Here is a 57,013-nt window from a genome sequence, read left to right as displayed (position 1 = left end):
ACGCCGTTGAGGGTGGCCTCGCTGGCGTTGACCACGGTGACTTCTATGGTGGGAAGCGTGGTGGGAACGAAGGCCCACTTAGCGAAGAACAGCCACTGGGTCCCGGTGCGTTCCATCAGGAATTCCGTGTGAAGCCGGCTTCCGTCAAGGGTGTAGTCCACTGGCACAGCGACGCGGTTGCTGCCCCGGGTTTCAGGGTTTCCAACCTTGATATCGGACATCTTGGAGGCGGCCGTTTGGAGCGCTGTACCGTCCAGCATGGCGGGGTTCGCGCTGGGGACTTTGGCACGGAGCAAGCCGAGCGCTGCTTCGCCTTCGCCGTGCTGCAAGGCTGCTAGATACTCCTTGACGGGCTGTTGCGGGCTGGCAACAGAGGAGCTCACCAGGTTGATGCACACGATGGCTCCGGCGGCAGCAAGCATCAGACCGAGCAGCCATCCGGCTGCGGTCTTGACCAATGCTTGACTCAACTGCACGCCCTTTACGTTACCTGCCGCGGCAGCCAACGCCGTGCAGGAAGGCCTCGGAACGACTTATATCCACCGTCTGGAGAAGGCTCGACGCCGGGTGGCAGCTGGCGTTGCAGCCGCCCGGCGTCGTGGTTCCGGCCTTCAGAAAGGACTAGCGGCGACGCCGCGAGGAGGTGCCGAAGACCCCGCGCATGAGGTCGCGCCCAAGCTGCGTTCCCATGGATCGGACCATGCTCTTGAGCCCGCCACCCAGGGCTCCTCCGAGGGCGCCGGCGATGTCACCGAACATACCGTCCTGCTGTGAGGACTGCGGTGCCGGAGCGGGAGGCGCCGGCGGTGCGGGGAAAGGCTCTGGCGACGAGGACCGTGAGCTGGGACGGCCCAGGATTTCCTCCTCGATCCGGCGCGCTTCGGCGTCGATGTCCGCTTGCGAACCCCCCGAACCTCCCGAAGACCCCGAAGAGGGCACTGGCGGCAAACCCGGCGCGGCAGCCCCGGTAGCGGCCGCGGCCTTGCCATTGAGCTTCTCGTAAGCGGAGAGGTTGTCCACAGCGGTGCCGTATTTCCCCAGCAAGGGAGATGCGGCCACGGTGCTCTTGATAAGTTCGTCAGTGCTGGGCCCCATCACGGATTCCGGAGCGCGGAGCCGGGTCAAGGCCACGGGGGTGGGTGCGCCTTTTTCATTCATGACGGTGATGACGGCCTCGCCGATGCCTGCGGAGGTGAGTGTCTCTTCGAGGTCGTAGTCGCTGACCGGGAACGTGGAGACGGTGGCCTTCAATGCCTTGGCATCCTCGGGTGTGAAGGCGCGGAGGGCGTGCTGGACGCGGTTTGCCAGCTGGCCTAGGACGTCCGCAGGAACATCCTTGGGTGTTTGGGTGACGAAGAAGATGCCCACCCCCTTGGAACGGATGAGCCGAACGGTAGTGGTGATGGCTTCAAGGAAGGCCTTGGATGCACCGTTGAACAGCAGGTGCGCTTCATCCAGAAAGAAGACCAGCTTGGGCTTGTCCAGGTCGCCGGCCTCGGGCAGGTCTTCGAAGAGGTCCGCGAGGAGCCACATGAGGAACGTGGAGAACAACAACGGCTTGGTCTGCAAGGTGGGCAGTTCAAGGCAGCTGATCACACCGCGGCCGTCCGGTGCAGTGCGGAGGAGCTCTGCGGTGTCGAACTCCGGCTCCCCAAAGAACTTCTCCATGCCTTGCGCTTCCAAACCCACCAGTTCGCGGAGGATCACACCGGCCGTGGCCTTGGACAGCCCGCCTAGGTTTGCGAGTTCGGCTTTCCCCTCATCCGAGGTGAGGAACTGGATGACGGCCCGGAGGTCCTTGAGGTCCACCAGTTCCAGGTTGTTCTTGTCCGCAAAGTGGAAGATCAGCTGGAGGCTGGATTCCTGAGTGTCGTTGAGGTCCATGATGCGGGAAAGCAGGATGGGCCCAAACGACGTAATGGTGGCGCGGACTGGAATGCCGTAACCATCCCCACCGAGCGAGAGGAACTCAACCGGAAAGTTCTTCGCAGACCATTCCTGCCCCAGCGCAGACGTACGGGCGGTCAACTTCTCACTGCCCGTTGCCGGCGTGGCCAATCCTGACAGATCACCTTTGATGTCCGCGAGGAAAACCGGAACGCCCGCCGTGGACAATTGCTCGGCAATCATGTGCAGCGTGACCGTCTTGCCGGTGCCCGTGGCGCCGGCCACCAGCCCATGCCGGTTCATCATGGCGAGCGGGAGCCGGACCTGGGCTTCCTTGTGGATTTCACCGTCCACGATCGCGGCGCCCAGCTCGATCGTGGCACCTTCCAGGGTGTACCCCTGTTGGATGGTGGCGAGTTTTTCGGCAGTCGTTTTGTTGGCCATGCGGATAGCTTAGCCCTGCTCGGCAAGATCCTTGCTGAAGGCCAAATGCTTGATTTCCTCGGGGTCTGCGGCGAGATCGAACAGTGCTTTGTAGCCGGTGGCGAGGTAGAGGTTTTTGGCCTCCGGCTGTCGCGGCCCGGTGGTGAGGTAGAGCTTTCGGTAGCCCCGGCGTCGAGCCTCATTTTCCAGTTCGGTCAGCACCAGCCGTGCCAAACCGCGACGGCGATGGGCTGAGTGCGTCCAGATCCGTTTCAGTTCCGCTGTGTGGGAGTCGTAGCGGCGGAACGCGCCGCCAGCCACGGACTCGCCGTTTTCCTGAATGATGATCAGGGCGCCGTGCGGGGCGGCGAACTCTTCTGCCGGGTAGCGGTTCAGTTCCTCGGCCGCTCCTTCGCTGCTGAACAGGTCCCCGTAGCGGGTGTTGTATTCGACGGCGAGCTCGTCCAGGAGCGGGCGTACCCGGGGGTCGCGCATGGGCAGGCTGAGGACGGTCAGGCCTGACGTCGGCAGGGTGGGCGTGGTGGTCATGTCAGGCCTTTCGTAGTGGAGCCCAAGTAGGTGGCAATTACGGTCGTTCTGAGGGCTCAGAACGACGTTAACTGCGACTCAGTTGGGTGAGTGGTGGCGGCAACTGTGGAGAGGATGCGGCGTGCCAGGGCATCGTTTTCCCTGAAGGGTGCTGCGTTGGTGTTGGGACGGGCAAACGCCCCCGCACCCCAACCGGACGTCCACGGTCCCACCGCGAACAAACCCTCCTGTGGAGTTCCAACAGGGGACAGGACCTGGTGATTCCCGGAGACCAGGAGCTTGCCTGTGGAGTGGGCGCCCTCGGAGGTGAGGAGCCTTTGCTCGGTACCCCATCCGGAGTGGTGCAGGTCAGCCAAGGCGGGATTCGCTGAACGTTCTACGGACGCGGAAGGCAGCCGAGCCTCAATGTATGCAGAAGCATCCACCACCACGGGCGACTGGAACGTCCCGGCAACGAACCTGCCAACGGATTCGTCGGCGCGGACCCACATGCCGGGGCCCAGGAACTTCAAGAGCCCGGCCCTGTGCAGTGCGAGCATTTCGCGGAGCCGGTGCGCGGGCGGGCCCGAGTCCACGAAACTGAAGAAGCCGTGCCACCAACCGTGGATGGTCTGCTGGGAGCGCGCGTTGAGCCGGTCTTGCGGAACCAAACGCCCCAAGTCCATGTACACGTACAACAGCGCCGTGAACAGTGCGAGGGTTTCGGAGTGATCCGGGCTGGTCCTGAGGTTCAGGTCGTTCTGGATGTAGGCGGCCACGGAGCGCTGGACGGTTTCATGATCGGCGAAAGCGCAGCCGCTCAGGGGGTGGTCCAGCTTTTCGAGGTCCAGGCGCAGTGCAGGGTCAGGCACGGAGTAGGCCGCCAGCTCTTCCCTGGCAGCGCTGTACCAATCAACGGCGTCGAGGCGCGACTCAAAGTCGGCCCACGTTCCCAGCACCCGCGAGGGATAGCCTGTGAACAGCTCGCGGTAGTACGCATAACCGGCGTCCTTGGCGATCAACGGCCACAGGTGGGTGCGGAAATCGAGTTCCTGATGCGTGGCCAGCAAAGCGTCAATGGCCTCGTCGGTGAAGTATCGCGGACGGGATACCGGCTCCCCGCGCAGAGCGGAGGAGATCTTGGAGTGGTACGGCACACCGCGTCGTGACCCTGCCCAGACCCGCGGCTCGGCACCGGAGGGCACATAGTCCAGCTCGCCGTCGGGCCTTTCTTCAAAGCGGCCGCCACGGCCCTCAAACAACAGCACCAGCAGGTCCACGAAGGCGAGTCCCATGCCGGAGACGATCACGTCCTGCCCGGCTTCAATCGTGGAGTAGTCCACGTCCGTGGTGTACGACGGCGGCGCATGGAACCCGCCGTGCCGGGCAGCGAACTCGCTGTGGCGGGCAGATTCGGGATCAGTCAGGGAATCGGTGTGGCCCAGCACGTAAACCACGACGTCGGCAACCACCTCGTCGCCGGAAGCCAGCCGCACACGGTGCGCACCGTCGCGGTGCGCACCGTCGTGGTGCGGGCCGGAAGCAGCCTGGCCGTCCGAGAAGCGCTCGACGCCGGTGGCTGTGCTGCGGTGGACGGTCACCGTGACCTCGGGGCCAAGATTGCTCACGGCCCGGCGGAAGAACCACTCAAGGTACTTGCTCTGCAGTTGCCGGGTAGGAAAGGACGAAGGGGTTAGCGAGCGGAGCTGGTCCAGCAGGTGCGACTCCAGCGCCGGAACATCGCGGATGGTGCCATCCAGCACGCCTGCCGCCCAGGTGGAAAGCCCGGGCCCGTCAACGGAAGGCCCATCGCAGGCCACCGAGGCATCGGTGAACATGGTGACATCCGCAGCCGTGGAGTTCAGCAGCAGCCCGGGATCCTGGTCATAGCGCCAGATCCTCCCGGAACCCGGTTCATGGGGGTCGATCACATGGATGTGCAGGGGACGGTCGAACAGTTCGGGACGGTTTGCAGCTAGCCGTTCCAGGACACCGGCAGTGCGTGGGCCGCCGCCGATGAAGGCGATGGCGGGTACTCGTGACGGCATGGGATCTCCTGAAAAACAGTGGTTGGTGATGCCCAATCTAAGGACCAGGCAGGCTGCGGGTCGAGGCGCCGGTAACCGCCGTTCACCACACGTCACGCAGCGTTATGGCGCGCAAAATCAGGACGCATATGGCGCTTCATGACGAGGATTGTGACGCTGTGCGAACCCCGGCGAAGCCGCGCGAAGTCCAGTGAAGAAGTGCAAATTCCCGCCTTGCTGCCGGGTTTCGCGCGGCCCTAGATTGGCAGCCATCCGATAGACAACAACCGATCTGAAATGAGGTGGCGCATGAGTGCAATCGCACCGCCTGCCACGGCGGAAACTGCACCGCCCACCCCGGATTACTCCGACTACCAGCTGGTACCGGCCCGGCATCCCTGGCGTTGGGTGGGCACCGTGCTGGTGGCTGCCGGCGTCGCAGCCATCGCGTGGTCGCTGGTCACCAACCCTCGCTGGGAGTGGGGAGTGGTGGCCGAATGGTTCACCGCGCAGTCCGTGGTCAATGGACTGATCGAAACCCTCAAGCTCACGGCCATTTCCGGCGTCCTGGGTTTCGTCCTCGGATTCATTCTGGCCCTCATGCGCTTGTCCGCCTCACCGCTGCTGGTCTCGGTGTCATGGACGTTCTCCTGGATTTTCCGCTCCACTCCACTGTTGGTCCAGCTCCTGCTCTGGTACAACCTGGGCTACCTCTACGAGAAGATCAGCCTGGGCATCCCCTTCACGGACGTCCGCTTCTTCGAGGCCCAGACCACCACGCTCATCAGCCAGTTCGCCGCAGCTGTCCTGGGACTCACGCTGAACCAGGCGGCCTACTCTGCCGAAATCATCCGTGGTGGCATCCTCTCCGTGGACCAGGGCCAGCTCGAAGCTGCCTCAGCCTTGGGCATCCCGGCGTGGAAGCGTTCCACCAGGATCGTGCTTCCCCAGGCGATGCGCGCCATCCTGCCCAACGCGTTCAACGAGATCATCGGCCTGGTCAAGGGAACGTCGATCGTTTACGTACTGGCCTACTCGGAGCTCTTCTACACGGTGCAGGTCATCTACAACCGGACCCAGCAAGTGCTTCCGCTGCTGCTGGTGGCCACGCTCTGGTACGTGGTGATCACCTCGGTGCTGAGCGTTTTCCAGTACTACATCGAACGCCACTTCTCCAAGGGCGCCCTGCGGACCCTTCCGCTCACTCCCTTGCAGAAGGCCCGTAAGTTCTTCACCACCCACGTTGCTGCCTCTCCCACGAAGGACGCCCGATGAGCATTATTGCTGCACGCAAAGAATCCGCAACGGCGGCAAAGGTCGCAGAGGAAAAGCAGGCTGCCGCTTCGGCCGCTTCTGCTGAAGGCACGACGGCGGCCCAGCCCGCCACGGTGAACAGGGCAGCAACCCGCGGGCAGGTGGACATCACGAATGTCCGGAAGTCCTTTGGCGCCACCGAGGTTCTCAAGGGTGTTTCCTTATCCGTCCCGCCGGGTGGTGTGGCCGTGATTGTTGGCCCGTCAGGCTCCGGCAAGTCCACCCTGCTGCGCACCATCAACCACTTGGAAAAAGTCGACGGCGGTTACATCACCATCGACGGCGAACTGGTGGGCTACGAGGTCCGCGGCAACAAGCTCCACGAGCTGCGTGAAAAGGACATCCTCAAGCAGCGCACCCACATTGGCATGGTGTTCCAGAGTTTCAACCTGTTTCCGCACCTCACGGCGCTGGAGAACGTGATCGAGGCGCCGATTGTGGCCCAGAAGCGTTCCAAGGCCGAGGCCCGGAAGCGCGGCTTGGAACTCCTGGACCGCGTGGGTCTGAAGGATCGCGCTGATGCGTACCCCCGCCAGCTTTCCGGCGGCCAGCAGCAGCGAGTCGCGATTGCCCGGGCTCTTGCATTGGACCCCAAGATTCTCCTGTTTGATGAGCCCACGTCCGCGCTGGACCCTGAGCTCGTCAACGAGGTTCTGGACGTTATCCGCGAACTCGCCAAGTCCGGCACCACGCTGATTGTGGTGACCCATGAGATGGGTTTCGCCCGGGATGTGGCGGACACCGTGGTGTTCATGGACCAGGGCCAGATTGTGGAGTCCGGCACACCGCAGGACATCTTCGCCAACCCCCGCGAGGAACGCACCCGCAGCTTCTTCTCCAAAGTCATCGAACCAGCTTTCAACATCTAGGACACCCCATGCTTCGCAACACCAAGACCAAATTTCTGGCACTCGCTGCACTTCCCGCCGTCGTGCTTCCAGCGCTGGCCGGGTGCTCCGATCCTGGAGCGTCGGCAGCCCAGCCGGAGTCCGAAGCTGCCAAGAACGGGATTGTCTACAACACCTCCGTGGACCAAAACCGGATCCGTGGCGAGAAAGACGCTGCCGCCACCGCAAAGGTCCCCACGGCGATCGCCAAGGACGGCAAGCTGACCGTTGCCACCACCGCGGGTTCCATCCCGCTGTCCTTCCATGCCACGGACGACAAGACTCCGATCGGCGTTGAGGTGGACATTGCCCAACTTGTGGCGGACAAGCTCGGGCTGGAACTGGACCTTCAAGTGACGTCCTGGGAGAACTGGCCGCTCAAGACACAGTCCGGTGATTTTGAAGCCGTTTTCTCCAACGTGGGCATCAACGCAGCTCGAGTGAAGCTGTTTGATTTCTCCACCTACCGGGCGGCGTACATGGGCTTCGAAGCGAAGAAGAGCTCCACGTACGACATCAAGGGCTCGGATGACATTTCCGGACTGAAGATCTCCGTGGGCTCCGGCACCAACCAGGAGAAGATCCTGTTGGCCTGGAACAAGGAGCTCGAAGCCAAGGGCAAGGCACCGGCCACCTTGCAGTACTACTCCTCCGACGCCGACACCATCCTGGCGCTGTCCTCGGGCCGCACCGACCTGAACCTGGCACCGTACCCGTCGGTGACCTACCGCGAGAACACCCGTGATGACCTCAAAGTTGTGGGCAAGGTCAACGCCGGCTGGCCCGCGGAAACACTCGTTGCCGCCACCACCCTCAAGGGCAACGGTCTGGCTCCGGCCATCACGGACGCCCTGAACTCCACCGTCAAGGACGGCTCCTACGGCAAGGTCCTGGAGCGCTGGGGCCTCTCCGAGGAAGCCATCCCGGAGTCCAAAACAGTCACCGAGGCCACTTTTGTCACCCCGGCGGGGACCAACAAATGAAGTTCCAGGTCCTGGACATCATTCCCCACCTGAAGAACCCGGTCACGGGGGAGATCGTCTCCACCGCTGACCGCCTGAACCATGTTGTTGAGACGGCGAAACGGGCCGAAGAACTCGGCTTCGACTGTTTCTCCGTGGGCGAACGCCACGCCGGCGAGTTCGTCTCGTCATCCCCGACGACGGTGCTCGCCGCGATTGCCGCCGTCACCAGCCGCATCCGCCTCCAAACGGGCGTCACAGTGCTCTCCGTACTGGACCCCGTACGTGTGGCGGAGGACTATGCCACCATCGACCAATTGAGCCGTGGCCGCTTGGAACTGGTGATCGGCAAAGGCAACGAGGTTCTTCAGTACCCGTTGTTTGGCCTGTCCCTGGATGACCAGTGGGACCTGCTCGCTGAGAAGTACGCGCTGCTGCGCACGCTGTGGCGCAAGGAAAGCGTCACCTGGTCCGGCCGCTTCAGGCCCGCGCTCACCGAGCCAACGACGACGACGCCACGCCCCTTCGCGGGGTCGCCCCGGATTTGGCACGGCTCGGCTACAACCCTGACGTCCGCTGCGCTCGCCGCCAAGTGGGGAGACCCGTTGTTCACGGCCAACGCGATCCAGCCCCGCGAGAACTACAAGGTCCTGATCGACCACTACCGCGAAGAGTACGAGCGTCACGGCCATGATCCCCGGCACCAGTACCTTGGCTCGGGCAGCGGCGCCGGCGGTGTCTTCATCGCGGACACCACGCAGGAAGCCATCCGCCAGTACGGCCCGGTCTATGAAGGACTCACTGCCAGCCGTAACGTCCCCGGCAACAACTCACCCTTCCGCGACATCCAGCACGCCGTGGCAGAGGGGCCCGCCCTGGTAGGCAGCCCGGAGCAGGTGATCGACAAGATCCTCAGCTACCACTCGCTGTACGCCCACGATCTCCAGTCGATCTCCTTGCCCACCACACTGCCCTTCGAGCAGCAGCTGGAGATCCTGGAACGTTTCGCCCTGGAGGTCATCCCGGCCGTCCGTGCCGCGGCACCCACCACGCTGTGGGAAGCCGGGGATCCTTTCGCGGGCCGACCCGAATTTGCCGGGGCCACCGAACCCGACGCCGCAGCAGCAGTCACCGCAGACCACGCCTTCAACAGGACGGACAACGCCCATGTCTTTGCACACTGATACAGCACTCGAATCCTTCGACGAAGAATGGCACGAATGGCACGACGCCCATGAGCGCCACCGTGCCCACCCGCACGGCTTCCTCGCCGTGACCCACTTGCACTGGCTCAGCAGCGAGGCGAGCCGACTGGAAGGCGTGCCTGGCACCTGGAAGGCGGAGGACGACGTCGTGCGTGTTGTTCTGGAACCGGGCGAAAGCCTGCAGCAGGACGGCGTGGAACTGAACACCGACGCAGGCAAGTCGCTTGAGTTCGGGCCCATCGAGGAACGCGGTGGCATCAACCTGGTCTCGGGCGACACCGTGATTGAGGTGGCCAAGCGGGGCGGCGAGTACATTGTGCGGCCAAGGAATCCGCAGAACCAACTGTTGCAGGAGTACCAGGGAACACCCGCCTACACGCCCAACGCTGCATTTGCTGTGGCTGGCACTTTTGTCCCGTTCGAGGCTCCGCGCCCCACTACGGTGGGTGCCGCGGTCGAGGGCATCCAGCACGTCTACGAAGCTCCGGGTGAGATTCGCTTCAAACTGGCCGGTGAGGAACTGGCGCTGACGGCATTCAACGGCCACGCACCGGGCTCATTGTCCGTCCTGTTCACGGACCAGACCTCCGGCAAGACCACCTATGCGGCCAACCGCTCGCTGTCCGTGGTCCCCGCAGCTGACGGCTCCGTGCAGCTTGACTTCAACAGGGCCGTCAACCTGCCCTGCGCCTATACCGACCTCGCCACGTGCCCGTTGCCGCCCGCCGAAAACCGGCTTCCCGTGGCTATCGAAGCAGGCGAAAAGATTCCCTACGAACGTCAGGACCAGCAGTGAGTACCTCCGAAGAACGCAAGGCCGGGTTCCTGGCCATTGAACTCGATGGCGCAGGCTATGAGAACCTTGCCGCCGCCGTCCTCGCGGCCGAGTCCGCCGGTTTCCATGCGGCAACCTTCAAGGACACGCCGGAAGCGGGACGGGCCAACGCCCTGCAGCGCGCGGCTTTTGCCGGGCCGGTCACCCGGACCATCGCTGTGGTCCCTGAAGTGGATACCGTCTATACAGAGCCTTTCCACGTCTCCACGCAGCTGGCGAGCCTGGACTACGTATCCGGTGGGCGGGCCGGGTGGATCGCTACCGCAGCTGAGTCACCCGAGGCTGCTGCCGCCGTCGGACGCTCTTTTGTTCAGGGCGAGGCGCTGGCGCAGGAAGCCGCGGCGTCCATTGAGGTGGGCCGCCGCTTGTGGGACTCCTGGGAGGATGACGCCGTGATTCGCGATGTCGCCACCGGGCGGTATATCGACGTCGACAAGCTGCACTACGCGGATTTCGAAACTCCCGCAGACTTCGCTGGTACTGGCTACTCCGTGAAGGGCCCGTCCATCATCCCGCGGCCGCTGCAGGGTCAACTTCCCGTGCTCGCTGCGGCTTCATTGGTGGGCGAAGGCCTGGTGCCCACCGACGCGGTGGACGCCGTGCTGGTTTCCGCTCCCACGCCGGAGCTGCTCGCCACCGAGATCCGCGATGTGAGGGCCCGGCTTGGTGCTTCTGTGGCCATTGTGGCAGAGCTCGACGTCGTTCTGGACTCACGTGGGCAGGCTGCGGCTTCCCGCGTCGTGCCGTCCCAAGACAGCGGCATCGCGCGGTTTGTCGGCACGGCAGCGGCCCTCACCGAGATCCTCGCCCCGCTGCTTCAGGAAGCCGACGGCGTTCGGCTCCACCCGGCCGTCCTTGACGTGGAGCTGGAGGAACTGTCCAGGCTGGTCCTCCCGGAGCTGCGTCGCCGCGGCTTGTTGCGGGCACCGATCCAGGACGGCACTTTCCGTGACGTCCTCGGACTGGCCCCGGCAGAGAACCGCTATTCGACCACTGCCGCGGCTCCTGTTGCCGCCGGAAAGTAGGGGAACACCATGACACGCGACATTTTCCAGCCGAGCGGCCAGATCCAGTTCGGGATCTTCTTCCAGGGCGTCAACTCCGGCACCATCTGGAAGGCGCCCCAAGCGGGTTCGCAGACGGACTTCGAATCCTTCCGCCACATCGCCCAAACTGCCGAGCGCGGTAAGTTTGCCGCCTTCTTCCTGGGCGAAGGGCTGCGCCTGCGCGAACACCTCGGCCGCCCCCATGCCCTCGATGTGGTGGGCCGGCCTGACGCTCAGACCATGCTTGCCGCACTTGCTGCAGTCACCAAGAACATCGGCTTGGTAGCCACTCAAAACACCACGTACAACGACCCCGCGGACCTGGCACACCGATTGTCGTCACTGGACCTGATCTCCGGGGGCCGCGCCGCCTGGAACATCGTCACCACGGACAACGCCTGGACCGGTGCGAACTTCCGCCGCGGTGGATACCTGGACCACGCCGACCGCTACAAGCACGCCGAAGCGTTCGTGGAGACCGCCAAGAGGATCTGGGACTCGTGGGAAACCCCCACCGGACCCGCCCGGCCAGTCCTCCACGAAGGCCAGCACTACACCGTGGACGTCACACCGCGCCTCCCGCGCAGCGCCCAGTACCGCCCCGTGCTCTTCCAAGCCGGCGATTCCCCGGACGGCCGTGACTTCGCAGCCCGCCAAGCCGACGTGATCTTCTCCGCCCACCCCAAGTTCGATGACGCCGTGGAGTTCCGCCGGGACATCGTGGCACGTTCCATCGCCGCGGGCCGCGGTGCCAACGCCGTGCAGATCATGCCTGCCAGTGAATTCATCCTGGGTGCCACCGATCAGGAAGCGCAGGAGAAGAAGGCATGGGTACGGAGCCTGCAGATCGGACCGCAGCAGGCCATCGCCTACCTGGAACAGTTCTGGGGGCGGGAGCTCTCCTCCTACGATCCCGATGGTCCACTGCCCGAGATTGACCCCGTGGTGGAGGAAACCTCTGAGACGCGCGGCAGCGGCTTCCACGGCGCCAAGGCCCGTCAGCTTGCGGATCAGTGGAGGGCCGAAGCCAAAGACAAGGGCCTGTCCATCCGCCAGTTCGTCACCTCCAAGACGGCACGCATCGACTCCACGTTCACCGGCTCCTACACCGCGGTGGCGGACCACCTCGCCGAGTATGCCCGGGTTGGGGCGGTGGATGGCTTCAACATCTCACCATGGCTCATTCCCACAGGCTTGGACGAGATCGTGAACCACTTGGTGCCAGAACTCCAGGAACGCGGCGTCTACCCCACCGAATACCGGGGCGCTACCCTCCGCGAAAACCTGGGTCTGGAGACGCCGGTGCGGACCGAAGAGCCGGCGCACGCCTGATGAAGGCTGAACACCTGCTGAAAAACGTGCTGCGGCGGCTCGGCTTCCAGCCGCGCCCCGGAGCAACAGCGCCCGACGACGGCGGCGTGAGTGCCGCCGTCGTCGACGTTTCGCGCGGGACAGTCAGCTTGCAACTGACGGTGGGCAGCCAGCCGCTGTAGGTTCTCCTCAGGATCTAAAGGAGCTCGCGGAACACGTTCCATCCGTTTCCAATAGGCCCGTAAGGACCGTAGAGGCCTGTAGTGGCGGCGCCGGTGGAGTACGTGACGAGGTCGCCGTTGCCGTTGATGGCGACAAGATTGTTGTACTTCTGGTGAGCGAAACTGCCAAGGCCCGCCACATCCAGGAACTCATTCCAGCCACCACCCATGAAGGCCTGGGCGCCCCAGCCGCCCTGGCCGTTGGCTGAGTAGAGCTGGAGGCCGCCGTTGATGTCCCGGCCGAAGACCTCCACGGTGCCGTCACCGTTCATGTCGCCCCCGGGGATGATCTTGTTCATGACCTGCCAGCCCCAACCCACCTTGGACGGGGTGAGCCAGCCACCGTTGCCGTCGCCGGGGTAGAGGAACAGCTCGCCGGCCGGGTTTCTTGCCAGGACGTCGTTGGTGCCGTCGCCAGTGAAATCCCCGGGACCCACGATCGAGTCGAAAATGTTCCACCCTGCACCAACCTGACGGGTGGGGAGCCAGCCGCCGTTGCCGTCGCCGGGATACAGGAACAACTGACCTGACGCGTTCCGCGCCAAGAGGTCGTTGAACCCGTCGCCGTCAAAATCTCCGGGGGAGAAGACGATGTTGAACATGTTCCAGCCGGCACCCACCTGCCGGGGTTCATCCCAGGAGCCGAAGTAGACCGGGCAAGGGCCCTCGCACATGCCTTTGTAATAGGTGTACGTGCGCGGATACAGGACCAGCCTGCCGTCATGGGTGCGGGCGAGAGGTTCAAAATTGCCGCGCCCGGTCCAGCCCATGGCGCGGCTGGAGGCCTTGATGGGTGTGGTCTCGGCGCTGACTTGCGTTCCAGTGGGGCAGCCTTGTTCACCAGGAGTGAGCGGGTAGACCCTCAAGGAGATGCGGCTGCCCTGGTCTTCAGGGAGGACACGCAGAGTTTCACCCTGACGCTCCGCCGGGAGTGGTTCGCCGTCCCTTAACCACTCCAAGGTGATGGCATCACCGGAGCCATCCGGGTTCCGGCAGCCCCAGTAGTCGTAGTTGTACTGCCGCCTCATCTCGGAGCCCACATAAGGGACGCCGTCGATGAACGGCGTCGGCTGTGATGCCGCAGTGGCCGGACCGGCGGCGACTAGCCCTGAGCCCAGTAGTCCCATTGCGAGTGCGGTGGTGGCGGCGCTCGTGAATAAGCGCGCCCTAAAGATCCCCATGTTTCCCCCCGGAAAGTATCGCGTGGTTGCCGCGTGGTGTGTGCTGAGGGTACCGCACTTCCGACCACCGAGTCAGGGGGTGGCGGTCACGGGGTGGTGGTTAGGGGGTGGCGGTCACGGCTTGGCGGGAGCCACCATGAAGACATCAACGGGGTCCTCGGATTCCAGCACGAAGCCATGGCGTTCATACAGGCGACGGGCCGGGCTTCCCTGCAACACGTCCAGACGGAACGGGCGCTCGTCCACCGTTGCCGACATCACGTGGCGAAGCACGGCACTGCCCAGCCCTTTGCCCTGATGCGCCGGAGCCACATAGAAATGTTCAATCCACCGGCTGTCCGGCTCGGGGCGGATAGCGATCACGCCCGCGTCAACGCCGTCCGAATGGATGATGTACGTGTGCTCGGGCTGGAAGCCTTTCAGAAAGCGCTCGCGGACCCTCACTGGATCAAAGCGCTGCAGCCGTTCGAGATCCGGGCGCATCACCACGGCGCGCAGTTCGGCAATCCAGGAAGCGTCGGTGGCAACGGTGGGGCGGAGGACGAAGTCAACGGACATGGGTTCAAGCCTATGTCCACCCCCATATCGTTTTGTTCAGGACGCCTTGGCCAGGTACTCGGCCAATGCATCACGCATGATGGCTGAGGGCTTTCTCTGCTCAGCAGCGGCGCGGGCCACCAGTTGTGCGTCCATTTCCTCCGGAAGCCGGAGGGAACGAGACGGCGAGGTGCCCCGGGCACTCAATGACGGCTTTCCAACGGCGCGTCGTACAGCTTCCGCTGAACCCAGCGCAGCCTCAAGAATCGATCGTCCAGCTTCGGGACCGCTAGCCTTCGTGATGTGAGCATCAGGTCCGATGTCCGCTATCTCAGCCCAGTCGGCGAGACCCGCGTAGCGGTCCTCCTCTTTTGCTTCCATTCCAGCGTCACTCATAGCGCACTGCCCCTTTCTGCAATATCAAGAATCTTACGTCTGGCTTCCATGACGTGAAAGACAAAGATGTCGTCTGGCGGTGTAATAGAAGCCATCACCTCTAAGGTCATCCGGTTGTCCCTACTGGGTCCGATAAAAAGATCAGGCCTGGTGGTTGTGTCCACGCGAGGCTCATCAAATTGTTGGATGCGGTAGGTGTAATTGAGGATTGCGTTCAGGGCATCTTCCCGCGTTACGCCATGTTTACCTGAGCTGCTAGCCCATCTAATCCCCATGGATTATTGTCACACAATAATGGTTAATATTGCAAGACAATACAAGTGGATGCTGGAACCGGCAGGACGTCGCGCGCCCACGCGAACCATAGGATGACATGGACGAAAGGTGCAGCCAGGATGGTCACACGTGAAGAGGTAGAAGCAGCGTACTCAAGGACGGCAGGTTGGGTTCGCCATACTCCGCTGGCTGAGAGCGGCGACCAAGAGGCCTATCAGCTGTGGTTCAAATGCGAGTACATGCAGCACACTGGATCCTTCAAGGCACGCGGCGCCTTCAACAGGCTCCTCACGGCGCAGGAAAGCGGCGAGCTAAACCCGGAGGTGGGCATCGTGGTGGCGTCCGGTGGCAATGCCGGCTTGGCCAATGCCTACGCCGCGGCCAGGATGGGGGTCCCGGCGACTGTATTCGTCCCGGAGTCTGCTCCGGCAAACAAAGTGCACAAGCTCTACGCGATTGGTGCCACTGTGGTCCAGGGCGGCGCGGAGTATGCGGACGCTTATGCCGCTGCGATCCGTTACGCGGAGGAAAAGGGCGCGGTCTACTGCCACGCTTATGATCAGCCCGAGATCGTAGCCGGTGCCGGTGGCGTTGGGCTTGAGCTCCTGGATGAACTGCCCGACGTCGACACCATTCTTGTTGCTGTAGGCGGCGGCGGGTTAATGGGTGGCATTGCTGCGGCCGCCGAGGGCAGGGCGCAGGTGGTGGGCGTCGAACCCGAGACAGTCCCCACGCTGCACACCGCGTTGGCCCAAGGTGAGCCGGTGGATGTGGCCGTGTCCGGAATCGCTGCGGACTCCCTTGGCGCCCGGCGGATTGGCGAAATCGGCTTTGGAGTGGCCCGGCGTACCGGTGTCCGGAGCGTCCTCGTCAGCGATGAAGACATTGTGACCGCCCGCAGGGCTCTCTGGGAAAATTACAGGATCGTGGTGGAGCACGGTGCAGCAGCGGCCTACGCGGCCTTGCTCTCAGGCGCCTACGCTCCACGGGCGGGCGAAACCGTTGCAGTGATCCTCTGCGGAGCCAACACCGATCCCGCCCACTTCTAACCGCACCCAACTGAGTAACAGCAGCACACAAAGAATCCCCGCCGGTTGATGTCCGGCGGGGATTCGTCGTCGGCAGGTGGCCCTGCCATAGCGGTTCCTACTTCTTGGGCAGGCCTGCCGGGTTCAGCTCGGACGCAGGAATCGCCTCGGATGAGAGGCCCCAACGGTCCAGGATCTTCGCGTAGCTTCCGTCCTTGATGAGGGTGTTCAGTGCAGCCTGGGCAGCCACAGCAAGGCCGTTGCCCTTCTGGGTGGTGAAAGCAATCTCAGCCTTCAGCGGCCAACCGCCTTCCAGCGTGCCCACTTCCTTGGTCTTGCCATCCTTCGCAGCTTTGTAAGCCGCGGATGCGTTGGGTCCGAACGTCAGGTCCGCACGGCCCGACTGGAGGGCCAGCTGGGAGGCGGAGTCGTCGTCGTAATACTGGAACTCAACCGGCTTCAAGCCGTTCTTCTTGTTCTCCTCGTCCCAGCGCACCAGGATGGCTTCCTGGTTGGTGCCCGAGCCAACGATGATTCGCTTGCCGGCAACATCCTTGGCTTCCTTGATGGGGGCGATGTCCGAGTCATTCTTGGCGTAGAAGCCCAACAGGTCATTGCGGTACGTGGCGAAGTCGAACTTCTCCTTACGCGCTTCAGTGACCGTGACATTGGAGAGAACGGCCTCGTACTTGCCGGATTCAACACCCAACGGCCAGTCTGCCCACGCCACCGGGAGCACTTCGACCTGCAGGCCCAGGCTCTCGCCCACCGCGTAGGCAATGTCCACTTCGCTGCCAATCAGCGTTTTGTTGTCCGTGGCGAAGGTGCTCAGCGGGGGAGTGCCGCCGGTGGTCACCACGGTCAGCTTGCCGTCGGCCTTGATGGCATCGGGAACCAGGGCAGCCGCGGCAGAGTCCACCGTCACCTTGATGCGGTCCTGCTGCGGGGTCAGGTTGAACTCTTTGGTGGAGGAGTTGGAAGAAACGTTCGACGCCGGGGCGCTCGGACCCGTAGCGGCGGTCGCCCCAGGATCGGAGCAGGCAGCCAGCCCCAGTATCGCCGTAGCGGCCAGCGCCGCGGTGGCCCCGGTCTTGAGAGCAAAGCGTGCCATGTGTTTCTCCTTGGGTTTCCCTGATCATCACGACAGGGAGGTCTGATGCGTACTTGTGGCTGCAACTATCCGGCAGCTTCCGGGAGCGGGTCAAAGCGTTCTGAAACGCTGGGATACAGGGGTTCACGGCAGTTAATCGGGCGTCGAAATGGGTCACAAAACACGGGCCAGGACACCGCGCGACGCAACTCACAGAAATAAGCCGGGGGCCGTCGTCGTTGTCCATAGAGTGCCCGGCAATCAACCGTGCGGGCACCACAACGTACCGAAAGGCTTTCCTGTGACTGTTCCTCTTTCCATCCTCGACCTGGCAACCATCGGGAAGGGCCAGACGGTGGCGGAGAGCTTGGCGGGCAGTGTTGCCATGGCGCAGAAAGCCGAAGAGGTTGGGTACCGCCGTGTTTGGTACGCCGAGCACCACAACATGTCTGCGATTGCCTCCTCCGCTACCAGCGTGCTGATCGCTCACGTCGCCGCCCACACCAACACCATCCGCCTCGGGGCCGGTGGTGTGATGCTGCCCAACCACTCGCCGCTGACCATCGCTGAGCAGTTCGGCACGCTGGAAACACTGCACCCGGGGCGAATCGACCTCGGACTGGGCCGTGCCCCCGGCAGCGACCAGAACACCATGCGCGCGTTGCGTAGGGACCATACTTCCTCGGACCGCTTCCCGCAGGACGTGTTGGAACTGCAGGGCTACCTCACCGGTCCCACCCGCATTCAAGGTGTTGAAGCGACGCCGGGCAAGGGCACCAACGTGCCGCTGTACATCCTGGGATCCTCGCTGTTCGGCGCCCAGCTGGCAGCCCAGTTGGGTCTTCCGTACGCGTTCGCTTCACACTTTGCCCCCGCCGCGCTTCAGGACGCTGTTGCCGTTTACCGCCGCGAATTCAAGCCCTCGGATCAGTTGTCCGAGCCGTACGTGATCGCCGGCGTGAACGTTACTGCCGCGGACTCCAACGCCGAGGCACAGGCCATCCACCTCGCTGTGAAGCGCGCCCGCGTCTCACTGTTCTTCGGTGGCGGCCGCGAGTTCACCGACGACGAAGCTGACATGGTGCTTGATTCCCCGCAAGGCCAGCACATTGCCCAAATGATGAAGTTCTCCGCTGTGGGAACCAAAGATGTGGTGCGTGACTACCTCGACGAGTTTGCGGCATTCGCTGATGCTGATGAACTGATCGTGGCCCACCAGAGCATCGGCACCGAAGAGCGCCTGCGGTCGGTGGAACTTGTGGCTGAGGTCGCGGGGCTTGTGGCCGCGTAGGCTGACTCCGCTAGCCCACATGCCCCGCGAATTCGGGAGCAGTGGGATGGCGATCAGCCCACGGAAGTGTGGATTCCACGGCCGCCCCGAGGTGGAAAACGGTGGCGTCATCAAATGGGTGTCCCACAATCTGCACTCCTGTGGGAATACCGCAGTCAGCCATTCCACTGGGAATGGCCAGGACCGGGCAACGGTTGGCGATATTGAACGGTGCCGTCATGTGTGCCTGCCAATAATGGCTGAGGTGCTGGCCGTTGACGTCGATTCCGTTGAGATAGTGGGCGTCTGCGTCCAAAGCCGGAGTAGCCGACGCAGGACACAGCAGCGCATCGAACCCGGTCATGGCCTCTGCCAGCTGTCCCTGCAGGAGGGTTTCGGCCCTGAGCCCGTCCACAAAACGGTTTTCTTCGGCGGCCGCGCGGGCATCAGACATAAAACGCCTGGTGTAAGCGGCGAGCTGGGGCTCAGTCCCGGCCGTGTCGTCCTCCATGGCGGGACCCAGCAGGTATCCGAAATGCGTGAACATGGTTTTGCTGATCTTCTGGACGGTCCACGGGAGGGCGATCTCTTCCACCACGGCCCCCGCCGCCGTGAGGGCTTGCGCCACTCGCCGCGTGTTGGCCTCAACATCGGGAGCTACGGGGTAATCGCCCAAGCGTATGCACAGCGCAACCCGTAAACCGGCCACAAATGCAGGATCGGGAGTTATGGACGCCGCGTCCGCCACAGTGGTGTGATCGCCGGGGTGTCGCCCGGACATGATATTCGCCAGCAACGCAGTATCTGCCACGGTACGTGCCATGGGGCCATCGCCGCGGTAGTGGTCCGCTGACAAAGGGGCTAATCCCGGGATCCTTCCGTAGGGAGCCTTATAGCCCACGGTTCCTGTGAACGACGCCGGCAGCCGGGTTGATCCCGCAATGTCTGATGCCGTGGCCAGGGGTGCGAAGCCTGCAGCCAATGCCGCACCGGAACCTCCCGAAGACCCGCCGGGGGAGAACCGCAGATTCCAGGGGTTTCGGGTGACACCCCAGAGCGGGCTGTGCGTCACCGTTGCGCAGCTCAATTCCGGGGTGGTGGTCCGGGCATGAATGATTCCGCCGGCGCGTTGAATTCTCTCGATCACAGGATGGTCCGCCGCTGCAACGGTGTCCCTCCGCGCCACCAGGCCTTGGGAGAGTGTGCGCCCTTGAATCCCGTGCTTTTCTTTTGCAGCCACCGGCAACCCCAGAAGGGGAGTGATATCGCGTCCGCGGGCGTACCGCGTGGCGGCTTTTTGCGCAGCCGGCAGAGCGTCGTCGAAGAGCGTCTCCGTCAACGCATTGATGCCGCCGTTCACTTCCTCGATGCGGCTGATCAGCGATTGCAGGAGCTCCACAGGGGAAAGCTCACGGCGTCGGAACAAGCTCAGGGCAGTACTGGCGTCCAAGTAGTGCAATTCGGTCACGCCAATTCTCCCTGCACCAGAGCCCGGGTAACACCCGTCAGCATCTCCACGCCGGTCACCATATCCTCGTCCGTGGTGAATTCGCGCTCGCAGTGGGATACACCGTCCACACTAGGTACAAACAGCATCACCGAGGGAACAGCAGTGTTCATGGCCACGGAATCATGCCCGGCCATGGTCTGGATGCGGCGGGAAGACAGCCCAAGGTTGGCAGCGACCTTGGCGGAGAGCTCCAGTCCGGCTTCCGGAAACCGGCGGATGGGGCGGATATCGAAGTCTTTGACGTTGACCTTGATGTCATGCTCAGCGGCCAGCTCCTGGATATCTGCCAGTAACTTGGCCCGGGCCGATTTCACGATGTCCGGTTCACCGGATCTCAGGTCCGCCACCAAGTGCACACGACGTGCCACGACGATTGGCGAGTTGGGCTCCAGCGTCAGTTGGCCCACGGAGGAGACCAGGGCCTCTTCTGCGAATTCCTTGGTGACCTGGTGGACCATCAGGATGATTTTCGATGCAGCTACCAGCGCATCGTGGCGGTCAGCCATGGCCGTTGCACCGGTGTGGGACTGTTCGCCCAGCACTTCAATATCCAACTTCTGCGTGTACCAGCTGCTATCAACGAGCCCGATGCTGATCCCTTCCCGCTCCAGGATCCGGCCCTGCTCGATGTGGATTTCTGCGTACCCCGCCGCTTTCGGTCCCGTATCTGTGCCGAGGTAGCCGATGCCTTCCAAGGCTTCACGGACTGAGACGCCTTGGAGATCTTTCACGGACAGCATCTCTTCGCGGTCAAACAGCCCCGTGAAAACAGAGCTTCCCATGACCGAAGGTGCGAACCTGCCGCCTTCCTCGTTGAACCAGTTGACCACGGCCAGGTTGAAGCGGGGCGCGTCGCCGGTGGTCTTGACGTCCAGGTCGATGGCCCGGGCAGCATGCAGAGCGGCAATGACGCCATAGGCGCCGTCAAACCGCCCACCCAGGGGTTGGCTGTCCAGGTGGGAACCGATCAGGATGAAGGGCGCCCCGGGCGTCCACTCAACCAGCCCGAACATATTGCCGATGCCGTCTACCTGAAGCTGCCATCCGGCGTCGTGAATCCACTGCCCAAACCAGGCGCGGGTTTCGGCATCTTCCGGCGTTGCAGCCTGGCGGTCTACGCCGTTGTTGGCTGTGGCACCGATGGTGGCCACGTGGTGGAAGTCCTGAAGAAAAGCTGAGGAAGTCATGGAGGTCCTTAGGGTGCTGTGGAATGCGGTGGGTGCGGTGTGCGTCAGCCCATTCGGCCGCGGGTCTCGGGCACCTTGGTGAAGAGGATCAGGAGAAGCACGACGGCGGCAGCTGCCGCCATGTAGAGGCCCGGCGCGTGCGGTACTCCAGTAGCGCCTACCAAAGCCGTGCCGATGAGTGGAGCGGTGCCGCCGAAGATCGCATAGGCGCCGTTATAACTAACCGCGGCCGAGGTGAAGCGTGTTTTTGTGGTGAAGATCTCGACGAAGAACGTGTAGCAGCCGCCGCCGTAGATGCACAGTGCCACCACGAAGATGGACTGGCCGAGCAATGCCAGGGGCAGGCTGCCGCTGGTAACGAGCATGAAGCTCGGTATGGACAGCAAAGCCAAGGCAGCGGAACCAGCAATCAACATTGGCTTGCGGCCGAAACGATCCCCGATTCGTCCGCCGATCGGCAGGAGTACGGCATACAGTGCCAGTGCTGCGGCGTTGACCATCAGCGACTGCTCGCGGCTGAGCTTTCCTGTGGTTTGGACATATGAAACGAAGTAGGCAGAGAGGAAGTAGAACCCCATGGCTGTCAGGCCCATGACGAAGATGACCTGCACCATGCGGAGCTTGTTTTCGCGGAAAGCCTCGCGGATGGGGCTGAATTCCTTGGTCTGACCGGATTGTGCCTCTTTGAAGACATCGCTTTCTTCGGTACGGCTGCGAATCCACACTCCAAACAAGGCAAGGGGGAGGGCCAGCAGGAACGGAAGGCGCCATCCCCATTCCATGAATGCTGAGTTGGGCATGGACTGGCTGAGGATCAGGATCATGGAACCTGCCACCACAGAGGGCAGCGCTGTTGCCGCGATGGTGATGTTGAGCCAGAAGCCACGTTTGCTCACGGGCGCGTGTTCGAACACGAAGGACGGGGCGCCAACAGATTCGCCACCCGCGGAGAATCCTTGGATAAGCCGGCAGAGCACCAGGAGGGCCGGTGCCCAAGCTCCGATTTGAGCGTAGGTGGGGAGCAGTCCCATGAGGGCAGTGGCTCCGCCGATCGCTATGAGGGTGATGGTGAGGACGCGCCGCCGACCGATCCGATCACCCAGTGCACCGAAGAACAGGCCGCCGAGGGGGCGGACCACGAAAGCCACGCCGAACGTCGCGAACGTAGCGAGCATGGCTGTCAGCGGGTTGCTGCCCGGGAAGAAGAGTTGGGAGAACACCACAGCTGTGAGGCCGTAGAGGGTGAAGTCGTAGAATTCGATGAACTGACCGACGCTGCCGCCTGCCAGAACACGCTTCTGCATGGTTGTGGACTTGTCACTGGTGGAGGGCGCCGAGGCCGCTGGATCTTTGGCCGATTCGTGTGCGGCGAGCTTGTTGAGGGTCATGACTGCCACGCTAGGTTGCTCAGGTTTCCTGTTGCCGATTCAGTGTTTCGGCTATGGGAAATGATGTGGGCGATTATTGCCTGGTTATTGCTGACGGGGCCATGCGGGGAAACCGCGCGGACATTTTCGACGCTGTTCTGCACCATCGAATCTCCTCTGATCAGGATGGCAAACCGGGGTCCGGCCAAGGCGACTTTCCTGCAGTGGCGGGGACCTGGGGGTCTTCCGCGCTGATGTCGATGCCGGACTTGTTCAACCATCGGTGACCCGCGTCACATCTGTCCAATTGATTGTTTTTGATTCTGCGATCGATTTATTTGATAGAAGCTGGAGCGAAACCTAGTCGCGCGCAGCTCCGTACAAGGTCAGGCAGGTCTCTTCGAAAGCGAGGACGCGCTTGGTGGCCTGGACACCCTCGGGCCTGACCAGCATCACCTCGATCGGGGGAAACGCATCCGTTAATGCCAACGGGACCACCTTGCCGCCCGAGTAGGTCACGTCGCTGTGCAGGCGCTGGTTGAGGATGGCATAGCCGTGACCCTTGGCAACAAACGAGCGGACCGTCTCGTAGCCGGCAAATCGATGGCGGACATTCTGGACTACCCCTGCTGTGGCATACAACTGCTCGTAGTACTCCCGGCTGTGCGGGAGGTCCAACACCACGGAAGGCTCGCCGTCGAGCTCTTTCAGGGCAATTTCGCGTTCCGGGCGCCCCGCCGCCGGATGACCCTGGTGGACCAGGATGTGCGGCGGAACCCGCTCCACCACCTTGTAGGCGAACCCCTTGCCAAGACCCAGCCCGTAAGTGAGGGCAACATCGCAGCGGCCATCCATCAGCGCGTCCTGCAACGTGGCCAGGTCCGCCTCCAGAATGGAAACTTCGACGCCGGGATGCCGGGTTTCGAAGGTCTGCAGGATGGCGGGAAGACGGAAAGGCGCCAAGGGGGCAAAAACGCCCACTTTCAACTCACCTACCAGCGTGGTGGAAAGTCCCCGCGCCGACTCATACAGCGAATCTGCCTGCTCCAGGAAGGACTTGATGTCCTGGGCGAATTGGCGGCCGCTCTGCGTCAACCGCAAACCGCGGGACTTGTGGCGCACGAATAACTGCGTAGCCAGGCTTGCTTCCAGCTGAGCCATGGCAGCCGACAGGGCAGACTGCGTCACCATGAGCCGCTGGGCGGCAGCTGTCATGTTCTCGAGTTCGGCCACCACGGCGAAGTACCGAAGTTGCGTCAGGGTGAAGGGCTTGGCCATCTGTCCATGGTGCCATCAACAGCGAGACGTCACTGCCCCCGGATGAGGTGTGCCAGGAGCGCCACGTGCAGTGAGGTCCGCGATTCCGCGTCCTCCAAATCCACCCCCAGCAGATCCTCGAGTTTCCTGAGCCTGGCGTAAAGAGTGGGCCGGCTCAGGTAGCCACTGCGTGCCATGGCGGCCTTGTTGCCACCGGATCCGAGGTACCGTCCCAGCAGGTCCAGGTATTCGCCTTTGCCTTCGGCATCCGCTCGGAGGACGGCGGACAACTCCGACTCCACGAACTGCTGAACGCGGGGATCCTTGCGCAAGAGAGCCAGCAGCCCGCGGAGGCGCACGTCCGTAGCCCGGAAGTAGGGCTTGCCCGTATCCCGGAGCGTGGCGGCGCTTTCGGCCACATGCGCTGCTTCGTCGATGCCCGCTGCGGCCTCCAAGAGCGTTGGCTGCAGACGGCCAACTCCGATGATCCAGCCGGGGGGTGTGGCCTCAGCCGGACCGGCGGCTGCCTCCGAGAGGATGTGGAGCGTCGGTTCCTCCTGCTGCCGGGCGGGGAGGGAAAGGATCATTCCTACTGAACCGGACTGGATGCTTGCCGCCAACGCTGTGCCGGCGCTGGACTTCAATGCTTTGGCCAGCCTCTCCAAGAGTTCGCGCTCGTCCTGCTGGCCGGCGAAGGGGTCGCCGGAAAGGATGGGCGAACCCCATGCTGTGAGGGCAGTCCTGAATACGAGCGGCACATAGTAGGAGGATCGCTTCAACCCCAAGGAACCGGCGCGTGCCAATGCTTCTGCTTCGCTGAGCCCACGGGGTTGGCGGAGTGCGTTCAGGAGTCCGGCTTGCGCATGGTGGCTGAGCTCGCGCTGATCGCGTTCCGCCAATCGGTTGATGGCCAGGGTCTGGGCCGCCCGTTCCAGAACCATGATGGCCATGTCCTGATCAGCGTCCAAATCGGCGGGTGGCATAGGCACTACCAACCTGCCCCACACTTGTTGCCGTACTCCCACTGCCGCCTGGAGCCACTGTTCCGGTCCGGATCGTGCGGTGTGGGCAGGGAAGGGGGTGGTCCGGGATCGCCGCTCCCAGTCGTTCAGAAGATCCGTGGTGGATACGCGCTGCCCGGCATAGGCAAGAACCAGGTGTGAGAGGTCCTCCAGCACTACCGATGCACCGATCATGGAGGCCGCTTGCTCCACCACACGTTGGGTGTCGGCACTTTCCAAGCTCAGCACGGTGAAGGCCTCATGGACGTCGCGGGCACGTTCCACACGCTCCAGTTGTTCAGCCACGATCATCCTGTGCACAATCTCCGTGACCTGGACAAAGCGCACCCGACGCTCCACCACAACCACGGGCATGGAGGCGGAGCGGGCCGCTTTCTCCAGGGCCCTGCGGCTGCGGGGGCGCTGGCCAATGAGTTCCACAATCAGTCCGGCCGCTCCGGCGGCCTCCAGCGAAGAGATGAACGACGCCGACTCTTCCGGGGACTTCTCCAACTCCAGTCCTGTGGTCAGCACCAATTCCCCGCCGGACAGCAGGCCGCCGACGTCGAGAATTTCGCTGACGTGCACCCAGCGAACGGGCTCCTCCAAGCGGTCAGTACCGCCAAGAACGGTGGGTACGGCGGCCCGCAACACGGGAAGCTCAAGGACGGCGCGAACAGTGGGCAGCATTTACACAGTGTAAGGCTCTCAAGGAATTCTCTTACACATAGGCCCTACTGCGGCTGCTGAACGCCGGACAGACTGAATCCAGCCTTCACATCACCCCGCACCAAGGAGAACTCTTGAACACCATCGAGCACTGGATCAACGGCAGCTACGTCCCGGCCGGAGACCGCACCGCTCCCGTTACCAACCCGGCCACGGGTAAGGTCACCGGGCAGGTTGCCCTGGCCAGCGTGGAGGACGGAAACACCGCAGTCGCCGCCGCCAAAGCGGCCTTCCCGGCGTGGCGCGATACCTCCCTGGCCCGCCGAACCCAGGTTCTTTTCGCTTTCCGTGAGCTCCTCAACTCCCGCAAGGACGAGCTCGCCGCGATCATCACCTCCGAGCATGGCAAGGTCCTGGACGACGCCCTGGGCGAAGTAAGCCGCGGCCAGGAAGTGGTGGAGTTCGCCTGCGGTATTCCGCACCTGCTCAAGGGCAGCTACACCGAAAACGCCTCCACCAAGGTGGACATCCACTCCATCCGGCAAGCGCTGGGTCCCGTGGCAATCATCAGCCCGTTCAACTTCCCGGCAATGGTCCCCATGTGGTTCTTCCCCATCGCCATCGCGGCAGGCAACACCGTGATCATCAAGCCCAGCGAGAAGGACCCCACGGCCGTCAACTGGGTGGCCGAGCTCTGGAAGGAAGCCGGCCTTCCCGACGGCGTCTTCAACGTCCTTCACGGTGACAAAGTAGCGGTGGATACCCTGCTGACACACCCCGACGTCAAGGCCGTTTCCTTTGTGGGATCCACCCCGATTGCCAAGTACGTCTACGAGACCGCCACCGCCCACGGCAAGCGGGTCCAAGCCTTGGGCGGCGCGAAGAACCACATGATTGTCCTGCCCGACGCCGATCTTGACCTCGCCGCCGACGCCGCCGTCAACGCCGGGTTCGGTTCGGCCGGTGAACGGTGCATGGCTGTCTCGGCGCTGCTGGCCGTCGGCGACATCGCTGATGCTTTGGTGGATAAAATCGCTGACCGTGCCCGCTCGCTGCGCACCGGCGATGGACTGCGAGGTTGCGATATGGGCCCGCTGGTGACCTCCCAGCACAGGGACAAGGTGTCCGGATACATCGACGCCGGTGAAGCGGCAGGTGCCACGCTCGTCGTCGACGGTCGCAGCGTAGTTCCCGACTCCGAAGGCGACGGCTTCTTCGTAGGCCCCACCCTGTTCGATCACGTCACCACGGACATGTCCATCTACCAGGAAGAGATCTTCGGCCCGGTGCTCTCAGTGGTGCGGGTGGACAGCTACGACGACGCCCTGGCCACCATCAACGCCAACCCGTACGGCAACGGCACCGCGATTTTCACGAACGACGGCGGTGCCGCCCGCCGCTTCGAAAATGAGGTTGAGGTGGGAATGGTTGGCATCAACGTCCCCGTCCCGGTGCCCATGGCCTACTACTCGTTTGGCGGATGGAAGAACTCCCTGTTCGGAGACACCCACGCCCACGGTTCTGAAGGAGTGGGCTTCTTCACCCGGGGCAAAGCCGTCACCACCCGCTGGCTGGATCCCAGCCACGGCGGGATCAACCTCGGTTTCCCGCAAAACTCCTAAGCGTTCCCCCGAACTACTCAGAGACGACGTCAGGAAAACCATCATGACCGCCATTCTTGAACCGCAGCAGACGGATCGTGAGGCAGCCCAGCGCGCCTACGATCTTGACCGTCAACACGTCTTCCACTCCTGGTCCGCACAGGACACCCTGGATCCCATGGTCATCACAGCCGCAGAGGGCTCACACGTTTGGGACGGTGAGGGCAACAAGTACCTGGACTTCTCTTCCCAGCTGGTCAACACCAACATCGGGCACCAGCACCCTGCCGTCGTCGCAGCAATCGCCGCACAGGCAGCCAAGCTGTGCACTATTGCTCCCAGCTACGTCAACGACGCCCGATCCGAAGCCGCACGGTTGATCGCCGAGCGAACCCCGGGGGAGCTGGACAGGATCTTCTTCACCAACGGCGGAGCGGACGCCAACGAGCACGCCGTCCGGATGGCCCGCTTGCACACGGGCCGCCACAAGGTCCTCTCCGCCTACCGCTCCTACCATGGCGGAACGCACTTAGCCGTTAACATCACCGGAGACCCACGGCGGTGGGCCAGCGACAACGGCTCCACGGGCACCATCCACTTCTTCCCGCCATACCTCTACCGCACGGCATTCCACTCCACCACCGAGGCAGAAGAAGCCCAGCGCGCCTTGGAGCACCTGGAACAGCTGATCGAGTTCGAAGGCCCCTCCAGCATCGCGGCCATCATGTTGGAGAGCATCCCCGGAACGGCGGGGATCTACGTTCCTCCGGCCGGATACATGCAGGGTGTGCGGGAACTGTGCACCAAGCACGGAATAGTCTTCATCGCCGACGAGGTCATGGCCGGCTTCGGACGCACCGGCAAGTGGTTCGCCGTCGAGCATTTTGACGTTGTCCCGGACCTCATCACCTTCGCGAAAGGAGTGAACTCCGGCTACGTACCGCTTGGTGGCGTTGCCATCAGCCCGGAAATCGCAGCCACTTTCGGTACACGCGCCTATCCCGGCGGGCTGACCTACTCAGGCCACCCCCTGGCTACCGCGGCCGCAGTGGCCACCATCAACGCCATGGAACGCGAAGGCATGGTGCAGCACGCGGCAAACCTGGGCACCGACGTGATCGGCCCGGCGCTCGCCGGATTCGCCGAACGCCACCGCTCCGTGGGCGAAGTGCGCGGCCTGGGCGTTTTCTGGGCCATCGAGCTGGTCAAGGACCGCGGCACCCGCGAACCGTTGGCTCCGTACGGTTCTTCCAGCCCTGAAATGAACCAACTCGTGGCGGCGTGCAAGTCGCGCGGACTCATCCCCTTTGCGAACTTCAACCGCATCCATGTGGTTCCGCCGTGCAATATCAGTGATGAGGACGCCCGGGCGGGCCTGGCCATTCTGGACGAGGTCCTGGATATCGCGGATACGTTCGCGCAGTAGGTGGACCGCGACAGGTCCTGCTCCCCGAGCCGGTAGGAGGCGCTCGGGGGCGGGACCTGCCGCGGATAGATCCGGCCGCGTTTAATCCATGGAAAAGCTTTACGCGTTTGCAATCTACTAGGTAGTCAAGCGAAACCGATGGGGCGGAGACTGTAACTATCCGCCCCGGAAGGATTCGCCATGCCTACTCACCTGAACCAAGCAGTAGCCGACTCGGCGCTGCTCATGAAGTCTCTCCCGCTTGGCCTCCTCCGTACCGTTCTCCAGTCTGACGCGGAGAATGGAATCACGCCGCAGCTTTTTGCAGAACTCAGGGAACTCGCCCGCGTCCCAGGCCTGCTGGTGGCGTGCAACTACGGTGGAACACTTTGCTCCGCCGAGGGGGTTTCCACCGAAACGCTGCCGTTGGATAGCGCGGCGGTGGCGCTCCGTGCGCTCGCAGCCTTGCCCAATACTCACACGGCCATCATTTCCGGACGCTCCTTGCGGGATCTTGCAGCGGTTTCGCGGCTTCCGGCCGAGGTTCATCTGGTGGGTTCCCACGGTGTGGAGTTCGACATGGGCTACGCCTACACCCTTTCCCTGGCCACGGAACAGTTGCTCCAACACGTGGCTACGGCGCTGACCGAGGCGGTGGGCTTTGAGAAGGGCATCAGCATTGTCCGCAAGCCCGTGGGGGTAGCGGTGCATACCCGGCCGGCCACACCCGAGGTAGTGGACAGGGTGGTTTTCCTTTCGCAGAAGATCGCCATCGAGTTCGGGCTCTACTTCATCATCGACGGCTCCGTCCTGGACCTCACCGTGGAAGAGCCGGCCAAAGGCCAGGCGCTTGAGCAGCTACGTGCACGGCTCGGGGTAAGTGCCGCGCTGTACGCCGGTGACGCCGAGAGCGACGAAAAAGCAATCGCCACCCTGCGCGGACCGGACCTCGGCCTTCATGTGGGCCCCGGGGATACGACGGCGGCGCACACCATCGCTGACCCGGAAGCCTTTGCGCGCGTACTGGCGTTGCTGTTCGAACTCCGGCGGGCGTGGCTGTTTGGCGAAGATGCGGTGGGGCTGGAACGGCATTCCATGATCGGCAACGGGAGCTCCACAGCATTGCTGACCCCGGACGCCAAAGTCTGCTGGATGAGTCACCCCCTTCCGGATTCCGGATCCATATTTGCCCACATTCTTGGCGGTGAACCCGCCGGTCACTTCAGCATAGAACCGGTGAAGCCATCGCAGGTGCTGGCTCAGCGGTATGTGGATAACACCATGATCGTGGAGACGCGCTGGGCTGACGTGACGGTGACCGACTACTTGGAACCTGCACCCGAAGGGATCACCAGCCTGGTGCGGGTGCTCTCCGGGACGGGCACCGCACGCGTGGTTTTTGCGCCCAGGCCGGACTATGCCAACGCGCCCTTCAGCATGGAGATCCGCGGCGACGACGTCCACATCATGGGTACATCGGACCCCATCATCCTCTCCGCACCCGGGGTTTCATTCCGGATCACCAGCGACGGCAAATACGCCACGGCCACCGCAGAGGTTCCGCTTAACCATGGCCCTGTGGTGTTGAACCTTCGCTGCGGTGACACCGAGCCGCCACCCGCGGACCCGGGCGGCGAACCAAACCGGCGTACCGCCGTCGGGCAGTCTTCCCGGGAGTGGATCAAGGCACTGCAGCTGCCCAGCATCAAAACATCATTGGTGCGCCGATCCGCCCTGGTGCTGAAGTCGCTCGTTCATGAGCCCACCGGCGCTGTGTTGGCCGCGCCCACCACCTCCTTGCCTGAGGGTATCGGCGGGACTCGAAACTGGGATTACCGCTACTGCTGGCTGCGTGACGGGTCCATGACCGTGAATTCCCTGGTGTCGTTGGGCTCCACGCAGGAGGCCGACGGGTTCCTTGCCTGGCTGGACCGCATCCTTCAAAATGCGCCGGGGCCCGAGTGGCTGCACCCTCTGTACTCGGTGACGGGTGCGCCGCTCTCCACGGAGGCAATTGTGGAAAGCCTGCCCGGCTATGCGGGGTCACGACCGGTGCGCATCGGCAACGCGGCGGACCACCAGGTGCAGCTGGATGTGTTCGGGCCCATCGCCGATCTGATCCACGATCTTGCTGAACGCCGCGGGTTCCTGCCCGATGAACACTGGTTCCTGATGGAGCAGATGGCCCATGCGGTGCTGGCCCGCTGGCATGAACCTGACCACGGGATTTGGGAAGCACGACGGGCCCCCAGGCATCACGTCTACACCAAAGTGATGTGCTGGGTGACGCTGGACAGGGCCCTCCGGGCCGCCGCCCTGCATGGGCGCCGGCCTCATGCGGACTGGGCCGTCACTGCCGCAACCATCCGGGAGGAAGTCCTTCGCGAGGGGTGGGATGAGTCCGCAGCTTCCTACACTGTGGCTTACGACAGCCCTGACCTGGACGCCGCGGTCCTGCACATCGGGCTCTCGGGCCTGCTGGATGTCCAGGACCAGCGCTTCCTGGATACCGTCACGGCGGTTGAACGCGAGCTGCGTGTGGGACCCACCGTTTTCCGATACAGGTACGACGACGGGCTGCCGGGTTTGGAGGGTGGCTTCCACATTTGCACCACTTGGCTGATCGAGGCGTACCTGGCTGTTGGCCGCTTGGATGATGCCTTGGAGTTGTTCAATCAGTTGGTGGCACTGTTCGGACCCACTGGCCTGTTGCCGGAGGAGTACGATCCCGGCACGGAAACACATCTGGGCAACCATCCTCAGGCATACTCGCATCTGGGCTTCATCCGCTGCGCCCAGCTCCTGGACTACTACCTGGCCAGCGCGGACGTGGAGTAGCCCTCGCTTGGGCGGCACAGCTAGGCGAGCAGCAGCGCCACGGCGATCATGGCTGGCACTGCCACAATCGTGGTGATGAGCACGGTGTCCTTGGCCACGGTGATGCCTGCCTGGTAGCGGTTGGCCGCCACGAACACGTTCTGGGCTGTGGGCAACGCGGAGGTGACCACCACGGCAAAGAGCGCGTGCCCGTCCATGCCCAAGGCGAAGCGGGCGAACAAGTAGGCGATCAGGGGATGGACAATCAGCTTGAATCCGCTGGCCAACAAGGTATCCAACCTCCGGCCTGCGGCTTTTTGCAGTGGCTTGGACCCGTTCAGGCTCATGCCGAAGGACATCAGCATTGCCGGAATCGCTGCGCCGCCAATGAGGTGGATGGGCTCCAAAATCAGTGTGGGGACCTGAAATCCAGTGCCCGCCACCAGAAGCCCCAGCGCTGAGCCCACAATCATGGGGTTCTTCACGATCATCAGCAGGAAACGCACGGGAGTGGTGCGGTGCGAGCTGGTGCTGGCGTCCAGGGCCATCAGGTACATCGGCGTGAAGAACGCCAGCTGGAAGATCAGCAGGGGAGCCACATAGCTGGCGTCACCCAGGACGAACACGGCGATGGGGATGCCCAGGTTGGCGGAGTTGGCCAAGGACGAGCTCATGGAGGACATCAGGGCTTCGGGCATGGCCCGCTTCAGCCAGAACTTCGCTATCAGGAAGAACAGCAAGCCCGTCACCACAGCGCCCACGGCTGTGACCAGCAACGGGGCGGCGAAGACGTCATGCAGTTTGGCTTTGCTCAAGGTCTCGAACAGGAGCGCCGGGCTCGCCACGAAGAAGGTCAGCGAGCTTAGGACGGACCGGGCATTCTCGCCAAGGATGTTCCGGCGTCCAACGAACATGCCCACCAGGATGATGGCCCACACCACGAAGAACCCGGAAAGGACGCCGATCATGGCGCTGTGCGGGTGGGGGTTTGCTGGGTCACGGTTCCCAGCCTAGCCAGAACCGCCGTTCGAGTAAGCGTTTTCTGCCGAGAGTTCCGTCATACGGACTCACAACGCGCTCGACGTCGGCCCTCCGGTGAGTGCCGACGTCGAGCGTTGCTGTGGAGCCTTAGCTGAGGTGCGCCGCGTTACTGAGTGCGTGCGGCGGGCGCATGAGCCCGGGAGTATGGCCCTCGGCTGGGTCATTGCCCAGCTGCAGGATCTTGTTGTCCTTGCCCACGTGGACCACCCGCGGCTCGTACGTCCGGGCTTCTTCCGTGGTCATCTCAGCGTAGGTGATGAGGATGACGGTATCGCCAACGTGGACCATATGGGCGGCCGCCCCGTTGATCCCGATCACGCCGGAACCGCGCTCGCCGGCAATGGTGTACGTCTCCAGCCGGGCGCCGTTGGTGACGTCCACAATGGAGACGAGCTCGCCGGGAAGGATGTCGGCCGCGTCCAGGAGGTCCAGGTCGACAGTGACGGAACCGACGTAGTGGAGGTCGGCGTGGGTCACCGTCGCGCGGTGGATCTTGGACTTGAACATTGTGCGGATCATAATGCGATCAGTTTAGCGCGGCACCCTCATCCGGCGCTGTGACGTACCAGACGTTCGGCCGATGGCGGTGTGGCTTCCTGACCTTGATTGAACGATGGATGGCCGCAAAGCAACCCCTGCGGGTTGTTTCGCGGCCATCCTCTTGCCAATGAGGGTCAGAAGGCCACGCCGCTGACCTCAGGGGCCGGCTCGTAGCGCGCCAGCTCCGTTCCGGCGGCAGCCAGCTTACGCAGCTGGTCCAGTCCGCCATCCACCACACCGGCAGCACGCGCCTGCACCAGCACGTTGCCCAGCGCGGTGGCTTCGACAGGTCCTGAAACCACAGGCTTTCCGGTGGCATTCGCGGTGAGCTGGCACAGAAGCCGGTTCTGCGAACCGCCGCCCACAATGTGCACCACGTCCACGCTGCGGCCGGTGAGCCGTTCGGCGTCGGCCAGTGTGCGAGCGTAGCCGGCCGCGAGGCTGTCCATGATGCAACGCACGACGGCGGCAGGACGGTCTGCGAGCAGCGCACCTGTGTTGCGCACGGCTGCGCGGATGCGGTCCGGCATGTTGTCCGGGGCGGTGAAGGCGGGGTCGTCGGCGTTGATCTGTGGGCCGCCCTCAGGCAGCGCCGCAGCTGAGTCCAACAATGCCGGCAGTGATTGGCTGAACCCCTGCGCAGCCCAAGCCCTCTGACATTCGCTGAGCAGCCACAGGCCGCCTACGTTTCGCAGGTACCGGATGGTGCCGTCCACGCCGCGTTCGTTGGTGAAGTTGGCCTTGCGGCTTGTTTCAGTCAGCACAGGCTTGTTCAGTTCCACTCCTACCAGCGACCATGTGCCGGAGGAGATGTAAGCGAAGTCCTGTTCCCGGGCGGGAACGGCTGCGACGGCCGAGGCTGTGTCGTGCGAGCCGACAGCCACCACTGTGGTCTCAGCGGGCAGGCCGGTCCGCTCCAGGATCCCCGGGAGCAGTGTGCCCACAGTTTCTCCGGGCTGGACCAGTGGAGGGAAGCCGTTCCGGGGCAGGCCCAGCGCGTCCAGGAATTCTGTTGCCCACTCACCTTTCACGGCATCGAAGAGTCCCGTGGTGGACGCGTTGGTGGCCTCGGTCCTGCGCTCACCTGTCAGCAGGAAAGCGATCAGGTCCGGGATCAGCAGAGCCTGCAGCCCTTCCAAATGCGGTTCGGCAGCGAGCTGGTAGATCGTGTTGAACTGCAGATATTGCAAGCCGGTGGTGGCGTACAACTTTTCCGGCGGAACGGCTGCATGCACCCGCTGCACCGTGGCCCGGCTGCGCTCGTCCCGGTAGCTGAACGGAACCGAGGTGAGTTCACCGGCGTCGTTCACCAGGCCGTAGTCCACAGCCCAGGTGTCGATGCCGATGCTGACGATGCGCTCGTTGCTTACCCGCGCAGCAACGCCGGCAGCCGTCAGACCCTTGAGTACCTCTGCGAAGAGGGCGTCGAAGTCCCAGTGGAGGCCGCCGTCGAGCTCCACTACTCCGTTGGGGAAGCGGTGGATGGTCTCGAGCGAAACGCCTGTGGAGGAGGAGACGCGGCCGAGCATGACGCGGCCGGACGAGGCCCCGATATCTATTGCTGCGAACACTGCGTTGGGGGCTGCGGGAGCGGACACCGCCCCGGCGTGTGCCGGGGCGGTGTTCACGGTGGTTCCGTGGGTCACTGTTGGTCCTAGCGGAGGAAGGCGGCTGCCACGCCGGCGTCCACGGGGATGTGGAGGCCGGTGGTGTGGGAGAGCTCGTTGCTGGTAAGCACGGACGCGGCGTTGGCCACGTGTTCGGGGAGGACTTCGCGCTTGAGGAGGGTGCGCTGGGCGTAGTACTTGCCCAGTTCCTGCTCGTCCACGCCGTAGACCGCTGCACGCTTGGCGCCCCAGCCGCCGGCGAAGATGCCGGAGCCGCGGACCACGCCGTCGGGGTTGATGCCGTTGACGCGGATGCCGTGATCGCCCAGTTCAGCGGCGAGCAGGCGGACCTGGTGGGCCTGGTCCGCCTTGGTGGCGGAGTAGGCGATGTTGTTGGGGCCGGCGAACACGGAGTTCTTGGAGGAGATGTAGATGATGTCTCCGCCCAGGCCTTGATCGATCATGACCTTGGCCGCGGCCTTGGACACCAGGAACGAGCCCTTGGCCATGACGTTGTGCTGGAGGTCCCAGTCCTTTTCGGTGGTTTCCAGCAGCGGCTTCGAAATAGACAGGCCGGCGTTGTTGACCACCAGGTCCAGGCCACCGAACGCGAGCACGGCTTCCTGGATGGCAGCAGCGATCTGGGCTTCGTCGGTCACGTCGGCCTGGACGCCGATGGCGACGTCGGAACCGCCCAGTTCCTCGGCGACCTTTTGCGCGTTCTCAAGGTTGAGGTCGGCAATCACGACGCACGCGCCGTCGGACGCCAGACGGGTGGCGATCGCCTTGCCAATGCCCGATGCCGCTCCGGTCACCAGCGCGATGCGGGTGGCGTGGGACTTGGGCTTGGGCATGCGGGCGAGCTTGGCTTCTTCCAAGGCCCAGTACTCGATGCGGAATTTCTCGGATTCCTCGATCGGGGCGTAGGTGGAGATGGCCTCGGCGCCGCGCATCACGTTGATGGCGTTGATGTAGAACTCGCCGGCCACGCGTGCGGTCTGCTTGTCCTTGCCGAAGGAGTACATGCCCACGCCGGGGATCAGCACGATGGCCGGGTCCGCACCGCGGAGGGCCGGGCTGTTTTCGTCTGCATGACGGTCGTAGTACGCCTGGTAGTCCTCGCGATACGCGGCGTGCAGTTCCTTGAGGCGGTTGGTTGACTCCTCGATGGTGGCGTCGGCCGGCAGGTCCAGAACCAGCGGCTTGACCTTGGTGCGGAGGAAGTGGTCCGGGCAGGAGGTGCCCAGCGCGCCGAGGCGCGGGTGCTCTGCCGACTCAAGGAATTCAAGCACGACTGCGTCATCGCTGAAGTGCCCCAGCTGCGGTTTGTCCGTGGAAGCCAGGCCGCGGATCACCGGAGCGAGGGCGGCTGCCTTGGCACGGCGCTCAGCTTCGGGGAGGGCGCCGTAGCCGGGAAGCTGGGCGCCGAAGGGCTCAGTCTTGCCGTTGTCCTTGATGTAGTTCTCGGCAGTATCGATGATCCAGAGCGAGTTGGCCTCGGCTTCTTCGCTGGTGGCACCCCACGCGGTGATGCCGTGGCCGCCCAGGATGGTGCCGATGGCCTGCGGGTTGGCTTCCTTGATCGCCGCGATGTCCAAGCCGAGCTGGAAACCGGGCCGACGCCACGGAACCCACACCACCTTGTCGCCGAAGACCTTGGAGGTCAGTGCCTCGCCGTCCACCGCCGTCGCAATGGCAATCCCCGAGTCAGGGTGCAGGTGGTCAACGTGCGCAGCGTCCACGAGCCCGTGCATGGCGGTATCAATGGACGGCGCCGCGCCGCCCTTTCCGTGCAGGCAGTAATCGAACGCGGCCACCATTTCGTCTTCACGCTCGACGCCGGGGTAAACGGACTTGAGCGCCTGCAGTCGGTCCAGCCGGAGTACTGCGAGGTTCTCAGCCTTCAAAGTGCCGAGGTCGCCGCCGGAGCCTTTGACCCACAGGAGCTCAACGTCCTGGCCGGTGACAGGATCCTTCTCGGTGCCCTTGGCGGAGGTGTTGCCGCCGGCGAAGTTGGTGTTCCGTTTGTCCGCGCCGAGTCGGTTGGAACGGGAAATCAGTTCTTCAACAGTGGTGTTGGTAGTCATGCTTAGGCGCCCCATCCGGCTTGCTGGCCGCCTGCGCGGTCCTCGTTGATCTTCTTCTGGTATCCGCTGGCCTTGTACGCGGCCATCGGGTCGGCGGGCAGGCCGCGGGATTCGCGCCACTCGGCCAGGACCGGGCGGACGTCGGTGTAGAAGGCATCGTTGAAGATGCCGTTGGCGGCCAGGACATCCCCGGCGCGCTGTGCTTCGGAGAGTGCTGCGGTGTCCACGAGCAGGGCGCGGGCGGTCATTTCCTGGACGTTGAGGACCGAGCGGATCTGGCCCGGGATCTTCTCTTCGAGGTTGTGGCACTGGTCCAGCATCAGCGCGACACCGGAGTCCTTGCCGAAGCCGCCACCGCGGATGACCTCGTGCATGATGCGGAACAGTTGGAAAGGATCAGCCGCGCCAACAATCAGGTCATCGTCGGCGTAGAAGCGGGAGTTGAAGTCGAAGGAACCCAGCTTGCCCAGACGCAAGAGCTGCATCACGATGAATTCGATGTTGGTGCCCGGGGCGTGGTGGCCGGTGTCGAGGCAGACGAAAGCCTTCTCACCGAGTGCAAGGGTCTGAGCGTAGGAGGTTCCCCAGTCCGGAACATCGGTGTGGTAGAAAGCGGGCTCGAAGAACTTGTATTCCAGTACCAGGCGCTGCTCGTCACCGAGGCCCGCGTAGATCTCTTGGAGGGACTCGGCAAGGCGGTCCTGGCGGCCGCGGATATCGTCCTGGCCCGGGTAGTTGGTGCCGTCAGCCAGCCAGATCTTCAGGTCCTTGGACCCGGTGGCGTGCATGATCTCGATGCACTCCAGGTGGTGATCGATGGCCCGGCGACGCACGGACTCGTTGGAGGACGTCAAGGAGCCGAACTTGTACTCGTCATCCTGGAAGGTGTTGGAGTTGATGGTACCCAGCCCGACGCCCAACCCTGCAGCGTATTCACGCAGCGCTGCGTAGTCATCAACCTTGTCCCAGGGAATGTGCAGCGCCACAGTAGGAGCGAGCCCCGTGAGTTCGTGAACCTTGGCGGCGTCGGCGATCTTTTCCTGAACGGTGCGCGGTGTACCGGGGGTGCCGAAGACCTTGAACCGGGTCCCGGAATTCCCATAGGCCCAGGACGGCACTTCAATGGCCAGTTCCCCTAGACGGCCCAGGGCCGATTCTGTGGTGTTCATGCTTGTTCCTTTTGGTACTCGTGGGCGGGGTCTTTATCTATATGTGTGACGCCGGCGGCGGCTGTGACGTCGTCCGCCGCGGCAAGCTGGTCTTCAAGGTTGAAAACTTCTTCAATGACTTCGAAACCCTGGTCCGGAGGGACATCGCTGTTAGCGAAGAGGGTGGCCATCTCGGCCTGCCAGCGGGCATTGATCGCCGTGACAGCCATGCGAGCTTGGGCGGCCTCGTAGTCTTCGCATTCCAGGTAGCCGATCAGTTGGCCATCGGGAGCGAGGAACAGGGAGTAGTTGTTCCACCCTGCGTTTTTCAGTGCGGACAGCATCTCCGGCCATACGGCGGCGTGGCGCTGCTTGTACTCGGCCATCAGTTCCGGCTGGACTGAAGAGCGGAAACAAACCCTCATGTGCGGATCTCCAGGGTTACTCGTCTTTGAATCGTTTCATTTGTTACGATTCAAATTACCCTCGTAAACGGGAGGGTGTCAAGGCGTTTCCAACACATTGACGTCAGCCAGCGGAGATCGGAAAGCATGTCCCAGACAGCCAGCATCAAAGACGTTGCCACTCACGCCCAGGTAGCAGTGGGAACTGTTTCCAATGTGCTGAACTATCCGGACAGGGTTTCGCAGAGGACCAAGGAACGTGTCCTCAAATCCATTGCTGAACTCGGCTTCGTCCGCAACGACGCCGCCCGTCAGCTCCGCGCCGGCCAAAGCCGCACCATTGGCCTGATCGTGTTGGACGTTGGAAACCCCTTCTTCTCCTCAGTGGCTCGCGCGGCGGAAGATGCTGCGGCGGCCCTGGGCAGCGTAGTGCTGGTGGGGGACAGCGGTCAGGACTCCTCCCGCGAAGCGCACTACATGGACCTCTTCCAGGAGCAACGCGTCCAGGGTCTCTTGATTTCCCCGGTGGGCGACGTGTCAGGGCGCATTGATACGCTCCGCGAACGTGGCGTGCCCACTGTTCTGGTGGACGAACTCGCGGACACCGATCGCTGCAGCTCGGTCTCCGTGGATGACCAAGAAGGTGGCTACTTGGCCGCCAAGCACTTGCTGGACCAGGGCCGCCGTCGTTTAGCTTTTGTTGGTACGCCGTCCATACGACAGGTGGCCAGCCGACTCAAGGGTGCGCAGCGCGCCGTGGGCGAGGTGACCGGCGCCAGCATTGAGGTGCTCGACTCCGCCGGGCAGACAGTCCTCGCCGGACGACAGGTGGGCAACAAGCTGGTGGAGCGCTCGCCGGAAAAGCGTCCCGAAGCCGTGTTCTGCTCCAACGACCTCCTGGCACTCGGCGTCATGCAATCGTTGACCATGCTGCGGACCGTCCGGATACCCGAGGACATCGCGCTCATTGGCTATGACGACATCGATTTCGCCATTTCCGCAGTGGTCCCACTGTCTTCCATCCGCCAGCCCACTGAGGCGCTGGGCCGGACCGCGATCGAGCTGCTCGCGGAAGAACAGGAGAGCGGCGGGACCAAACACCGATCCGTAGTGTTCACCCCCGAGCTGGTGGTCCGCCAAAGCACTGCCGGCGCATAGCTGCGCTCCTGCCCAGTTAGTCCCCAAAAAGCCCGGGTTCCCGCGAGCAGTTTCGCGGAAAGCCGGGCTTGTGCCCCCCCGTTGCCTCGGCTAACTGGGCAGGAACGCGCTACAGGGTGTAGATGCTCCACGACGCCCTGTGCTCGGCCCCGGGTTCCAGTCGGATCAGGTCTGTTCCGCTGTTGAAGGCATCCGGCGGACACGTCATGGGCTCCACGGCAAGGCCGATTCGCCCAGGGATCGGTGACGGCTTGTCTGCCGTATGGATCTGCAGCCACTGGCAGCTTTCGTCCCAGGACATCCCGACGCCGGACCCTCCGACGCCGGTGCCCGACGGGTCGCGGACGGACAGCCGCGCCAGCCCGCCGTCGAACGTTATGTCCGTAAAGGCGTGGTCGATTTCGGTGCTGCCGATGGCGCGCGGGGAACGGAAGTCGAAAGCGTGGCCTTCCACGGCTGCCAGCGAGACGGGCAGCAGCCTCTCCGGGGTGACTTCCAAGAATGAATCCGCAGCGAACTCAAGCACCCACTCATCCAGGGGCGACGAGCCGGCCACCAGGTACGGGTGCGGGCACACGCCGTAGGGAGCTGCGATGTCAGCGGCGTTCCGGGCCGTGACCGACGTGTGAAGCCCGGCGTCGTCCAGCACAAACCGGGCCGAGAGCTCCAGCACGAACGGGTACCCCGCCGTGGGACCCACAGTGCACGTCAACGTGAGCGACCCGGCGTCGGACTCTTTCGGAGTCCAATCGAGCGGGAAGGCCAGGCCGTGCAGGGCAGTGCCCCGCTCAGGTTCGTTGACAGGCAACTGGTGATCGACGCCGTCGGACGTGTATTTGCCGTCGGCGATCCTGTTGGGCCACGGCGCAGCAATGATGCCGCGGTAATCCGGGATCGGACCGCCCTCCGGAAACGGCACAACCAGGTCCCTGCCCTGAAACTGCAGAACGCGCAGTGCGGCCGCCCGGGCGGTCACAACTGCCGTGTAACCGCCAGCGCTCAGCGTGAATTCAGTGCTCACAGGCCGCCGGCCAGCTTGTAGTACGCGGCGTTCCAGTTGAGTTCCTTTTTGAACTGTTTGATGGTGGTGTCCTCATCAATGGTGAGAAGTTCGGTTTTGGCGATTTCGGCGAAGTCCTCGAATACTTCGAGGCCCACCTGTGTGGACAATACCGTGTGGTGCGCGGCGCCGGCGGTGAGCCACGCGGCGGCCGATGTGGCGAAGTTGGGCTTCGGTTCCCAGAGCGCGCGGGCTACGGGCAGGTTGGGCAGCGGCTGGTCAAGGTCGACGACGTCAACCACGTTCGCCACCAGGCGGAACCGATCGCGCATATCGGACAGCGCTACGACGATGCCGGGGCCGGCGTCGGTGTCAAACACCATGCGGACGGGGTCTTCCTTGCCGCCAATTCCCAGCGGGTGGATCTCCACCCGCGGCTTGGTGGCCGTCAGCGAGGGGCAGACTTCCAGCATGTGGGCACCCAGGATCTTCTCCGAGCCGGGCTCCAAGTGGTAGGTGTAGTCCTCCATGAGCGACGCGCCTCCGGGCAGGTCGCCGCCCATCACCTTGGCCGCGCGGACCAGGATGGCGGTCTTCCAGTCACCTTCGGCGCCGAAGCCGTAACCGTCGGCCATGAGGCGTTGGACCGCCATACCGGGGAGTTGGCGCAGTTCCCCCAAATCCTCGAAGGACGTGGTGAACGCTGCCGATCCGTTGGCTTCAAGGAAACTGCGGAGACCCAGCTCGATCTTGGCGCTGTAGCGCAGGGACTCGTGGCGGGCAGCGCCCTTTTTTAGTTCGTCGGCCACCTCGTAAAGTCGCTCATACTCGGCAACCAGGGCGTCGACGTCGGACTCTGCAGTTGCGTGGACAGCGTCAGCGAGCTCGTTGACGGACCAGGTGTTCACCGAGACGCCGAAGCGAAGCTCGGCTTCTGTCTTGTCACCTTCGGTGACGGCGACGTTACGCATGTTGTCACCAAAACGGGTCAGCTTCAAGGTTCGCACGGCGGCCCATCCGGCCGAGGCGCGCTGCCACGCACCCACCTGGCGGGCCACCTCAGGGTTGCTGACATGCCCGACGACGGTCTTCCGCGGCACGCCGAGGCGCGACTGGATGTACCCAAATTCGCGGTCGCCGTGGGCAGCCTGGTTGAGGTTCATGAAGTCGAAATCGATGTCAGCCCAGGGCAGGTCGCGGTTGGCCTGGGTGTGCAGGTGCAGCAGCGGTTTGCGGAGCAGGTCCAGGCCCTGGATCCACATCTTGGCGGGGCTGAACGTGTGCATCCAGGCGGTCACGCCAATGACGGAATCGTCTGAGTTGGCTTCCAATGCGGTGCGGCGGATGGCATCGGAATCGGTGAGGACCGGCTTCCACACGAGCTTGACGGGAACATCGCTGCTGGCGTTGAGGGCGTTGGCAATCTCCTGCGACTGCGCTGCCACCTGCTTGAGGACGTCCTCCCCGTAGAGGTGCTGGCTGCCGGTGAGGAACCAGACCTCGTACTGGCCCAGGGACGTATTGTTGGCGGAAGTGTTGTTGGCGCTGGGCATTTAGTGGCTCCTGAGGTGCTTTTGAGTTTCGAGTGGCTTCGGTGGTCCGCAGTGGCGACCGGGCTGTCCGCGGTGGCGGCCGGGTTGTCCGCGTTAGCGGCCGTAAACGTTCTGGTATCGGTTGTAGAGGGAGTCGATCTTGTCCTGGTCAATGGGCAACGGCTCGCCCAGCTGGCGGGAGATGTGGACCGTCCTGGCCACTTCCTCGCACATCACTGCTGCCTTGACTGCATCGCGGGCGGACTTGCCGATAGTGAAGGGACCGTGGTTCTGCATGAGCACCGCGGGGGAGCTGGAGTTCTTCAGAGTCTCCACGATTCCCTGGCCAATGGAGTCGTCGCCGATCAGCGCGAACGGTCCCACCGGAATCGATCCGCCGAATTCGTCGCCCATCATGGTCAGTACGCAGGGGATTGCCTCACCGCGTGCAGCCCAGGCCGTGGCGTAGGTGGAGTGCGTGTGGACCACGCCGCCTACCTCAGGCATGTGCCGGTAGACGTACGCGTGCGCGGCGGTATCGGAGGACGGGGAGAGGTCCGGGTTGCCCCAATCCACGGTCCCCGCGCTGCCGGTGTTCATTCCCCGCACAGGTGTGCCATAAAGGTCGGTGACCACCATGAGCTCGGGTGCGAGGTCATCGTAGGAAACGCCCGACGGTTTGATCACCATGAGATCGTGCCCGGGGATGCGGCCCGAGACGTTGCCAGCGGTCCATACCACCAGTTCGTAGCGGGTCAGTTCGGCGTGCAGATCGCAGACTTCCTTGCGGACTTTGGCAATGGACTCCAAGAGCGTGCTCATGCCGAGGCTCCTTCCAGGGCGGCGGGCTGGTCGGCGTGTTGTCCGGAGCCTTGGATTGCCGCGCGCTGGATGGCCTTGAGGCGGTGCATGACGTTGTTGGTGCCGCGGCCGAAGTAATCGTGCAGAGCCTTGTATTCCTGGAAAAGGACCTCGTAGGCGGCAACGTTTTCCGGTATGGGGGTGTAGACCGCGCCAGGAGCGGCAGCCATGGACGCTGCGGCGTCGAGGATGTCCTTGTATTTCCCTGCGGCCACGGCGGCGTGGATTGCCGAGCCCAGCGCAGGACCCTGCTCCGATCCGATGGTGGAGAGCTGCAGGCCGGTGATGTCGGCGTACACCTGCATCAGGAACTTGTTCTTCAGGAGCCCGCCGGCCACGATGAACTCCTTGACCGGGACGCCGGAATCGCGGAACGCGTCCACAATGGTGCGTGTGCCGAAGGCTGTGGCTTCCAGGAGTGCCCGGTAGGTGTCCTCCGGTTTGGTGGCCAAGGTCTGGCCTACCACTACGCCGGAAAGTTCATGGTCCACCAGCACTGAGCGGTTGCCCGAGTGCCAGTCCAAGGCGATCAGTCCATGCTCGCCGATTGCCTGCTTTTCCGCGAGTTCGGTGAGGTATTCGTGGATGCCCAGGCCCTTGTCCTTGGCGGCTTGGTGGTATTCCGGCGGGACGCCGTTCTTGGTGAACCAACCGAAGATGTCGCCTACGCCGGACTGGCCTGCTTCGTAACCCCAGAGGCCATCCACAATGCCGCCGTCCACTACTCCGCACATGCCCGGGACTTCGCGGAGAACGTCGCCATTCATGACGTGGCAGGTGGAGGTGCCCATGATCGCGACGAGCTGCCCTGGTTCAACGGCGTTTGCGGCGGGTGCGCTGACGTGGGCATCAACATTTCCCACAGCCACTGCGATTCCCGCAGGAAGCCCGGTCCAGGCCGCTGCTTCTTCCGTGAGGTAGCCGGCGGCATCTCCCAAGCGGCCGATGGTGTGTTCAAGCTTTTGGGACACAAAGTCTTTGAAGTCCGGGTTAAGCGCAGCCAGGAAGTCCCGGGAGGGGTACTTTCCGTCCTGGTAGATGCCCTTGTACCCGGCGGTGCAGGCGTTGCGGACGTAGCTGCCGCAGAGCTGCCAAACGATCCAGTCGGCGGCCTCAACCCAGTGGTCCATGGCGCCGTAGACTTCCGGATCTTCCTCGAGGAGCTGCAGCCCCTTGGCGAACTCCCATTCGGAGGAGATCAGGCCGCCGTAGCGGGGAAGCCATGATTCGCGCCGTTCTTCGGCGAGCTGGTTGATGCGGTCGGCCTGTGGCTGGGCTGCGTGGTGGCGCCACAGTTTGACGAAGGCGTGCGGGCGATCCGCGAAGCGTTCCAGTTCGTTCAGCGGCGTGCCGTCCGCCGTCGTCGGAACCATGGTGCAAGCGGTGAAGTCAGTAGCGATGCCCACCACGTTGGCCGGGTTGATACCGGCGTCGGCGACGGCGGACGGGACAGCGTTGCGCAGGACGTCGCGGTAGTCGTTGGGTACTTGGAGGGCCCAGTCGGCAGGGAGTCGCTGTCCGCTGCCGGGGAGTGTTTCCGTCACGACAGCGTGCGGGTACTCAAACACGCCGCTGCCGATCTCGGCGCCGTCAGAAACACGCACCACGACGGCGCGGCCGGACAGGGTTCCATAGTCCACGCCAATGACGAACTGCTCGTCCAGCGGGAGGTTTTCAGAGGTATTCATGGGGTCTCCATCCGGCTGGCCAGGGCCTCATTGCCGGGGGTAGGGGTGGAAAATTGAAGAAGGTCTGATGCAATTGTTAGCGCTCACAACTTTGATGTCAAGAGCGGGCCGCGCGGAATGGGTCCTTCTGAAGGAGTCAGTGGCTGGCGCACCCAAGTAGGTAGCAGCTGAGCACGTTTAGAGTCCTCAAAACGTGCTCAGCTGCTATTTAATTGGGTGGGGGATGCCTAGCTGGCTGCTTGGGCCGTGGTGGATCTGACCACCAGCCGCGGCACCACTGTTGCAGGCGTGCCCGTGGCGCCGCTCTCCAGCCGATCCAACAGCAAGCCAATGCATCGCCGGCCGAGTTCCTCGAAATCTTGCGCCACGGTGGTCAGTGGAGGTATGAAATATGCCGACTCCGGTTGGTCGTCAAAGCCCACTACGCTGATGTCCTCCGGCACCCGGACGCCAACTTCATTGAATGCCCGGAGAACGCCAAGAGCCATCTGGTCATTAGCGACGAAGAGGGCGGTCACGGAACGGTCAGCCGCAATCTTCAGGCCTTCCCTGTAACCACATTCGGCGCTCCAGTCGCCCTCGATCAGTGTGGCTGGCTCTAGGCCGGCCTGAGTCAGTGCATCCTGCCAGCCCTCGATGCGGGCTGCTGCGTCAATCCAATCGGACGGCCCGGACAAGTGGCCGATCTGAGTGTGGCCGAGGTCCAAAAGGTGCTGGACCGCGAGCCGTGCCCCCTGCTTCTGATCGACCGTGGCGCCGCTGAGGTGTTCGTCGCCCACTGACCCCACGGCCACCAGCGGAACCTGGGCGGTGACATCGCGGAGGACGTCGAACGTACCCGGGTGGGGAACAGTGACCACGATGCCATCTACGCCTTGGTCCATGAAGTGGGCAATAGCGTCCTTGATGGTCTCCGGGGTGACTTCCCGCAAACCGGCCACGCTCACAAAATAGCCCGCATCCCGGGCGGCTTGCTGCACACCAAGGAGGGTGTGAGACGGCCCGTACTGTGCCATTTCGCTGCCGAGCACGCCAATGGTCTGGGAACGCCGCGTCACCAGGCTGCGAGCAGCCGTATTTCGTCGGTAGCCCAGCTCGGTGATTGCCTGTTCCACGCGCTCGCGGGTCTTGGAACTCACGTTGGGGTGGTTGTTCAGAACGCGCGACACGGTTTGATGCGAGACGCCTGCCACGCGGGCCACATCCTCCATGACAGGAGGTCGCTGATGTGCAGATTGTTCAATGCTCACCCTGTCACGATAGAGCACCGGTGTGGGATCAGCCTTTCGCGACCCCCGCGGCGTAAAGCCGGTACCGGGCCAGGAACCCAGGAACTCCGGAAGCACTCTGCGGTGTCAGCTCCCGCCCTTCAAGCTTCCAGCCCGGGAGCTGACCGGTGAGAACGCCTGCGGCCTGCCTGGCAGCGCCATCGGCCACGTACTCGCCGGGCCTTGGGACGAAGACAGGCAAGCCGAAAGTTGAGGCTGCAATCTGTTGGACGGCGTCTGATTGCGCTCCGCCGCCAATCAGAATGATGCGCTGGGCAGAGACACTCTGCGCCTGCAGAGCAGCCAGCCCGTCGGCCAAGGAACACAGCACACCCTCAATGGCTGCCCGGGCCATGTTGGCTGGAGTGTAGTTGGAGACGGTGATGCCGTGGAGCGATCCCGTGGCATCGGGCAGGTTGGGTGTCCGCTCCCCGTCGAAGTACGGGACGAGGGTCAGCCCGTCGGCGCCTTCCGGAGCTGACAGGGCCAGGTTGCCGAGTTCCGTTAGGGTCACTCCCAGAAGTGCAGCTGTCGCGTCGAAGATCCGGGTCGCATTGAGCGTGCAGGCCAGCGGAAGGTAGTTGCCGGTCGCATCCGCGAAGCTTGCCACGAGTCCGCTGGCATCATGAGAGGGAACATCTGATACCGCGAACACCGTCCCCGATGTTCCGATCGAAATGACAACGTCCCCGACGGCGGCGTTGACGCCCAGCCCTGCTGCGGCGTTGTCTCCCGCACCCGGGCCGATCAACGCGCCCGTGGGAGTCTTGCCCGCTGCTTCCAAAGGCCCGACGACGGTTGGCAGCACCGGGACGTGGCCCAGCGTGCGTTCCAGGACTGCGGGTAAGTACTCCCCAGTGGTTGCCGAAAAGTAGCCTGTGCCGGAGGCGTCGGAACGGTCGGTGCGGAGGAGCTCCAACGATGCCGGGCCGGTTCCGGGTCCGTGACCCGCCAAACGCCAAGACAGCCAATCATGCGGAAGGCACACCGCAGCCGTACGTTGGGCATTGGCGGGTTCGTTCCCTGCGAGCCAGCGAAGCTTGGTGGCGGTCAGGGATGCTACGGGAACTGTGCCTGTGGTGGAGGCCCAATATGCGGCCCCGGCGGCGGCATCGCCACCACCGGCCTCAAGGATTAATTCCTCTGCGTCGGGCGCCGAACGGGTATCGTTCCACAGCAAGGCCGGTCGGACGACGTTGCCGTAGTCGTCCAAGCACACCATGCCGTGCTGTTGTCCACCGATGGAGACGGCATCGACGTCGTCAAGGCCGCCTGCCTGGCTGATCGCGTCCTGCAGGGCTGTCCACCAGTGATCCGGGTGGACTTCGGTGCCGTCAGGGTGGGAGGCCCTGCCCTGGCGCACCAAGGTACCGGTGACGGAGTCCCGGATGATCACTTTGCAGGACTGGGTTGAGCTATCGATCCCGGCTACGAGAGGCATGCGTTAATCCTTTTGGGGTCCGCCGCCAAGCCGTTCCGTGAGTGAATTCCGGAACGACCTGGCGGCGGGATATCAGTGTGGTGGTCTGATTTAGCGGGCGCCGAGCAGGTGCTCGATGGCCAGCTGGTTGAGGCGGACGAAAGCGAACGAGCGTTCGGCGGCCTTGTCGGCGTCGAACGTCTCGAAGGCGCTGGCGTCAGCGAGCAGGTCCGCCGTGGTTTCGCCGGCGTTCAACGTCGGCTCACCCAGCTCGAACACGCCCGACGTAGCAAGTGCCTCCTGAACGTCTGGATCAGCGCGGAAGGCCAAAGCGCGTTCCTTCAGCAAGAGGTACATGGACATGTTGGACTTGGCCGATTCCCACACGCCGTCGTAGCCGTCGGTACGTGAGGGCTTGTAATCAAAGTGGCGGGGGCCATCGTATTTTGGTCCGCCGTTGGGGAAGCCGTTCTCCAGCAGGTCCACCGTGAAGAAGGCGCTGGTGAGGTCGCCGTGGCCGAAAACGAGGTCTTGGTCGTACTTGATGCCGCGCTGGCCATTGAGGTCAATGTGGAAGAGCTTGCCCGCCCACAGGGCCTGGGCGATGCCGTGGGTGAAGTTCAGCCCCGCCATCTGTTCGTGGCCGGTCTCCGGGTTGAGGCCCACGATGTCGCCATGCTCGAGCTGCGCGATGAACGCCAGGCCGTGGCCGACCGTGGGGAGGAAGATGTCGCCGCGGGGTTCGTTCGGCTTGGGCTCGAGCGCGATCCGGAGGCCGTAGCCCTTTTCCTTGATATACCCGGCTGCGGTGTCCACGCCTTCCTTCATGCGGTCCAGCGCTGCGGAGAGGTCCTTGGAGCCGTCGTATTCGCTGCCTTCACGGCCGCCCCACATCACGAAAGTTTCTGCGCCAAGCTCTGCGGCGAGGTCAATGTTCCGGAGGATCTTGCTGAGGGCAAAGCGGCGGATGGAGCGATCGTTCGACGTGAAACCGCCGTCCTTAAATACCGGGTGGCTGAAGAGGTTGGTGGTCACCATGGGCGTCTTCAGCCCGGTCTCTGCCAAGGCTGCCTTGAAGTTCTTCAGAATGAGGTCGCGCTCGGAGGCAGTGGCGTCAAAGGGGATCAGATCATTGTCGTGGAAAGTGATGCCGTAAGCGCCCAGCTCGCTGAGTTTATGCACGGCTTCCACAGGGTCCAGTGCCGGACGGGTGGCCACGCCGAAGGGATCGGCGCCGGTCCATCCGACAGTCCAGAGGCCAAAGGTGAAGCGGTCCTGCGGGGTGGGCTGCGGGGTCATATTTGCTCCTTTGCAAAGCACTGGGGAAGAACTTGGAGAAGTGCATTCCAATTAGTTTTCAATCTGAACTATATGGGGGATAATGGATCATGGTCAATGGAAGCCGGAAAAAAGTTCTTTGAATCTGCAGGGAGGTCCCACGCCAGTGAATGAAGCAGCCGCGCCCGGGCGTGTAGGGGACGTCCGCCGTCGAAATCTTTCGCTCGTCTTGGACTCCATCGCCCGAACCGGGGACGCCAAACCTAGCCGCGCGCAGCTCGCGGCCGGAACCGGACTCACTAAAGCCGCCGTATCCAGTCTTGTTGCCGACCTCGTGGAATCCGGGCTGGTTTCCGAGGTGGGTCTCTATCGTGACGGCGAGCGGGGTCGGCCGGGGCAGGGGCTCGAACTCAGCTCGCGCCGCGGCGTGGTGGGAATGGAAATCAACGTTGACTACCTGGCTGTTGGGCTGGTGGACCTTGGCGGAAACCTTCGGTTCCACTCAACCGTGGAGTCGCGGAACCGCGGTCTGGCTCCGGCCAAGGTTATGGAACGCCTAGGCCTCTTGACGGCTGAGGTGAAAGCCGAGGCCGCCGCCGCCAACATCGCCATCCTGGGTGGTGGCCTCGCGGTCCCGGGGCTGGTGGATGAGCAGCGCAACCTTGTCCTTTCCGCGCCTAACCTGCACTGGGAGCAAGAGGAGCTGAATCCCCGGGCCCTGCTGGAGGGCGCCCCGCTGGGTGTCAGGTTGTCCAACGAGGCCAATAGTGCTGCTCTCGGTGAGCTTTGGTATGGCACTGGCCAGCCGGACTTCCTCTACGTTTCCGGCGAAGTCGGCGTGGGCGGTGGCGTGATCATCGGCTCCGAGCTTTACACCGGGCCGGGCGGCTCTGCGGGTGAGCTCGGCCACATCGTAGTCCACCCGGATGGGCCGGGCTGCTCCTGCGGAGGCACGGGCTGCCTGGAAACGTTCGCTGGCCAGGAGGCCATTTTCGAGGCCGCCGGCATTCCTGAGGGCTCACTCGGTGCGCGTACGGAACTGCTGCTGGCGGCCTTGGCTGCCCAGGAGCCGCAGGCCACTCGGGCGGTACACGACGCCGGAAAGTATTTGGGCGTCGCGCTCGCTTCTTCTGCCCGGTTGATGGACATAGAGGCAGTAGTTCTCGGCGGACACTTTGCGGTCCTGGCGGAATGGCTCAAACCGGCGCTGCTGACCAGCTTGGACCGTTATGCGCCCGGCCTGCTTGATCCGGGCAACCTGACGGTTTCGGCCCTGGAGCACTCCGGAACCCTTCTTGGTGCTGCGGGCCAGGTGATCCGGTCCGTTATTGAGTCGCCGTTCGAGTTCCTGCTGGCGAGCAAGCTAGCCTGAGCGGGGGTGCCTGGGCCGCGTTTGCGATCGCTGGCGATAAAACGGCGTGGGTCCTTCCGAATGAATCATCAGCATGCTTACTATTGATGGATCAGTTGTTCGCGCAAACTACCCCCACGGACGAGTGCCCCATGACTTCACAAGACTCAGCCCACACCAGTACCGCCAAGGCGCAGACCGCTCCCTCTCCGGAGGATTCGCGTAAGCCGGACAGTCCCAACGATCTCGCCAAGCCCACATGGATGTACATCGCCAAGCGGACGCTCCGGGAGTTCACCAAGGATCAATGCCCTGACGCGGCGGCCGGCCTAACGTACTACGCCGTCCTCTCCTTGTTTCCAGCGCTCCTGGCGCTGGTCTCCCTCATTGGCATCTTCGGAGACGCCGGCAAGACAACGTCATCACTGTTGGATATTGTGCAGCAGTTCGCGCCGGGGCCGGGCGTTGACGCCATGCGCCAGCCGATCGAGGAACTGACTCAGTCCAACACGGCCGGGCTCGCCCTGGTTTTCGGTATCTTGGTAGCGCTCTGGTCCGCCTCGGGCTACGTCACCGCCTTCAGTCGAGCAATGAACCGGGTTTACGAAGTGGACGAAGGCCGCGGCTTCATCAAGCTGCGGGGCACCATGCTCGCCGTCACCGTCGTCGCCGTCGTGGGTGCAGCGCTCGCCGCTGCCATGCTGGTCCTGAGTGGTCCCGTGGCGGAGGCCATCGGCGGTGCCATCGGGTTGTCCGAAACCTTCTTGACCGTATGGAATATCGCCAAATGGCCGGTCCTCATAGTTATTGTGGTCGCGATCATTGCCGTGCTCTACTACTTCACGCCCAACGTCAAGCAGCCCAAGTTTCGCTGGATGAGCATGGGCTCTCTCATTGCCTTGGTGATTTTCGCCCTTGCCTCGCTGGGCTTCGGTTTCTACGTTGCCAACTTCAGCAACTACAACAAGACGTACGGTGCCCTCGCGGGCGTCATCATCATGCTGCTGTGGCTCTGGATCCTCAACATGTCCTTGCTGTTCGGCGCCGAGTTCGACGCCGAAATGGAGCGCGGCCGCCAACTCCAGGGCGGCATTGAGGCCGAGGAGAGCATTCAACTCCCGCCGCGCGATACCAAGAAGAGCGACAAAATGCAGGAAAAGGAAGACGAAGTAATTCGGGACGGCGAAGAAATCCGTGAAACCCACGGCGACGAGCCCCGGACAGGCAAGTAACCCGAATGGAGACTCCCGCCGCAAGCACTGACATGCGCAGCAAGAAGCTCAAAGCCATCAAGAACGGCGACAGCGTCCGGATCAGTGGTGAGGTTTTCCAGGTCGACTCAATCGAACCCCAAGAGGGCTCGCGGAACATCAGGTTGGAATTGACAGCGCCCGACGGCGGCTCGGTCACCTTGATCGGCCGGCCGAAAGCCCGCATGCAGCTGACTGCTCGAGCTTCATGAGCGATCAGGCCTCGGCGGGGAAACCCTGATCGGCGTCATCCCACCAGCCCTCCCAGGCGCTGGAGGTCAGGCGTTCGGTGGCGACAGCAGGGGCGTGTTCGCCGGCGGAATCGCCGGACGGCCCGCTGTGGCTGCCGCTGGCGTCGAGGAAAAAGGTCAGTGTCTTCAAGAGCATCATGGTGGTGTCCTTTCAGGGGTTTCGTGGACGTCTTTGTCCAGGTAAAACCAGCGTAGGTGCCCATTGTTTCCTCCCATCGACGCCATGTTTCAGCTGTGTACCACTTATCTCACCTGCGCGTTCGAGGACTTTTAGCTGACACAAAAGCGGGCCCCTGCCGTGACCTTGGCAGGAGCCCGCTGGCTTTGGAGCGATCCTCCCGCGGAACTTAGGGCATCCGCGGGAGGACCACGTTGTTAGGCGAACGGGAGGACGAGCTCCGCGTAGCGCTGCTTCATGGTTTCCAGGACTGCGTCGCCATCGGCGTCCCAGATTTCCTGGTTGAAGATCTCTACCTCGATGTCGCCCTTGTACCCGGCGTCCCTGACCCAGGTGCCGATGGTGGCGAAGTCGATGACGCCGTCGCCCATCATGCCGCGGGACAACAGCGCGTCCGCAGCGATGGGCAGGTTGAAGTCGCACACCTGGTACGAGGCAATGCGGTTCTCGCGGCCGGCACGTTCGATCTGCGCTTTCAGTTCCGGGTCCCACCAGACGTGGAAGGTGTCGACGGCGACGCCGACAGCCTTTGCGTCGTAGGGCGCCGCAAGGTCAAGTGCTTGGCCAAGGGTGGAGATCAGTGCGCGGTCCGCGGCGTACATCGGGTGCAGTGGTTCCAGCACCAGGCGGACGCCGTTTTCGGAGGCGAAGGGAACCAGTTCCTCAAGGCGGTCGGCCACGCGCTGGCGTGCAGCGACGACGTCCTTCTCTCCGGGAGCAAGCCCGCCAACCACCAGGAACAGTTCCTGGGTGTCCAGCGCTACTGCTTCGCGGACGGCTTCGAAATTGTCAGCCAGAGCTGCGGCCTGTCCCACGGCATCGGCTGCGGTAAGGAAGCCACCGCGGCACAACGAGGAAACGCGGAGTCCTGCGTCCTTGATGAGCTTGGCTGCCTTGTCCAGTCCGGCCTCGGCCACGCGGTCGCGCCACGGCCCGATCGCGGGGATACCGGCGCGGGCGCAACCGTCAACAGCTTCGGCGAGCGTCCACTTTTTGGTGGTGGCGCTGTTCAGGGAGAGTCGCGAGAAATCGGTGCTCATGCGCCCACCCCGTTGATCCGCAGGAAGTCTGACATCCGGAACGCGGCCAGCGACGGATCCTTCAGCAAGCCGGCCTGGTCTGCCAGTTCGAACGTCTTCGCCAAATGCAGCACCGAGCGGCCCGAGTGCAGGCCACCCACCATCTGGAAACCGGGCTGCTTGCCGTTGAGCCATGACATGAAGGCGATGCCGGTTTTGTAGTAGAACGTGGGTGCGCTGAAGATGTGCTTTCCAAGCTCACGCGTGGAGTCAAGGATGGCGCGACCTTCGGCGCCCTGACCGGCGTCGTACTTCTGCAACGCTACCGAAGCGGCCGGGTAGATCGCCGCGAAGATGCCCAGAAGGGCGTCCGAGTGGTGCGTTTGGTCGCCGTCGATCAGTTCCGGGTAGTTGAAGTCGTCGCCGGTGTAGAGGCGGACGCCTTCCGGCAGGTTGGCGCGGAGGGCGACCTCGTGTGAGGCGTCCAGCAGCGAAACCTTCACGCCGTCAACCTTGTCCGAGTGTTCGCGGATCAGGCTGAGGAACGTTTCGGTGGCAACGGAGACGTCATCGGAGCCCCAGTAGCCTGCCAGCGCGGGGTCGAACATGGTGCCCAGCCAGTGCAGGATGACGGGCTGGTCCACTTCCTGCAGGAGTGTCGAGTAGACGTGCAGGTAGTCGTCGGCGCCGTTGGCAACCTTGGCCAGGGCGCGGGATGCCATGAGGATGACCTTGGGACCGGCCTCACTGACCACCGCGATCTGCTCGCGGTAAGCATCAATGACGGCCTGGATACCCGCTGCACCCTCGGGAAGGGCGGTGATGTCCAGCTGGTCGGTGCCGGCGCCGCAGGAAACGAGGTCCCGGACGGACTTGCCGGCGATGGCGGCGTTGCCCGCTGCCACGACGGAAGCGGCCTCGGTGCCGGTGCGCTTGATGAGCTGCTGGGTCGCGGCCCAATCCAGGCCCATGCCGCGCTGTGCGGTGTCCATGGCATCGGCAACGCCCAAGCCATAGGACCACAGCTCGTGCCGGTACGCCAGGGTGGCGTCCCAGTCAAGCTGGGCCGGGGCGCCGGGAGTGTTGTCCGCGGAGACCTCAGGGATGACGTGTGCTGCGGCGTAGGCGCGGCGGGCCGTCAAAGGAGCAGTCGGTTTGGTCCACGATGTGGCCGCCTGAAGGCGGTACTCGCGGGTGCCGCCGTCGTCGGTGGGAAGAATCAGTGACGTCATTAGAGGGTGATCTCCGGGATGTCGATGGTGCGGCGCTCAGCCGAGGACTGCAGGCCGAGTTCGGCCAGCTGCACACCGCGTGCTGCGGAAAGCAGGCCGAAGCGGTGCTCGCGACCGGCGACGACGTCGCGCAGGAATTCTTCCCACTGCAGCTTGAAGCCGTTGTCCAGTTCAGCGTTGGCGGGGACTTCCTGCCACTGGCTGCGGAAGGATTCCGTGACGGGCAGGTCCGGGTTCCAGACCGGCTTGGGGGTGTGGGCGCGCTGCTGCGCAACGCACTTGTTCAAACCGGCGACGGCGGAACCGTGCGTGCCGTCGATCTGGAACTCAACCAGTTCGTCGCGGTAGACGCGAACGGCCCAGGACGAGTTGATCTGGCCGATGACGTCGTCGCCACCCGGGGTTTCGAGTTCGAAGATGCCGTAGGAGGCGTCGTCGGCGGTGGCCTTGTATTCCTTGCCGGCCTCGTCCCAACGTGCGGGGATGTGCGTTGCGGTCTTGGCGTTGACGCTCTTGACCTTGCCGATGATGCCTTCAAGGACGTAGTTCCAGTGGCAGAACATGTCCGTGGTCATTCCGCCGCCGTCTTCCTTGCGGTAGTTCCAGGACGGGCGCTGTGCAGCCTGGACGTCGCCTTCGAAGACCCAGTAACCGAATTCGCCACGGATGGAAAGGATTCGGCCGAAGAAGCCTTCATCCACCAGGCGGCGGAGCTTGACCAGGCCGGGGAGGTACAGCTTGTCGTGCACTACGCCTGCGGTGACGCCGGCGTCCTTGCCGATCTGTGCCAGCTCGATTGCTTCTTCCAGGGTCTCGGCTGTGGGCTTTTCGGTGAAGATGTGCTTGCCGGCGCGCATTGCCTTCTTCAGGGTGGCGGCGCGGAGGCTGGTCATGGACGCGTCGAAGATGATGTCAACGGTGGGGTCGGCAATGACGGCGTCCAGGTCGGTGGTCCACTCGGAGACCTTGTGGAGTTCGGCGAGTTCGCGGATCTTGGCTTCGTTGCGGCCAACCAGGATCGGCTCCACCTGAACCTTGGTGCCGTCTTCCAAGGTGAAGCCGCCGGCATCGCGGATGGGGAGGATGGACCGCAGCAGGTGCTGGCGGTAGCCCATACGGCCGGTGATGCCGTTCATGGCGATACGGATCGTCTTTGTTTCGAAGCCCATGTTTTCTCCAGTGCCTTGTGTGCCGGCCGCTGAGCGTTGCCGGTGCTTACTTATGTCATGTGGGAAAGCGCATTCCCGCTGCAATCGATCATGCACCATGGCGCGCCGTATTGGCAAGCGCTTTCCCAAAATTCCAAGAGAACTGCCATAATTTCCTTAGCGCCAGTCCCGACGCTTGCAGAAAAGGAGTTCCCCGTGGCCGCCAGCACACTGAGTGAAGTTGCCCGTTTGGCCGGGGTCTCCCTCGCTACGGCATCCCGGGTCCTTAACGGCTCGTCCCGCAAACCAGCAGAAGACATCGCGCAACGCGTCCGCGAAGCCGCCGACAAACTGGGTTATGTTCCCAATGCGCAGGCGCAGGCGCTCGCAAAGTCCAGTTCAGGGTTGATCGGCCTTATTGTCCACGACATCGCCGATCCCTACTTCTCTGCCATCGCCCGCGGCGTCCAGGAAGCGGCCCGCCAACAGAACCGCATGGTCCTGCTGGCCAGCACATCAGGCACCCCGCACGACGAGAAGGAAGCAGTAGCTGCATTCGCTGCCCGCCGTGCCGACTCCATCGTGATCGCCGGATCGCGCTCAGTCCGCGCAGAGGACAAACAAGGAAACAGTGAACTCGCTGCCGAACTGGACCGCTACTGCCGCAACGGCGGGCACGTGGGAGTGGTGGGTCACCCCGTAGTTGGAGCGTCCACCACCGAGGGCTACCACGTGGTCAAGGTCCCCAATGAAGAGCTCGCCGCCGGCCTGGCCGCCGAACTGGCCGCTACCCACGACGGCGAATTCCTGATCGTTGCCGGCCCCGAAGGGCTCTACACCTCCGACGACAGGGTCCGCGGATTCCAGCGAGGACTCGAAGACGCCGGCAGGCCCACAGCGGAAATCATTCGCACCGGATTCAACCGCGCCGGGGGATATGAAGCCGGCCTGGCGCTCGCGGACCGGATCAAGGCGTCCCAAGAACGGCTCTGCATCTTCGCCGTGAACGACGTCATGGCTATCGGAGTCACTGCGGCCCTACGGCCCGAAGGGGTGTGGATTCCCCGTGATGCCACCATCGCCGGCTTTGACGACATCGAAACCCTCCGCGACTTCCGGCCCGCTCTTTCAACGGTGCATTTACCGCTCGAGGACATTGGACGCCTCGCCGCAGGAGATCCTGACACTCCGCTTGTCAGCGGGGCGGTCAAGCTCCGCCGCAGCACCGAAACCCCGGTGGAATCGCAGGTATGACCGCAGCGGAGGCCCAGGCGCCCCGAGCGCTCACGGTGATTCCCGCCGTCGGGCCTTCCGGTCTGGCGGCGCCCGCAGTCCTGGTTCTGCCCGGCGGAGGCTACGCGAAACGGCAGACCATGAAGCCGAACCTGTGGCAGAGTGGCTCGCTTCGCTGGGGATCCACGCGTTTGTGTTGCGATACCCGGTGGCGCCGGAGCGGCATCCTGCGCCTCTGATGGCCGCCAAGGAAGCCATGCTGTGGATCCGGAGCGGGGCGCACGGGTTGACCGTTGATCCCTCACGTGTGGGGGTTCTCGGGTTTTCGGCGGGTGGGCATCTTGCGGCCGCATTGTCTGTGCAGGTGCCCGCGGGCGATCCTGCGCTGGACATCCGCGAGTCGGTTCCGGACCTCAGCATCCTCTGCTATCCGGTCATTTCCTTCGTGGATTCGGTGCATCAGGGATCCGTGGACAACCTGGCCGGCGAGGGGGCGGGGCCTGAAATCCTGCGGCAGTTCTCCGCCGAGCTGCACGTCACCCCGGCAACACCGCCGGCGTTCCTCTGGCACACGGCAGACGACGAATCCGTTCCCGTCAGCCACAGCCTGGCCTACGCAGGAGCGCTCAGCCGAGCCGGAGTTGCCACGGAGCTGCACGTTTTTCCCAACGGTATCCACGGCATCGGCCTGGCAGCCGGAACGCCCGGTGCCGAGCAATGGACCGGGCTCTGCGCCGCGTGGCTTCGCCGGATGGGTTGGACTGCGTAGCGGTCTCCGGGCTAGTCCTCACCCAGAGTGATGGTGTGCAGGAACGCGGCGTCGTTGAGCACGTTGTCCGGGAGGTCGTCCTCCACGAATTCCAGCATGATGTCCATGTCCTTGCCGTTGCCCCGGAGGACATCGGTGACGGTCTGCCACAGCAACTTCCGATTCCGAAGCGGGAAACGCTCAGCTTCGGGGCCCCACGAGAAACAGTGCACGCCCACCAGATGCGGCAAGACTTCGTGGAGGGACTCAAGGGCCTGCTTGTCTGAAAGCCCGACGGCGGGCTGCCAGTAGGTGCCGACGTTGGCGTGGTTG

At 63.5% G+C, this 57,013-nt stretch carries 49 protein-coding genes and 1 pseudogene (2 of these 50 only partly in view); 19 read left to right on the top strand and 31 right to left on the bottom strand.

Annotated elements, in window-relative coordinates:
• The 4 genes from MOD31_RS10420 to MOD31_RS10405 all read right to left on the bottom strand — a co-directional run.
• Window positions 1-506, bottom strand: the 5' end (the start) of a protein-coding gene (locus tag MOD31_RS10420; RefSeq protein ID WP_142937684.1) for a hypothetical protein. The gene continues 523 nt to the left of window position 1, outside the view; 506 of the gene's 1,029 nt are visible here — the first part of the coding sequence; the start codon lies at window positions 504-506; its stop codon lies off the left edge, out of view.
• A gap of 115 nt (window positions 507-621) precedes the next feature.
• The gene (locus MOD31_RS10415; RefSeq protein ID WP_208096872.1) at window positions 622-2,331 is read right to left on the bottom strand and encodes a helicase HerA-like domain-containing protein; all 1,710 of its coding nucleotides are present in this window, start codon (window positions 2,329-2,331) and stop codon (window positions 622-624) included.
• A 9-nt stretch (window positions 2,332-2,340) separates the two neighbouring features.
• Window positions 2,341-2,859: a GNAT family N-acetyltransferase gene (locus tag MOD31_RS10410; protein ID WP_166842143.1), complete on the bottom strand. Its 519-nt coding sequence runs from the start codon at window positions 2,857-2,859 to the stop codon at window positions 2,341-2,343.
• 56 nt (window positions 2,860-2,915) lie between these two features.
• Window positions 2,916-4,886: an FAD/NAD(P)-binding domain-containing protein gene (locus MOD31_RS10405; protein ID WP_250820531.1), complete on the bottom strand. Its 1,971-nt coding sequence runs from the start codon at window positions 4,884-4,886 to the stop codon at window positions 2,916-2,918.
• Between the two features lie 288 nt (window positions 4,887-5,174).
• On the opposite strand from MOD31_RS10405, the gene MOD31_RS10400 reads away from it, so the two are divergent.
• Genes MOD31_RS10400 through MOD31_RS10365 form a run of 8 tightly spaced genes read left to right on the top strand, consistent with a single transcriptional unit; the run spans window position 5,175 to window position 12,607 of the window.
• Complete coding sequence (locus tag MOD31_RS10400; protein WP_187697092.1) at window positions 5,175-6,140, top strand: amino acid ABC transporter permease; 966 nt, start codon at window positions 5,175-5,177, stop codon at window positions 6,138-6,140.
• Window positions 6,137-7,048 carry an amino acid ABC transporter ATP-binding protein gene (locus MOD31_RS10395; protein WP_208096874.1) on the top strand — a complete coding sequence of 304 codons (912 nt, stop codon included), beginning with the start codon at window positions 6,137-6,139 and terminating at the stop codon, window positions 7,046-7,048. The genes MOD31_RS10400 and MOD31_RS10395 overlap by 4 nt, the downstream gene beginning before the upstream one ends.
• Before the next feature lie 8 nt (window positions 7,049-7,056).
• Window positions 7,057-8,049, top strand: coding sequence for an ABC transporter substrate-binding protein (locus MOD31_RS10390; RefSeq protein ID WP_250820530.1), 993 nt, complete (start codon window positions 7,057-7,059; stop codon window positions 8,047-8,049).
• On the top strand, window positions 8,046-9,212 hold the full coding sequence (locus MOD31_RS10385; RefSeq protein WP_250820529.1) for an LLM class flavin-dependent oxidoreductase: 1,167 nt from the start codon (window positions 8,046-8,048) through the stop codon (window positions 9,210-9,212). The genes MOD31_RS10390 and MOD31_RS10385 overlap by 4 nt, the downstream gene beginning before the upstream one ends.
• Entirely contained in the window at window positions 9,196-10,029 is an 834-nt protein-coding gene (locus MOD31_RS10380) for a DUF1684 domain-containing protein (RefSeq protein WP_250820528.1), read from the top strand. Before MOD31_RS10385 ends, MOD31_RS10380 begins: the two co-directional genes overlap by 17 nt.
• Complete coding sequence (locus MOD31_RS10375) at window positions 10,026-11,093, top strand: LLM class flavin-dependent oxidoreductase (protein ID WP_250820527.1); 1,068 nt, start codon at window positions 10,026-10,028, stop codon at window positions 11,091-11,093. Before MOD31_RS10380 ends, MOD31_RS10375 begins: the two co-directional genes overlap by 4 nt.
• A gap of 9 nt (window positions 11,094-11,102) precedes the next feature.
• Entirely contained in the window at window positions 11,103-12,446 is a 1,344-nt protein-coding gene (locus MOD31_RS10370; RefSeq protein WP_250820526.1) for an NtaA/DmoA family FMN-dependent monooxygenase, read from the top strand.
• Entirely contained in the window at window positions 12,446-12,607 is a 162-nt protein-coding gene (locus MOD31_RS10365) for a hypothetical protein (RefSeq protein WP_250820525.1), read from the top strand. The genes MOD31_RS10370 and MOD31_RS10365 overlap by 1 nt, the downstream gene beginning before the upstream one ends.
• Before the next feature lie 14 nt (window positions 12,608-12,621).
• Here MOD31_RS10365 and MOD31_RS10360 read toward each other — a convergent pair whose 3' ends face one another.
• The 3 genes from MOD31_RS10360 to MOD31_RS10350 all read right to left on the bottom strand — a co-directional run bounded on the left by MOD31_RS10360 (window position 12,622) and on the right by MOD31_RS10350 (window position 14,760).
• Entirely contained in the window at window positions 12,622-13,827 is a 1,206-nt protein-coding gene (locus MOD31_RS10360) for a VCBS repeat-containing protein (protein ID WP_250820524.1), read from the bottom strand.
• 114 nt (window positions 13,828-13,941) lie between these two features.
• Window positions 13,942-14,385 (bottom strand): GNAT family N-acetyltransferase, encoded by a 444-nt coding sequence (locus tag MOD31_RS10355; protein WP_250820523.1) that lies wholly within the window; start codon window positions 14,383-14,385, stop codon window positions 13,942-13,944.
• Window positions 14,386-14,421: 36 nt separating this feature from the next.
• The gene (locus MOD31_RS10350; protein WP_166842153.1) at window positions 14,422-14,760 is read right to left on the bottom strand and encodes a ribbon-helix-helix protein, CopG family; all 339 of its coding nucleotides are present in this window, start codon (window positions 14,758-14,760) and stop codon (window positions 14,422-14,424) included.
• Between the two features lie 395 nt (window positions 14,761-15,155).
• Here MOD31_RS10350 and MOD31_RS10345 point away from each other — a divergent pair, with 395 nt between their 5' ends.
• Window positions 15,156-16,085, top strand: a complete 930-nt coding sequence (locus MOD31_RS10345; protein WP_166842154.1) for a threonine/serine dehydratase — start codon at window positions 15,156-15,158, stop codon at window positions 16,083-16,085.
• Window positions 16,086-16,182: 97 nt separating this feature from the next.
• On the opposite strand, the gene MOD31_RS10340 is transcribed toward MOD31_RS10345, so the two are convergent.
• The gene (locus MOD31_RS10340) at window positions 16,183-17,175 is read right to left on the bottom strand and encodes an ABC transporter substrate-binding protein (protein ID WP_250820522.1); all 993 of its coding nucleotides are present in this window, start codon (window positions 17,173-17,175) and stop codon (window positions 16,183-16,185) included.
• 280 nt (window positions 17,176-17,455) lie between these two features.
• Here MOD31_RS10340 and MOD31_RS10335 point away from each other — a divergent pair, with 280 nt between their 5' ends.
• Complete coding sequence (locus MOD31_RS10335; RefSeq protein WP_142937697.1) at window positions 17,456-18,445, top strand: LLM class flavin-dependent oxidoreductase; 990 nt, start codon at window positions 17,456-17,458, stop codon at window positions 18,443-18,445.
• Window positions 18,446-18,455: 10 nt separating this feature from the next.
• On the opposite strand, the gene MOD31_RS10330 is transcribed toward MOD31_RS10335, so the two are convergent.
• The 5 genes from MOD31_RS10330 to MOD31_RS10310 form a co-directional block, all read right to left on the bottom strand.
• A complete protein-coding gene (locus MOD31_RS10330) occupies window positions 18,456-19,892 on the bottom strand; it encodes an amidase (RefSeq protein WP_250820521.1) in 1,437 nt (478 codons plus the stop codon).
• Entirely contained in the window at window positions 19,889-21,121 is a 1,233-nt protein-coding gene (locus MOD31_RS10325) for a M20 family metallo-hydrolase (protein ID WP_250820520.1), read from the bottom strand. The genes MOD31_RS10330 and MOD31_RS10325 overlap by 4 nt, the downstream gene beginning before the upstream one ends.
• Window positions 21,122-21,165: 44 nt before the next feature.
• Window positions 21,166-22,509, bottom strand: a complete 1,344-nt coding sequence (locus MOD31_RS10320) for an MFS transporter (RefSeq protein ID WP_142937700.1) — start codon at window positions 22,507-22,509, stop codon at window positions 21,166-21,168.
• 339 nt (window positions 22,510-22,848) lie between these two features.
• Window positions 22,849-23,766, bottom strand: coding sequence for a LysR family transcriptional regulator (locus MOD31_RS10315; RefSeq protein WP_166842158.1), 918 nt, complete (start codon window positions 23,764-23,766; stop codon window positions 22,849-22,851).
• 29 nt (window positions 23,767-23,795) lie between these two features.
• Entirely contained in the window at window positions 23,796-25,436 is a 1,641-nt protein-coding gene (locus MOD31_RS10310) for a PucR family transcriptional regulator ligand-binding domain-containing protein (protein WP_250820519.1), read from the bottom strand.
• 113 nt (window positions 25,437-25,549) lie between these two features.
• Between MOD31_RS10310 and MOD31_RS10305 the strand changes: the two genes are divergently transcribed.
• The 3 genes from MOD31_RS10305 to MOD31_RS10295 all read left to right on the top strand — a co-directional run bounded on the left by MOD31_RS10305 (window position 25,550) and on the right by MOD31_RS10295 (window position 31,259).
• Entirely contained in the window at window positions 25,550-27,037 is a 1,488-nt protein-coding gene (locus tag MOD31_RS10305) for a CoA-acylating methylmalonate-semialdehyde dehydrogenase (RefSeq protein ID WP_250820518.1), read from the top strand.
• A gap of 43 nt (window positions 27,038-27,080) precedes the next feature.
• Window positions 27,081-28,442, top strand: coding sequence for an aspartate aminotransferase family protein (locus tag MOD31_RS10300; RefSeq protein ID WP_250820517.1), 1,362 nt, complete (start codon window positions 27,081-27,083; stop codon window positions 28,440-28,442).
• Between the two features lie 180 nt (window positions 28,443-28,622).
• Entirely contained in the window at window positions 28,623-31,259 is a 2,637-nt protein-coding gene (locus tag MOD31_RS10295; protein ID WP_250820516.1) for a trehalase-like domain-containing protein, read from the top strand.
• A 20-nt stretch (window positions 31,260-31,279) separates the two neighbouring features.
• On the opposite strand, the gene MOD31_RS10290 is transcribed toward MOD31_RS10295, so the two are convergent.
• From MOD31_RS10290 to MOD31_RS10265, 6 genes are all read right to left on the bottom strand, one after another.
• Window positions 31,280-32,206, bottom strand: coding sequence for an AEC family transporter (locus tag MOD31_RS10290; RefSeq protein ID WP_250820515.1), 927 nt, complete (start codon window positions 32,204-32,206; stop codon window positions 31,280-31,282).
• A 160-nt stretch (window positions 32,207-32,366) separates the two neighbouring features.
• Window positions 32,367-32,798 carry an aspartate 1-decarboxylase gene (panD, locus tag MOD31_RS10285; RefSeq protein WP_178995752.1) on the bottom strand — a complete coding sequence of 144 codons (432 nt, stop codon included), beginning with the start codon at window positions 32,796-32,798 and terminating at the stop codon, window positions 32,367-32,369.
• 155 nt (window positions 32,799-32,953) lie between these two features.
• A complete protein-coding gene (locus tag MOD31_RS10280) occupies window positions 32,954-34,465 on the bottom strand; it encodes a rhamnulokinase family protein (protein ID WP_250820514.1) in 1,512 nt (503 codons plus the stop codon).
• 8 nt (window positions 34,466-34,473) lie between these two features.
• On the bottom strand, window positions 34,474-36,513 hold the full coding sequence (locus MOD31_RS10275) for a bifunctional aldolase/short-chain dehydrogenase (protein ID WP_250820513.1): 2,040 nt from the start codon (window positions 36,511-36,513) through the stop codon (window positions 34,474-34,476).
• Between the two features lie 2 nt (window positions 36,514-36,515).
• On the bottom strand, window positions 36,516-37,682 hold the full coding sequence (rhaI, locus tag MOD31_RS10270; protein WP_026543299.1) for an L-rhamnose isomerase: 1,167 nt from the start codon (window positions 37,680-37,682) through the stop codon (window positions 36,516-36,518).
• Window positions 37,679-38,086 carry an L-rhamnose mutarotase gene (locus tag MOD31_RS10265; RefSeq protein ID WP_250820512.1) on the bottom strand — a complete coding sequence of 136 codons (408 nt, stop codon included), beginning with the start codon at window positions 38,084-38,086 and terminating at the stop codon, window positions 37,679-37,681. The genes rhaI and MOD31_RS10265 overlap by 4 nt, the downstream gene beginning before the upstream one ends.
• A gap of 126 nt (window positions 38,087-38,212) precedes the next feature.
• Here MOD31_RS10265 and MOD31_RS10260 point away from each other — a divergent pair, with 126 nt between their 5' ends.
• Complete coding sequence (locus tag MOD31_RS10260; RefSeq protein WP_250820511.1) at window positions 38,213-39,223, top strand: LacI family DNA-binding transcriptional regulator; 1,011 nt, start codon at window positions 38,213-38,215, stop codon at window positions 39,221-39,223.
• 109 nt (window positions 39,224-39,332) lie between these two features.
• Here the strand turns inward: MOD31_RS10260 and MOD31_RS10255 are convergent, their stop codons facing one another.
• The 7 genes from MOD31_RS10255 to xylA all read right to left on the bottom strand — a co-directional run bounded on the left by MOD31_RS10255 (window position 39,333) and on the right by xylA (window position 48,291).
• Window positions 39,333-40,244, bottom strand: coding sequence for an aldose 1-epimerase family protein (locus MOD31_RS10255; RefSeq protein ID WP_250820510.1), 912 nt, complete (start codon window positions 40,242-40,244; stop codon window positions 39,333-39,335).
• Entirely contained in the window at window positions 40,241-41,776 is a 1,536-nt protein-coding gene (araA, locus tag MOD31_RS10250) for an L-arabinose isomerase (RefSeq protein WP_250820509.1), read from the bottom strand. Before araA ends, MOD31_RS10255 begins: the two co-directional genes overlap by 4 nt.
• A 93-nt stretch (window positions 41,777-41,869) precedes the next feature.
• Window positions 41,870-42,577, bottom strand: a complete 708-nt coding sequence (locus MOD31_RS10245) for an L-ribulose-5-phosphate 4-epimerase (RefSeq protein WP_142937718.1) — start codon at window positions 42,575-42,577, stop codon at window positions 41,870-41,872.
• Complete coding sequence (araB, locus tag MOD31_RS10240) at window positions 42,574-44,304, bottom strand: ribulokinase (protein ID WP_250820508.1); 1,731 nt, start codon at window positions 44,302-44,304, stop codon at window positions 42,574-42,576. Before araB ends, MOD31_RS10245 begins: the two co-directional genes overlap by 4 nt.
• A gap of 227 nt (window positions 44,305-44,531) precedes the next feature.
• A complete protein-coding gene (locus MOD31_RS10235) occupies window positions 44,532-45,515 on the bottom strand; it encodes a LacI family DNA-binding transcriptional regulator (protein WP_250820536.1) in 984 nt (327 codons plus the stop codon).
• Window positions 45,516-45,582: 67 nt separating this feature from the next.
• A complete protein-coding gene (locus MOD31_RS10230) occupies window positions 45,583-47,013 on the bottom strand; it encodes a xylulokinase (RefSeq protein WP_166842170.1) in 1,431 nt (476 codons plus the stop codon).
• A gap of 90 nt (window positions 47,014-47,103) precedes the next feature.
• Entirely contained in the window at window positions 47,104-48,291 is a 1,188-nt protein-coding gene (gene xylA, locus MOD31_RS10225) for a xylose isomerase (RefSeq protein WP_142937721.1), read from the bottom strand.
• A gap of 82 nt (window positions 48,292-48,373) precedes the next feature.
• Between xylA and MOD31_RS10220 the strand changes: the two genes are divergently transcribed.
• The 3 genes from MOD31_RS10220 to MOD31_RS10210 all read left to right on the top strand — a co-directional run bounded on the left by MOD31_RS10220 (window position 48,374) and on the right by MOD31_RS10210 (window position 51,083).
• Window positions 48,374-49,642, top strand: coding sequence for an ROK family transcriptional regulator (locus MOD31_RS10220; protein WP_166842171.1), 1,269 nt, complete (start codon window positions 48,374-48,376; stop codon window positions 49,640-49,642).
• Window positions 49,643-49,773: 131 nt separating this feature from the next.
• Entirely contained in the window at window positions 49,774-50,853 is a 1,080-nt protein-coding gene (locus MOD31_RS10215) for a YihY/virulence factor BrkB family protein (protein WP_250820507.1), read from the top strand.
• Between the two features lie 5 nt (window positions 50,854-50,858).
• Window positions 50,859-51,083 carry a hypothetical protein gene (locus MOD31_RS10210; protein WP_166842173.1) on the top strand — a complete coding sequence of 75 codons (225 nt, stop codon included), beginning with the start codon at window positions 50,859-50,861 and terminating at the stop codon, window positions 51,081-51,083.
• A 4-nt stretch (window positions 51,084-51,087) separates the two neighbouring features.
• Here MOD31_RS10210 and MOD31_RS10205 read toward each other — a convergent pair whose 3' ends face one another.
• From MOD31_RS10205 to MOD31_RS10190, 4 genes are all read right to left on the bottom strand, one after another.
• Window positions 51,088-51,261, bottom strand: a complete 174-nt coding sequence (locus MOD31_RS10205) for a hypothetical protein (protein WP_250820506.1) — start codon at window positions 51,259-51,261, stop codon at window positions 51,088-51,090.
• Window positions 51,262-51,497: 236 nt separating this feature from the next.
• On the bottom strand, window positions 51,498-52,340 hold the full coding sequence (locus MOD31_RS10200; protein ID WP_250820505.1) for a sugar phosphate isomerase/epimerase: 843 nt from the start codon (window positions 52,338-52,340) through the stop codon (window positions 51,498-51,500).
• Window positions 52,337-53,551 carry a dihydrodipicolinate synthase family protein gene (locus MOD31_RS10195; protein ID WP_166842175.1) on the bottom strand — a complete coding sequence of 405 codons (1,215 nt, stop codon included), beginning with the start codon at window positions 53,549-53,551 and terminating at the stop codon, window positions 52,337-52,339. The genes MOD31_RS10200 and MOD31_RS10195 overlap by 4 nt, the downstream gene beginning before the upstream one ends.
• Complete coding sequence (locus MOD31_RS10190) at window positions 53,551-54,720, bottom strand: Gfo/Idh/MocA family protein (protein ID WP_142937728.1); 1,170 nt, start codon at window positions 54,718-54,720, stop codon at window positions 53,551-53,553. Before MOD31_RS10190 ends, MOD31_RS10195 begins: the two co-directional genes overlap by 1 nt.
• A 195-nt stretch (window positions 54,721-54,915) precedes the next feature.
• Here MOD31_RS10190 and MOD31_RS10185 point away from each other — a divergent pair, with 195 nt between their 5' ends.
• Together MOD31_RS10185 and MOD31_RS10180 are read left to right on the top strand one after the other, a co-directional pair.
• Window positions 54,916-55,953 carry a LacI family DNA-binding transcriptional regulator gene (locus MOD31_RS10185; RefSeq protein ID WP_250820504.1) on the top strand — a complete coding sequence of 346 codons (1,038 nt, stop codon included), beginning with the start codon at window positions 54,916-54,918 and terminating at the stop codon, window positions 55,951-55,953.
• Window positions 55,950-56,701: pseudogene (locus MOD31_RS10180) on the top strand (alpha/beta hydrolase). Before MOD31_RS10185 ends, MOD31_RS10180 begins: the two are co-directional and overlap by 4 nt.
• An 11-nt stretch (window positions 56,702-56,712) precedes the next feature.
• Here MOD31_RS10180 and MOD31_RS10175 read toward each other — a convergent pair.
• Window positions 56,713-57,013, bottom strand: partial view of a sugar phosphate isomerase/epimerase gene (locus tag MOD31_RS10175; protein WP_142937732.1) — the final stretch only. It continues 473 nt past the right edge of the window; 301 of the gene's 774 nt are visible here — the last part of the coding sequence; the start codon falls outside the window, past its right edge — the gene reads right to left on this strand; its stop codon occupies window positions 56,713-56,715.

The sequence above is a fragment of the Paenarthrobacter sp. TYUT067 genome (assembly GCF_023656375.1).
Lineage (GTDB): Bacteria > Actinomycetota > Actinomycetes > Actinomycetales > Micrococcaceae > Arthrobacter.
Note: the sequence above shows the minus strand (reverse complement) of the source record. Positions and strands in the feature narration are given on the sequence as shown.

Excerpts from the sequence above, each read along its gene's own strand:
- MOD31_RS10415 (WP_208096872.1), bottom strand. The coding sequence starts at position 2,331 with ATGGCCAACAAAACGACTGCCGAAAAACTCGCCACCATCCAACAGGGG.
- MOD31_RS10410 (WP_166842143.1), bottom strand. The coding sequence starts at position 2,859 with ATGACCACCACGCCCACCCTGCCGACGTCAGGCCTGACCGTCCTCAGC.
- MOD31_RS10405 (WP_250820531.1), bottom strand. The coding sequence starts at position 4,886 with ATGCCGTCACGAGTACCCGCCATCGCCTTCATCGGCGGCGGCCCACGC.
- MOD31_RS10400 (WP_187697092.1), top strand. The coding sequence starts at position 5,175 with ATGAGTGCAATCGCACCGCCTGCCACGGCGGAAACTGCACCGCCCACC.
- MOD31_RS10395 (WP_208096874.1), top strand. The coding sequence starts at position 6,137 with ATGAGCATTATTGCTGCACGCAAAGAATCCGCAACGGCGGCAAAGGTC.
- MOD31_RS10390 (WP_250820530.1), top strand. The coding sequence starts at position 7,057 with ATGCTTCGCAACACCAAGACCAAATTTCTGGCACTCGCTGCACTTCCC.
- MOD31_RS10385 (WP_250820529.1), top strand. The coding sequence starts at position 8,046 with ATGAAGTTCCAGGTCCTGGACATCATTCCCCACCTGAAGAACCCGGTC.
- MOD31_RS10380 (WP_250820528.1), top strand. The coding sequence starts at position 9,196 with ATGTCTTTGCACACTGATACAGCACTCGAATCCTTCGACGAAGAATGG.
- MOD31_RS10370 (WP_250820526.1), top strand. The coding sequence starts at position 11,103 with ATGACACGCGACATTTTCCAGCCGAGCGGCCAGATCCAGTTCGGGATC.
- MOD31_RS10365 (WP_250820525.1), top strand. The coding sequence starts at position 12,446 with ATGAAGGCTGAACACCTGCTGAAAAACGTGCTGCGGCGGCTCGGCTTC.
- MOD31_RS10360 (WP_250820524.1), bottom strand. The coding sequence starts at position 13,827 with ATGGGGATCTTTAGGGCGCGCTTATTCACGAGCGCCGCCACCACCGCA.
- MOD31_RS10355 (WP_250820523.1), bottom strand. The coding sequence starts at position 14,385 with ATGTCCGTTGACTTCGTCCTCCGCCCCACCGTTGCCACCGACGCTTCC.
- MOD31_RS10350 (WP_166842153.1), bottom strand. The coding sequence starts at position 14,760 with ATGAGTGACGCTGGAATGGAAGCAAAAGAGGAGGACCGCTACGCGGGT.
- MOD31_RS10345 (WP_166842154.1), top strand. The coding sequence starts at position 15,156 with ATGGTCACACGTGAAGAGGTAGAAGCAGCGTACTCAAGGACGGCAGGT.
- MOD31_RS10340 (WP_250820522.1), bottom strand. The coding sequence starts at position 17,175 with ATGGCACGCTTTGCTCTCAAGACCGGGGCCACCGCGGCGCTGGCCGCT.
- MOD31_RS10325 (WP_250820520.1), bottom strand. The coding sequence starts at position 21,121 with ATGACTTCCTCAGCTTTTCTTCAGGACTTCCACCACGTGGCCACCATC.
- MOD31_RS10320 (WP_142937700.1), bottom strand. The coding sequence starts at position 22,509 with ATGACCCTCAACAAGCTCGCCGCACACGAATCGGCCAAAGATCCAGCG.
- MOD31_RS10315 (WP_166842158.1), bottom strand. The coding sequence starts at position 23,766 with ATGGCCAAGCCCTTCACCCTGACGCAACTTCGGTACTTCGCCGTGGTG.
- MOD31_RS10310 (WP_250820519.1), bottom strand. The coding sequence starts at position 25,436 with ATGCTGCCCACTGTTCGCGCCGTCCTTGAGCTTCCCGTGTTGCGGGCC.
- MOD31_RS10300 (WP_250820517.1), top strand. The coding sequence starts at position 27,081 with ATGACCGCCATTCTTGAACCGCAGCAGACGGATCGTGAGGCAGCCCAG.
- MOD31_RS10295 (WP_250820516.1), top strand. The coding sequence starts at position 28,623 with ATGCCTACTCACCTGAACCAAGCAGTAGCCGACTCGGCGCTGCTCATG.
- MOD31_RS10290 (WP_250820515.1), bottom strand. The coding sequence starts at position 32,206 with ATGATCGGCGTCCTTTCCGGGTTCTTCGTGGTGTGGGCCATCATCCTG.
- panD (WP_178995752.1), bottom strand. The coding sequence starts at position 32,798 with ATGATCCGCACAATGTTCAAGTCCAAGATCCACCGCGCGACGGTGACC.
- MOD31_RS10275 (WP_250820513.1), bottom strand. The coding sequence starts at position 36,513 with ATGACTACCAACACCACTGTTGAAGAACTGATTTCCCGTTCCAACCGA.
- rhaI (WP_026543299.1), bottom strand. The coding sequence starts at position 37,682 with ATGAACACCACAGAATCGGCCCTGGGCCGTCTAGGGGAACTGGCCATT.
- MOD31_RS10265 (WP_250820512.1), bottom strand. The coding sequence starts at position 38,086 with ATGAGGGTTTGTTTCCGCTCTTCAGTCCAGCCGGAACTGATGGCCGAG.
- MOD31_RS10260 (WP_250820511.1), top strand. The coding sequence starts at position 38,213 with ATGTCCCAGACAGCCAGCATCAAAGACGTTGCCACTCACGCCCAGGTA.
- araA (WP_250820509.1), bottom strand. The coding sequence starts at position 41,776 with ATGCCCAGCGCCAACAACACTTCCGCCAACAATACGTCCCTGGGCCAG.
- MOD31_RS10245 (WP_142937718.1), bottom strand. The coding sequence starts at position 42,577 with ATGAGCACGCTCTTGGAGTCCATTGCCAAAGTCCGCAAGGAAGTCTGC.
- araB (WP_250820508.1), bottom strand. The coding sequence starts at position 44,304 with ATGAATACCTCTGAAAACCTCCCGCTGGACGAGCAGTTCGTCATTGGC.
- MOD31_RS10235 (WP_250820536.1), bottom strand. The coding sequence starts at position 45,515 with ATGGAGGATGTGGCCCGCGTGGCAGGCGTCTCGCATCAAACCGTGTCG.
- MOD31_RS10230 (WP_166842170.1), bottom strand. The coding sequence starts at position 47,013 with ATGCCTCTCGTAGCCGGGATCGATAGCTCAACCCAGTCCTGCAAAGTG.
- xylA (WP_142937721.1), bottom strand. The coding sequence starts at position 48,291 with ATGACCCCGCAGCCCACCCCGCAGGACCGCTTCACCTTTGGCCTCTGG.
- MOD31_RS10220 (WP_166842171.1), top strand. The coding sequence starts at position 48,374 with ATGGATCATGGTCAATGGAAGCCGGAAAAAAGTTCTTTGAATCTGCAG.
- MOD31_RS10215 (WP_250820507.1), top strand. The coding sequence starts at position 49,774 with ATGACTTCACAAGACTCAGCCCACACCAGTACCGCCAAGGCGCAGACC.
- MOD31_RS10210 (WP_166842173.1), top strand. The coding sequence starts at position 50,859 with ATGGAGACTCCCGCCGCAAGCACTGACATGCGCAGCAAGAAGCTCAAA.
- MOD31_RS10205 (WP_250820506.1), bottom strand. The coding sequence starts at position 51,261 with ATGATGCTCTTGAAGACACTGACCTTTTTCCTCGACGCCAGCGGCAGC.
- MOD31_RS10200 (WP_250820505.1), bottom strand. The coding sequence starts at position 52,340 with ATGAGCACCGATTTCTCGCGACTCTCCCTGAACAGCGCCACCACCAAA.
- MOD31_RS10195 (WP_166842175.1), bottom strand. The coding sequence starts at position 53,551 with ATGACGTCACTGATTCTTCCCACCGACGACGGCGGCACCCGCGAGTAC.
- MOD31_RS10190 (WP_142937728.1), bottom strand. The coding sequence starts at position 54,720 with ATGGGCTTCGAAACAAAGACGATCCGTATCGCCATGAACGGCATCACC.